This is a genomic window from Streptomyces lincolnensis, assembly GCF_021173675.1.
GTDB lineage: Bacteria > Actinomycetota > Actinomycetes > Streptomycetales > Streptomycetaceae > Streptomyces > Streptomyces lincolnensis_B.
Genome location: NZ_JAIHON010000001.1, coordinates 743,228 through 800,898 on the forward strand (window position 1 = coordinate 743,228; position 57,671 = coordinate 800,898).

Below are 57,671 nucleotides of genomic sequence, written 5' to 3' on the forward strand. Positions count from 1 at the left end.
CGCCCTGCTGGCCGGGCCCGCCGCCTACTCGGTCGCGGCGGCGGGCTCCACGCCCAACGGCACCAACCCGACGGCCGGGCCGAACACCGGTGGCGGCATGGGAGGCGGCGCGGGCGGCGGCCAACGCCCGAGCGGCGCACCGAGCGGCACGGGGCAGATCGGCACCGGCACAGGTACCAGCACCGGCACCGGCACCGGCACCGGCACCGGCTCCTCCCCGGAGTCCGGCGCCCCGAGCGCCGGAGGCATGGGCGGAGGCATGGGCGGAGGCACCCAGGTCACCTCCGCGATGATCACCTACCTGAAGGAGCACCAGGACGGCGCCACCTGGCTGCTCGCGGTGGCCACCGACCAGACCGCGTCCTCGGTCATCCTGGAGTCCGGGCAGCCCGTGATCTCCATGGGCGGCTGGTCCGGCACCGACAACGCCATGACCCTGGCCAAGCTCAAGAGCCTGGTGAAGTCCGGCAAGCTGCACTACATCGTCATCAGTGACAGCGGGCAGGGCTCCTCGAACAGCTCGAACACCGAGATCTCCACCTGGGTCAAGAAGAACGGCACGGCCGTGTCCGACTACAGCGGCCTGTACCGCCTGGACGCGTCCGACGTCGGCTGACACCCCCTCGTACGCCTCGGGGCGGGCCGCCGGTCTCCACCACCGGCGGCCCGCCCTCCGGGTGCGCTGAAACCGCGCTGAAACCGCGTCGAAGCCGCCCTCCCGCACGCTCTGCGGCATGAACCCAGCACCTCCGGCCATCGAGGCCACCGGCCTGAGCAAGGCGTACGGCGACAAGGTCGTCCTCGACGGGATCGATCTGCGCGTGCCGCGCGGCACGGTCTTCTCGCTGCTCGGTCCGAACGGGGCCGGCAAGACCACCACCGTCCAGATCCTCTCCACCCTCGTCCGGGCCGACGGCGGCACCGCCCGCGTCGCCGGGCACGACCTGGCCGCCGCGCCGCAGTCCGTGCGCGCGGCGATCGGGGTCACCGGTCAGTTCTCCGCCGTGGACAACCTGATCACCGGTGAGGAGAACATGGCGCTCATGGCGGACCTGCACCACCTCGCCAGGAGCGAGGGACGGCGGGTCACCGCCGACCTCCTGGAGCGCTTCGACCTGACCGGGGCCGCCAGGAAGCCCGCCTCCACCTACTCCGGCGGGATGCGCAGGCGCCTGGACATCGCCATGACGCTCGTCGGTTCCCCCGAGGTGATCTTCCTCGACGAGCCGACCACCGGTCTCGACCCACGCTCGCGCCACACCATGTGGCAGATCATCCGCGATCTCGTCGCCGACGGGGTCACCGTCCTCCTCACCACGCAGTACCTGGAGGAGGCCGACCAGCTCGCCGACCGCATCGCGGTGCTGAGCGGCGGCCGGATCGTCGCCGAGGGCACGGCGGACGAGCTCAAGCGGCTGGTGCCCGGCGGCCATGTCCGGCTCCGTTTCCTCGATCCGGCCGAACTGGCCCGCGCCGCCGAGCTGTTGGACGTGGGGGTGCGGGACGACGAGGCGCTCACCCTCCAGGTCCCGGGCGACGGCAGTGTCCACACCCTGCGCGCCCTGCTGGACGTCCTGGACGGTGCGCGGGTGGCCGTGGACTCGCTGACCATCCACACCCCCGACCTCGACGACGTCTTCTTCGCGGTCACCGACCGCCCCGAGCGCGAGAAGGTGCGGAGCCGTTGACCACCGCCGCCCCGCCCGCCGCCGCGCACCTGCGCGACTCGCTGACCATGCTCCGACGCAATCTGCTGCACGCCCGCCGCTATCCCTCGATGACGCTCCAGGTCGCGCTCATCCCCGTCTTCCTTCTGCTGCTGTTCGTGTACGTCTTCGGTTCCGCGCTCGGCACGGGCATCGGGCAGGGCGGCGACCGCACCGCCTACCTCTCCTACCTGGTCCCCGGCATGCTCCTGATGACCGCGGGGGTGGGAGCCGTGCCGACGGCGGTCGCCGTGTGCATGGACAGGACCGAGGGCATCGTGGCCCGTTTCCGCACGATGGCGATCTCCCGGGCGTCGATCCTCGTCGGGCATGTGGTCGGCAGCGTCATCCAGACGGTGTTCACCCTGGTCCTGCTGATCACGGTCGCGTTCGCGATCGGCTTCCGGCCCGACGCGAGCCCCCTGGAGTGGCTGGCGGCCTGTGGACTGCTCGTCCTGTTCGTCTTCGCGCTCACCTGGCTCTCGGTCGCCCTGGGACTGATCAGCAGGACGCCCGAGGGGGCCAGCAACGCGCCCATGCCGATCTCGTTCCTGCTGCCCTTCGTCAGCAGCACCTTCGTCCCCGTCGGCTCGATGCCGTCCTGGATCCGCTGGTTCGCCGAGTACCAGCCGTTCACCACGATCGTCGAGACCGTACGCGGGCTGCTGACCGGCACGGGCATCGGCGACAACGCCTGGATGGCCCTGGCGTGGTGCGTGGGCATCGCGTTCCTCGGCTTCGTGTGGTCGCTCCGCCTGTTCGACCGTGAGTCCCGCTGAACACCCCGACCGCAGAAGGGCAGTTGCCATGGCCGCCGTCCACCTCACCCCCGAGCTCGTCGAGAACCCCGCCGGTGCCTACGCCGGTCTGCGCTCCCGCCCCGGCCTCGGCCACGTCGTCCTGCCCGGCCTCGACACCCCCGTACGCCTGGTCGTCCGCCACGACGAGGTGCGGGCCGCGCTGGGCGAGCCGCGGCTGGTCCGGGACCGCTCGACGATCACCGGCTGCGAACTGCCCGACCCGCAGGCCGAGTTGCTGGCCCGGGGCACCGAGGGCCTGCCGCCGGAGTACGCGCGGTATCTCTCCGGCCGGCTGGCCCTGTTCGACGGCGCCGAGCACTCCCGCCGGCGCGGTCCGCTCACCCGCGCCTTCACCGCCCGCCGGGTGGCCGCGGCGCGCCCTCTGGTGGAGCGGACGGCACGGGAGCTGCTCAAGACCCTCGCCGGGCGTGAACGGGCCGATCTGCTGGGCGAGTTCGCGTACCCGCTGAACACCGCCGTCATCTGCTCCCTCGTCGGCGTGGACGCGGCGGACCGGGAGCGGGTGGGCGGGTGGATCCGGGACTTCGCTTACGGCGACGGCGGCCCGGCCCTCGAAGGGCTCGGCGGGATCGTGCGGTACACCAAGGACCTGGTCGCCCGGCGCCGCGCCGAGCCGGCCGAGGACCTGGTGTCGGCGCTCCTCGCGGACGGCGGCCTGACCGACGACGAGATCGTCACCGTGTTCTTCCTGCTCATCGACACCGGCATCACCCCGCCCGCCCTCTTCCTCGCCCACGCCGTCCTCGCCCTGCTCGACCACCCCGACCAGCTGGAGCGACTGCGCGCCGACCCGGAGCAGCTCGCCCGCGCGGTCCCCGAACTCCTGCGGTACGTCACGCTGGTACGCGTCGGTGCCACGCTCTACGCCACCGAGGACTTCGTGTTCGCCGGCACCCGGCTGCGGCGGGGCGAGGCCGTGACGGTCGCGCTGTTCGGCGCCAACCACGACCCGGCCGTCTACGACACCCCCGAACGTCTCGACGTGACCCGGGAGTTCGGGCGCGGCGAGGGCCACCTCGCCTTCGGGCACGGCCCGCACCACTGCATCGGCGCGGCGCTCGGCCGCCTGGTGACGGGCGTGGCGCTGGAGAAGCTTGTCGTACGGCCCTCCGCCGCACCGGAGTTGGCCGTGGACCGCGCCGACGTGCCGTTCGGACACTGGCCCGGCGACGGCTTCCACCTGCTGAGCCTGCCGGTCAGGCTGCGCTCCTGACCCGCACCAGATCCAGGGCCGCCGCCCGCAGCCCCGGCACGTCCAGGGCGGCGTACGTGGACACCGCGTCCTCGTAGGCCGCCCTGTCGGCGTTCTCGGCGGACTCCCGGGCGCGGGACGAGGACATCGTCGGCTGGAAGGTCCGCAGGCAGCGCAGCCGCTCGGCGAGCGCGATCAGCCGTACACCACTTGTGTCCCCCTGCGCCAGATCGGCCGTGCCGAGCGCCAGCAGCAGCGCGCCGCACAGCGGGAACTCCATCGGCGGGCCGGTCGAGGAGCGGGCCAGCAGGGTGGTGAGGTGGCCGGGGAAGGCGGCGAGGTGGCGGGCGACGACGTCGGTACGGCCGTGCCGGGCGTGCGCGATCACGGCGGCCGCCTGGAGTTCCGGCAGCCAGGTCGCCACCAGGTCCTCGCCGCCGGGGGTCAGGTCCGTGGCGTGCTCCATGCGGTCCAGGGCCCGGCGCCACAGTCCGAGGCCCGTCTCGACGTCGCCGCGCGCGAGCGCCATCTCCGCGCGGGCGCCCAGGTCGGGGGTGAGCGGGTCGGGCGCGGCGCCCTCCGGCTGGTGCCGCAGCGCCTGCTCCAGCCAGTGCTCCGCCGCGTCGAGGTCACCGGCCTGGAGGTGGGCCAGCATGACGCCCCAGCGCAGGCCGATCGAGTCGGTCCACTCGCCCGACTCCTCCAGGGCCGCGAGCGCGTCCCCCATCGGGCCGATAGCCTCCGCGCCGCGCTCCATCTGCAGGCAGAGTTCGGCGAACCGGGCTCCCGGCCAGATCCGCAGCAGCGGGCCGTTGCGGTCGTCGGCCGTGTCGAGCATCCGGCGGGCGGCGGCGAGGGCGCGCTCCGGCTGCTGGTCGTACTCCCACACATAGCTGGCGACGCCGTTGGCCATGCAGGCGACGAGCGGTACGTCACTGGCGCACAGCGTGTCCAGGACACCACGGCCGCCGGGCGCGAGCGCCTCCGGCAGGGCACTCAGCACGGTGGCCATGGCCCGCAGCAGCGTGTCCGGCGGGGCGGGCGGCAGGCGGCGCAGCGCCACCAGGACGCGCGCGGCGCCGGGGCCGATACCGACGAGGGCGTTGGCGGTCAGCAGGGTGGTGGCGGTGCGGGTCGGTTCGACGTACTCCGGGGCGGGCCGGTAGTGCGAGAGCGGCCCCGCGGTGTCCTCGGCCAGCGCCGCCAGCCGGGCGTAGTGGGCGCCGGCCTCGGTGCTCCACAGGGCGGCCAGCACGGCGGTGACCGGGGCGACGGTGTCCCGGTCGTCCCGGGCCAGGGCGAGCCGCAGCGCCTTGAGGAGGTTGTCCTGCTCGGCCCGGATCAGATGCCAGGAGGTGAACGCGTCGGCCTCGAACGGGGCGTCGTGGTGGGTGGCGCCGAAGTCCCCGGCCCAGGTGAGGAACCGCTCGGTGACCGCCGCGTCCTCCCCGGCGCGCTCCCGGTGGGCGGCCGCGAACTCCCGTACCGTCTCCAGCATCCGGAAGCGGGTGCCGTACGGGGTGTCGGTCACCTTGAGCAGGGAATGGCCGACCAGCTCCTCCAGGACGTCCAAGGTGTCGGATCCGCCGACGAGTCGGTCCGCCGCCTCGGCGGTGAACCCGGCCGGGAGGACGGACAGGGCGCGCAGGGCGGACCGCCCCTCCTCGGCGAGGAGATTCCAGCTCCAGTCGACGACGGCGTGCAGGGTGCGGTGGCGCCGCGGTGCGTCCCGGGGGCCGCCGCGCAGCAGTGCGAAACGGTCCCCCAGGCGGCGGGAGATCTCCGCGACCGACATCACCCGGACCCGGGCGGCGGCGAGTTCGGTGGCGAGCGGCAGTCCGTCGAGGTGGCGGCACAGGTCGGCCAGCGCCTCGGCCGGCAGGTCGACGTCGGGGCGGGCGGCGCGGGCGCGCTGCGCGAACAGCTCGACGCTGGTGTCGAGGTCCAGTTCGGGCAGCGCGTGGACGGCCTCGGAGGACAGGCCGAGCGGGGCCCGGCTGGTGGTGAGGACGCGCAGGTCCCCGGTGCGCGAGACGAGTGCCTGGACGAGGTCGGCGACGCCCTGGACGACCTGCTCGCAGTTGTCGAGGACCAGCAGCGCGGGACCGGCGCCCATGGTGCCCAGAATGCCGGTGATCACGTCGGCCCCGGCAGCGTGCCGCGGTCCCTCGCCGACGCCCAGCGCCGAGGCGACCTCGGCGGTGACGTCTTCGTCCCGGCGGACTCCGGCGAGCGGCACCAGGTGCACGACGCGCTGCTCCGCCCGCCGGGCTACGGCACCGGCGAGGCGGGTCTTGCCGAGGCCGCCGGGGCCGACGATCGAGGTGACCCGGGAGCTGTGCAGCAGCCGGGTGACGGCGTCGATGTCGGCGGCGCGGCCGAGCAGGGGGTTCGGTTCGTGCGGGACGCCCCGCCGGACGGGCGGGGCCTCGCCGCGCAGGAGTTCCTGGTGCAGTTCCTGGAGGGCGGGGCCGGGGTCGGTGCCGAGTTCGTCGCGCAGGCGGCGCCGGTAGCGGTCGTAGGCGGCGAGGGCGGTGGGGGCTCCTGCGGTGGCCGTCCGGCAGCGCATCAGTTCCAGGAGCAGTTCCTCGTCGCGCGGGTGGGCGTCGACCAGGTCGGTGAGGGGGCCCGCGGCCTCGGCGCGGCGGCCGGTGCGGGCGAGGGCGAGCGCGCGGTGCCGTACGAGTGCCTGGTGCACGGGGGCCCGTTCGGCGCGCAGGGCATCCAGGGGATCGCCGGGACCGGCGCCGTCCTCGGTACCGGCGCCGTCCCACAGGGCGAGCCCTTCCTCGGCCTCGGCGAGCGCGCCCGCGTGGTCGCCGGCCCGTTCCTTCTCCGCGCTCGCGACGGCGTACAGCAGCAGGGCGCCGGCGTCGACCTGGTCCTCGCGCAGGGTGAGCCGGTAGCCGGTGGGGGTGCTCTCGATGACCTCTGCGCCGAGTTGCCTGCGGGCCCGCGACACCAGGATCTGCAGGGCCTTCGTCGGATTCTCCGGCCGCTCCTCGGGCCACAGCCCCTCCACCAGCCCGCCGGCCCCGCGACCACTGCGCAACTCCCCGGCGAGCAGGGCGAGCAGTCCCCTGATCCGCGGCGCGGTGATCTCCCGCCCCCGGTGGGAGACCGACGTCAACAACGTCAACTCGATGGTCACCGGCCCAGATTAGCCAGCCCCCGCCTCGCGGGTCGCGGCTACGGCGGTCCGGGGAATCCGGACGCGTGGGCTCCGCCGGGCGGTGCGGTGACCGGGCGGCTGCCAGGGCTGACGGGACAGGCTCCTGGCCGGCTCGCTGTCGGGACGGTTCGACAAGGCGGCCCACCGTCGGGGCGGCATCCCGCACGTCGTCGCCCTGCCTGTCCCGGCCCCTACAGGTGCGGCCCGGTCCCCACAGGTGCGAGCCGGTCCCTATGGCTGCGACGGGCGGACCCCGGGCCCCAGGCGTCCCGCTGTCGTGTCGGTGCCGGACCGCCCACGGACCGCCCGGCGTCCCCGCCACGGCACCCACGCGGCCACCGTCGCGGCCCACCCCAGGGACCACACGACCGCGACCAGTACCTCCGCGCCGGTGCTCATGCCGCCGCCGTCGCCGTGGGGGCCGTGGGGAAGCCCGGGGTGCGCAGGACCTGGCGGTCGGCGGTGACGGCGAACACCTCGCAGCCGGGGAGCGCGGCGGCCCAGTCGACGCCCTCGGCGCCCATCGCGAAGGCGGCCGTGGCGACCGAGTCGGCCTCCGTCAGGGTCGCCGCCACGACGGTGAGGCTGAGCAGGCCGGTCGCGGGGCGGCCGGTGCGGCCGTCGATGATGTGGTCGCCGCGTTCGTAGCGCGCGGAGGTGGCGACCGCGGCGTCGGTGAGCTCCAGGACGGTGCACAGCTTGTCGGCGTGCTCGGGATGCCGTACGCCGACCCGCCAGGGCCCGCCGGAGGCGACCACGTCACCGCCGGCGTTGAGGCAGAAACGCCTCGCGCCGGCGGCCGTGAGCAGTTCGCCCGCCCGCTGGACCGACCAGCCCTTGACGACCGCGCAGGGGTCGAGACCGCGGCCGGGCAGCCGGACGTCGAAGGCTCCGCCGGTGGCGACCCGGTAGTGCTCGCACAGGTCGAGGACCTCCCGCAGGTCCGCGCTGAGCTCGTCGGGGGACAGTTCGCCCCGGCCCAGCCGGGAGACCTCGCTGTCCTCCTTGAACGGGCTGAAGCGGACGTCGACCTCGTTCAGCCACGCGAAGACCGCGTCGGCGGCCTCCGTGCCCCGTTCGGCGAAGCCCTCGTCGTCGACCCGGAGCGAGACGGGGAAGCCCATGACCTGTTCGACGCGGTGCATGACCGGTCAGCCCTTCGCGTCGATCGCGGCCTGGAGGGACTCCTTGTAGGCCTCGCTCGTGATCGTCGCACCGGACACCGTGTCGATGTCCGCGCTCTGCGCCTCCAGCGTCTCCGCCACCAGCTTCGGCACCGCGGCCGTGGTCTGCGGATGATTCGGCTGCTGAAGCATCTTCACGGCCGTGATCTGGTCGCCCTCGAAGGTCACCTGGACCTGCACGGTGCCCTTCTCCGTGTCCAGCGCGGGACCGTCCACGGTCCGGGAGGCGGAGGCGGCCGACGCGGAGGGGGACGGGGAGGCGGCGGCCGCCTTCGCGTTGTCGTCGATCGTGGCCTGGAGGGACTCCTTGTAGGCCTCGCTCGTGATCGTGGCGCCGGACACCGTGTCGATGTCCGCGCTCTGCGCCTCCAACGTCTCCGCCACCAGCTTCGGCACCGCGGCCGTCGTCTGCGGATGATTCGGCTGCTGAAGCATCTTCACAGCCGTGATCTTCGTACCGGAGAAGGTCGTCTGGACCTGAACGGGCCCCTTCTCCGTGTTCAGCGTCGGCCCGGTGACCGTGCGCGAGGAGGAGTCCGACGAGGAGGACGAAGAAGAAGAGGACGGGGACGGGGCGACCTGGACGGTGGAGGTGTGGGCCGACGGCTCGTAGAGCCAGACGGGCACCAGGCCCGCGATGCTCAGCACGACGACGGGTATGGCTCGTTTCACGGTGACTTCCTCATCCCGCCAGGCTGAAGCGTTCGAAGTGGATCTGCGGCTTGGGCACGTCCAGCTCGCGCAGGCTGCCCAGGACCGCGTTCATCATGGGCGGCGGTCCGCACAGGAAGACGTCCCGGTCGCCGATGTCCGGCACCATCCGCAGCAGTTCGGCGGGAGCGAGCCGGTCGGGGACGGCCGGCCCGGTCACCAGGTGCAGCTCGTGGCCGCGGGCGAGGGCGAGGTCGCGCAGCTCGTCGTAGAGGACCGCGTCCCGGTCAGTGGCGACGCGGTAGATGACCACGGCGTGGCCCTCGATCTCCTCCATGAGCGCCCGGATGGGCGTGACGCCCACGCCGCCGGCGATGAGGACGGACTCCGGGCGGGTGCGGTGCAGGGTGGTGAAGGCGCCGTAGGGGCCCTCGGCGAAGACGCGGGTGCCGACCTTCACGTGGCGCAGGGCGGCGCTGCCGGCACCGGCCGCCTTGGCGGTCAGGCGCAGGCTGCGGCCGTCGGGGGCGGCCGACAGGGAGAACGGGTTGGCCTGCCACCAGCGGTCGGGGGTGAGGAAGCGCCACAGGAAGAACTGGCCGGCCCGGGCGGGCATCCGGTCGAGGTCCTTGCCGGTCATGTGGATCGAGACCACGTTGTCGGACTCGTGGACGACCGCGGTGACGCGCAGCTGGTGGCGCCAGTTCCGCCACAGCGGGAGCACCAGCCGGCCGAGGAACACGGAGCCGAGCGCGACGCCCCAGACGCCGTACCAGTACGCCGTGGCGGTGGACGAGGAGGCGAAGGAGGTGCCGACGGCGACCTGGTGGGTGAAGGCCAGCACCACGGCGACGTAGGTGTACAGGTGGATGAAGTGCCAGGTCTCGTACGCGAGCCGGCGGCGGGCGTAGCGGGCCGAGACGGCGCCCACGACGAGGATGATGCCGAACGCGACGATCGCGCGGAGCACGCCCTCGGTGGTCTCGGCGAGGTCGACGACCTGGCTGATCGGGCCCGCGTCGGTGCCCTCGGCGTAGCCGAAGGCGATGAAGACGACGTGCGCGAGAAGCAGCCACAGGATGCCGAAGCCGGTCCAGCGGTGCCAGGCGGTCAGCCGGTCCATGCCGATCCGGCGGTCGAGCCAGGGCAGGCGGGCCACCAGCACCAGCTGGAAGGCCATCACGAGCGCGCCGTACAGGCCGGTGAGGCGGCCGATCACGATGAGCGCGTTGGAGGCGAAGCCGGCCTGCGCGAAGAAGTAGGCGACCACGGCCACGTTCGCGGCGAGCACGGCGTACAGACCGGTGCGGGCCACCACCCTCGGGCGTTGTATCGCCGTGGGTGGCGCGGGGGGCGATTGGACGGCAGTCACGTACGAGCTCCTTGATCGGGTCCGGGGTCTTGATCGGGTCCGGGTATCGAGCTTCGCCGGTGGGAGCTGTCGATTTACTGTCGTACAACTTTCAAGTGGTTATCGATGTGGCTGCGGGGGCCCACCGGCCTCCCGAACCGGGAGCGCGGTACCGCACTATGTGCAGGTGGACAAAGTACGACTCCTCGTCGTGGACGACGACCCGCCGATCGCCGATCTCGTCGCGACGGTCGCCCGGTACGAGGGCTGGGACGCGGTCACCGCGAACACGGGCGAGGAGGCGCTGAGCCGCGCCGCCGAGTTCCATCCGGACATCGTGGTGCTCGACCTGATGCTGCCCGACCTCGACGGCTTCGGCGTGCTCGACCGGCTGCGCCGTTCCGGCACGATGGTGCCCGTGGTGTTCCTCACCGCCCTGGACGCGGTCGCCGACCGGGTGGCGGGGCTGACCCGGGGCGGCGACGACTACCTGGTCAAGCCGTTCGCGGTGGAGGAGCTGATGGCCCGGCTGCGGACCGTGCTGCGGCGCAGCGCCGGCCCCGGCTTCCAGCGCTCGGTGCTCCAGGTCGCGGACCTGACGATGGACGAGGACACCCGCGAGGTGCGGCGCGGCGAGCGGCTGGTCACCCTCACCCCGACCGAGTACGAGGTGCTGCGCTACCTGCTGCGCAAGTCGCCGACCGTGCTCACCAAGGCGCAGATCCTCGACCACGTGTGGGAGTACGGCTTCGGCGGCCGCTCCAACGTCGTGGAGCTGGTCGTCAGCCGGCTGCGCCGCAAGCTGGACGAGCCCGAGGACGGCCGGGAGCCGCTGATCCACACCGTGCGCGGCTTCGGGTACGTGATCCGGCAGGCCGCGGAGTGATCACGCGCTGCAGGCGGGCGTACGGCAGGCTGCGTCTGGGGACCCGGCTGGCGCTGGGCGTCGGGGTGCTGTCCCTGGCGGTGTTCGCGATCGTCGGCACCGCGCTGACGACGTACATGCGGGACTACCTGTCGGCCCAGCTGGACACGCAGCTGGCGCAGGCCCAGATCGCCCAGTCCCGGAGCATCGCGGACTACGGCACGCTGTCGGGCAAGAAGTACTACAGCTGGTTCTACGCCGTGTACGACGTGCCGCGGGACGGCGGTCCGAAACTGCGCCGGCCCGAGGACCCCGCCGACCTGCCCGACGACGTCGAGGACTTCACCACCCTGGCCCGGGCACAGGCCGTCTCGCACACGGAGCTGCTGCGCACCGAGCACCTGCGGGGCGTGGGCGACTACCGGCTGCGCGCCTGCGAGGTCGAGCCCGGGGTGGTCCTGGTCAGTGCCGCGCCGATGGACGACATCGACGACACGGTACGGCGGCTGATCACGGTCCAGGTCGTCGCCTTCGGGCTCGCGCTGCTGGGGCTCGTGGTGGCCGGCCGCAAGATGCTGCGGCGCGGGCTGAAGCCGCTGAGCGACATGGCGTCCACCGCGCACGGCATCGCCTCGCACAACCTCGCCGAGACCGCGGCCCGGCTGCCGCTGCGCGCCGACAAGCGGGGCGGCGGCCCGGAGGTCGAGGAACTGCGCACGGCGTTCAACACGATGCTGGAGCACATCGACGACTCCCTCGCGGTCCGCGCGGAGGCCGAGCAGCGGTTGCGCCGCTTCGTCGCCGACGCCTCGCACGAGCTGCGCACCCCCCTGATGTCCGTACGGGGCTACGCGGACCTCTTCCAGTACGCCGCCGCCAACGCCCCCGAGGAACGCGACAAGCACCTGGCGCGGCTGCGCGCGGAGGCGGCCCGGATGGGCTTCCTCCTCGACGACCTGCTGCTGCTCGCCCGGCTGGACGCGGCCGAGGTGGAGGCCCCGCTCCGGCAGACGGAGTCGGACCTGGTGGAGCTGGTGGAGCACGCGGCCGACGCCTTCCGGGCCAGCCACCCGGACCGTCCGCTGACCCTCGCGCCGGGCCCCGACGCCCTGAAGCTGCGCCTGGACCCGCAGCGGATCCGCCAGGTCCTGGACAACCTGCTCACCAACGCGGCCGTGCACACGCCGACCGGTACGGCGGTCTCCGTCGGCGTCTCGGTCGGCGGCGGACAGGCCCGGGTGCGGGTCGCGGACGCCGGTCCCGGCATCCCGACGGACGACCGCGACCGGGTCTTCGACCGCTTCTACCGCGTCGACAAGGCCCGCAGCCGCGACCGCGGCGGCAGTGGCCTCGGCCTGTCGGTGGCCCGCTCCCTGGTCCGGGCGCACGGCGGCACGATCGAGCTGAGCAGCGAGCCGGGTGCCACGGTGTTCACGGTGGTGCTGCCGCTGCGGACGGGGAGTCTTACGAAGCCGTGACGTGACGGGCGCGGCCCGGTCGTCCGGGCCGGTCACGGCCCTAGCGTGACGGTATGCGTGTACTGGTCACCGGCGGCGCCGGTTTCATCGGGTCCCAAGTCGTGGCGGCCCTGCGGGCCCACGGGCACGAGCCCCTCGTCCACGACGTCCGCACCGACCCGGCGTCCGACGTCCGGGACCCCGAGTCGGTCCGCCGCGCCCTGACCGGCGTGGACGCGGTGTGCCACCAGGCGGCGATGGTCGGCCTGGGCGTCGGCTTCTCCGACGCGGCGGAGTACGTCTCCCACAACGACCTCGGTACGGCCGTCCTGCTCACCGCGATGGCCGACGCGGGCGTCCGGCGCCTGGTGCTGGCCGGGTCGATGGTCGTGTACGGCGAGGGCAGGTACACCTGTCCCCGGCACGACGTGGTGCGGCCGGGCCCCCGGGCCGTCGCCGACCTGGACGCCGGACGCTTCGAGCCCCGCTGCCCGGAGTGCGGGGCCGCGCTCTCCCCCGGGCTGGTCGGCGAGGACGCCCCGGTGGATCCGCGCAACGTCTACGCCACGACCAAGCTCGCCCAGGAACACCTCGCGGCGGCGTGGGCGCGGGCCACCGGCTCCTCGGCGGTGTCGCTGCGCTACCACAACGTGTACGGCCCCGGCATGCCCCGGGACACCCCGTACGCGGGCGTCGCCTCCTTCTTCCGCTCCGCGCTCGCCCGGGGCGAGGCCCCGCGGGTCTACGAGGACGGGCGCCAGCGGCGGGACTTCGTGCATGTCCGGGACGTGGCCGCGGCCAATGTGGCCGCGCTGGAGACTCCGGCGCGCGAAGGCGCGCTCACGGCCTACAACACCGGCAGCGGTGAGCCCCACACGGTGGGCGAGATGGCCCGGGCGCTGGCCGAGGCGTACGGCGGTCCCGGGCCGGTCGTCACCGGGGAGTACCGCCTGGGCGACGTACGCCACATCACGGCGGACTCGGCCAGGCTGCGGGCCGACCTCGGCTGGAAGGCCGAGGTCGGATTCGAGGCGGGGATGCGGGAGTTCGCGAACGCCGGGATGCGCTAGGCCGGGCGGGACCGGGCGAGACCGGTGGTGCCGCCCGCTTCAGCAAGCGGCGGCGGGCGGCACCACCACCCGGGGCCGGGCCGCACTGGGGAAGCAGCCCCCTCCGCACCCCGCCTCAGAGGCCGGCGGCGGGCGGTACCACCGCCCGGGAGACGGCTGCCGGCTGCCCGGCTGCCGCCGGCACCGCCCGTCAGAGACCGACCAAGACGCCACCAACACCCGGAGAGGGCCGCGCAGCGGAGAGCCGCGGGCAGTACCACCGCTCGGGCACCAGCCCCCCGCGCACCGTTCAGGCACCAGCCCGCAGCCCCCACCCCCTCCTCAGGAGGCCGCTGTCGGCAGGAGCACCTCGAAGCGGCAGCCGCCCGGTACGTTGCACACCGTGGCGCTGCCCCGGTGGGCCTCCACGATGCCGCGGACGATGGCGAGGCCGAGGCCCGCGCCGGCGGGTGGGGTGCGGGCGTGGGTGCCGCGCCAGCCGGTGTCGAAGACGCGGGGCAGGTCCTCCTCGGGGATGCCGCCGCAGCCGTCGGTGACCGAGAGGACGACACCGTCGGGGCGGCGCTCGGCGGCGATCGCGACCGTGCCGTCGGCGGGCGTCCGGCGGATGGCGTTGACCAGCAGGTTGCCCAGCACCCGGCTCATCTCCTTGCCGTCCACCTCGACCGGCACCGGCTCGACCCGGTCGCCCACCAGCCGGACCCCGTGCTCGCGGGCCAGCGGGTCGGCGCCCGCGAGCGCGTCGCCGACGAGGTCGTACAGGGAGATCCGGCTCGGGCTCAGCGCCAGCGTGCCCGCGTGGATGCGGGAGAGCTCGAAGAGGTCGCCGACCATGCCGTTGAGGCGTTCCACCTCGGTGCGGATCTGCCGCAGATAGCGGGCGGGGTCGGTGGCGACGCCGTCCTCCAGGGCCTCGGACATCGCGCGCAGGCCGGCCAGCGGGGTGCGCAGGTCGTGCGAGATCCAGGCGACGAGTTCGCGCCGGGAGGTCTCCAGGGCGCGTTCCCGTTCCCGGGACTCGGCGAGCCTGGCGCTGGTGGCCTCCAACTCACGGCTCAGCGCGGCGAGTTCGGCGGTGGCCGGGCCGACCGGCGAGGTGAAGTCGCCGCCGTCGCCGAAGGACCGGGCGGCGAGCGCGAGGGCGTGGCTGCGGGCGACGACCCAGCGGCCCAGCAGCAGGGCGGTGACCATGGACACCACGGCGGCCATCGCGACGACCGTGGTGACGACCTTGAGGTCGTGCGCGGACAGGAACATCGCCTGCGCGACCGCGAGGGTGCCCGCGAGCATCGCGGTGACGGCGACGGCGGCGACCACGGCCAGATGCAGGGCGAGCGAGCGCCGCCGGATCAGCATCAGCACATACGCGCCGAGCAGTCCGGCCGCGGCGGCGCCGAGGAAGGCGAACAGGGCGATGAGAAGGGTGTCGCGCATGGTCACACCTCGCCGTCGAAGCGGTAGCCCACGCCCCACACGGTCTGGATCAGCCGGGGGCGCGCCGGATCGTCCTCGACCTTGCCCCGCAGCCGCCGGACATGGACGGTGACGGTCGACAGGTCCCCGAAGTCCCAGCCCCACACCTCCCGCATCAGGTCCTCGCGGCCGAACACCCGGCCCGGGTGCCGCAGCAGGAAGGCGAGCAGGTCGAACTCCCGGATGGTGAGGGCGAGTTCGGCGCCGTCCTTGGTGGCGCGGCGGGCCTCGGGGTCCAGCACGAGCCCGGCGGCGCGCAGGGCCCCCGAGGGCCGGGCGGGGCGGGTGCGGCGCAGCACCGACTCCACCCGCAGGACCAGTTCGCGGGGACTGAAGGGCTTGGTGACGTAGTCGTCGGCGCCGACCTCCAGACCGAGGATGCGGTCGTCCTCGTCGCCGCGCGCGGTGAGCATGATGACCGGGACGGGGCCGCGCCCGCGCATCCGGCGGCACACCTCCAGGCCGTCCATGCCGGGCAGCATCAGGTCGAGGACGACGAGGTCCGGCCAGTGCGCGGCGGCCCGGGCGAGCGCGTCGGGCCCGTCCCCGGCACGGTCCACGACGTAGCCGGCCCGGTCGAGGTACCCGGAGACGACCTCGGCCACGGTGGGGTCGTCGTCCACGACCAGGACCCGGGCCCCGGCCTGCGCGTACGGCTGTTGCTGCTCCATGCCGCCAGCCTCGCACCGTCCGGAGGCACATGCGTCCCTCCGCCTCCGACGTCCTTGTTTCGTAAGGAGCGGAGGTCCACTTTGTCCATTTTGCGCTCGTAGGGTGAGAGCGTGACCACCCTCCCCCCTTTCCCTCCCCCCGCGGACCCCGGGTCCGTGGACGTCGTGCTCCCCTGTCTGGACGAGGCCGAGGCGCTGCCCTGGGTGCTGGAGCGGATCCCGCCCGGCTGGCGCGCGCTCGTCGTGGACAACGGCTCCACGGACGGCTCCGCCCGTATCGCGCAGGCCCTCGGCGCGACCGTCGTCCACGAGGAGCGGCGTGGGTTCGGCTCCGCCTGCCACGCGGGGCTGGCCGCCGCCACGGCCGACATCGTCTGCTTCTGCGACTGCGACGCCTCCCTCGACCCGGGCGACCTGGTGCCGTTCGTGAACTCGGTCCGCACCGGCGGGGCGGACCTGGTCCTCGGCCGCCGCCGCCCGCAGACCCGGGGCGCCTGGCCGCCGCACGCCCGCGCGGGCAACCTCGCCCTCGCCCGTCTGCTGCGCCGCCGTACCGGACTGCGGCTGCACGACCTCGGCCCACTGCGGGCCGCCCGGCGCGAGCCGCTGCTCGCGCTCGGTCTGACGGACCGGCGCAGCGGCTATCCCCTGCAGATGGTCGTCCGGGCCGCCGACGCGGGCTGGCGGATCGCCGAGCACGACGTGCCGTACCGCCCCCGCACCGGCTCCTCCAAGGTCACCGGCACCTGGCGGGGCACCTGGCAGGCGGTGCGGGACATGAGCCGTGTGCTGGCCGACAAGGAGGTCCAGGCGTGATCACCGTCCTCGTCATCGCCAAGGAGCCCCGGCCGGGCCGGGTGAAGACCCGGCTGACGCCCCCGTTCACGCCCGAGGAGGCGGCCACGCTCGCGGCGGCCTCCCTCGCGGACACCCTGGACGTGGTCGCCCGCACCCCCGCCCGGCGCCGGGTCCTCGTCCTGGAGGGCGAGCCCGGCCCCTGGCTGCCGCCCGGTTTCGAGGTCGTACGGCAGTGCGCGGGCGGCCTCGACGAACGGCTGGCCGCCGCCTTCGCGGGCTGCGACGGCCCGGCTCTCCTCATCGGCATGGACACGCCCCAGGTGACCCCGGAGCTGCTGACCGTGGACTTCACCGACTGCGACGCCTTCTTCGGCCCCGCCGAGGACGGCGGCTTCTGGGCCCTGGGCCTGGCCGAACCGGACCCGTCCCGACTGCGCGGCGTACCGATGTCGACTCCCCACACCGGCGCCGCCCAACGGGCCCGCCTCACGGACCTGCGCGTCCGCGACCTGCCACGCCTGCGGGACGTCGACACGGCCTACGACGCCGACCTGGTCGCGAAGCAGGCCCCCGGCGGACGCTTCGCGACCGAGCTGGCCCGCCTCACGGCGCTGCGCGCGACGCCTCCGGGGACGGATCGGGACACCCTGGCGCGCGAGGCCCGGCCGTCGATCCGGGACGCTCCCGCACGCGACACTCAGCCGGCCACCCCGCCCACCCCCGACGCCCGCCCGGTGGCGAGCGCCCCGCCCGACGAACGGCGCGCGGCCGGATCCGCGCACGACACCACAGAGCACCGAGCAGACGGCACAGACCCGGACACCCCCGCACGCGACACCCGACCGACCACCCCACCCACCCCCGACACCCGACCGGCGGCGAGCACCCCACCCGGCCAACAACACTCGGCAGGACCGGCACGTGGCACGGCGGGGCGGCGATGAGTGGGACGAACGGGATGACGGTCCGGGTCGGGCGGCAGGCGGGCGCCGCACCGGCGTCCCGGCGGACGGCCGCGGGCGCGGAGGCCGACCGGCCGCACGCCCCGGTGGAGGACGGGGGCGGCGGTGCGCCGCCGGCGACCGACGCCCCCTGGTCCGCGGACCCCTACTCCCGGGCGCTGCTCACCGGCCGGGGCCCCCTGTTCCTGCGTCGCGCCGACGGGTGGCTGCTCCTGCTGGAACTGGAGCGGTGGTGTGCCGACGCGGACGAGGCGGACCTGGAGGTGCTGCGGCGCTGCGAGGGTGCGGTCCTGGACGTGGGCTGCGGGCCGGGGCGGCTCGTCGCGGCGCTGAACGCGCGGGGGTGCCCGGTGCTCGGCGTCGACGTGAGCGAGGCGGCGGTCGCGCGCACGCTGGCGCTCGGCGGACAGGCCCTGCGCCGCTCCGTCTTCGAGTCCCTGCCCGGCGAGGGCCGCTGGGGAACCGCGCTCCTGATCGACGGCAACGTCGGCATCGGCGGCGACCCGCACACCCTGCTGACCCGGATGGCCGAACTCCTGTCCCCCGGCGGCCTGTTGATCGCCGAGACGGTCACCGACCCGGACATCGACGAGCGGGTCAGGGTGCATGTCACCGACGCCCGCGGGGCCGCCGGCGCCCCCTTCCCCTGGGCCCGGCTCGGCACGCCCGCCCTGCTGCGGCACGCGGACCGGGCGGGCTTTCGGGCCGTAGATCAGTGGGCGGCGGGCGGCCGTTGCTTCGTCGCCCTGCGCAGCCGGAGCACGAACAGCACGGCCGAGCCACCGAACAGCAGGGCCGTCAGCAGCAGCCAGCGGGCCGCGAACCCGTCCGGGGACAGGCCGGTCGCGGAGCCGTAACGGTCCGCGACCCGCCCGCTGATCAGCGGGAACCACACCAGCAGGAGCAGCAGCGAGAGGGCGGCGGGGACCCGGACGTACATCACGTGCCGCCCCGCCGTCCGCACGAGCGCCCGGTCCACCGCCCCGTACAACGGCAGCAGCACCAGGTCGTGCAGGACGGCCGCCCCCACGAACCACAGCGCGACCCCGAACCAGTCCCCCGCGAGCAGCCGCACCCCCGCATATCCCGCGAGCGCGAACGAGCAGCAGAGCAGGAGCAGTTGGAGAGGACTGCCGAGCAAGGAACCACCGAGAGGAACACCGCCGGGAGAGGGGATCCGCATCACAGGTCTCCGAACGTCAGCCGGGCCACCCACTTGGTGTTGAGCACACCGGGCGCCGCGGGCACGATGATCCGGGCCGGGTGCCCGTGATCGGGGGTCAGGTCCTCGCCGTTGACGAACAGGGCGAGCAGGGAACGCGGGTCGGCGACCTGGTTGGCGCGCAGGGCGGCCCGCCGGAACGCGCCACGCCGTTGCAGCGACTCCACGAGGACGTCCGGCGGATCGCCCTCGTACCCGACGAGTGCCGCGAGGTCCCGCAGCCGCACCCCGCGCCACCACTGGTCGGACGTGGACCAGCCCTCCACGCAGGCGATGGGCAACGCGGCGCTGTGCAGGGGAAGCCGCAGCAGGTCGGCCCGGCTCAGCCGGACGGTCCCGCCGCGCCCCGTCACCACCAGCCGCCACGCCTCCTCGCCCGTCTCGGCCGGATCGATCCCGGCGTACGCGGCCGTCTTGTTGATCTGGAAGGCGCCCGGCCCCGAACCGGGTTCGGCACCGCCGTGCGGGGCGAGGAGGGCGGTCCTGCGCAGCACGCCGTCGAAGCTCTGCCCGGCCGTGGTGAGGAACAGCAGCAGCGACCCGCCCCCGACGAACCACAGCGCCCCGCGCCGCGAGACCGTCGGCTCGGCGGGAGCCGGGGACACCGACTCCGTTCGCTCCTCCCGCAGATGCCGCAGATTGCGCCACGCGAGCGGCATCTTCAGCGCCGCGTGCACGACGAAGGCGGTGAAGAACACCCACGCGCCGTAGAAGTGCAGCGGATAGAAGGAGCCCGGGAAGAGGTAGTCCAGCTGGACGTTGAGCAGGCCGGTCACGAACTCGAACAGCGCGCCTCCCACGAGCAGCAGCAGCGAGATCCGCTCCAGCGCGTGCGCGAGGGACCGCGCCGGCGGCAGCGTGAACAGTTTCGGCGCGACCGACCAGAGCTTGGCCAGCAGGACGGGGACGAGGGTGATGCCGAGGGTGACGTGGACGCCCTGGTTCAGCCGGTACAGCCAGTGCGGGTCGGTCGGCCAGGAGAACAGGTAGAAGCCGAGGATCCCCTTGTCCGGCGTCTTGTCGTTCACCGGCGACAGGTCGGGGTTGTAGGCGGCGTACGACAGCAGCCCCGTCACGAACAGCAGGGTCATCCCGCCGAGGAGGACGACCCCGAGGACCGAGGTGAACCAGGGCCCGCGCAACGGACTGCGCCAGAAGCCAGGAGAAAAGGGAGAGAGGGGAGAGACCAAGGTGCGGGAAGACCGTGCCATGCCCCGACCGTAGGCCCGCCCCGGCCCGGAAACCGGTCCGCGAACCATGACGAAACTCTGACGTCCGCGCACGTCAGCCGTCCGGAGGAGACTTCCCGGCCTAGCGTCTGCGGTGTGAACCGCCACCTCCTGCGTGATCTGTCCGCGGCCGCCGTCGCCGCGCTCCTGGTCCTGACGGCCGTCCTGGTGGGCCGGGCGATCGAGCACCGGGACGGCTCGCTGCGCGTCGGCCGGCCGCCCCTGCTGGCGACCTGGGACCCGCACGTCGGCCCCGGCACCCCGGCCGCGCTCGTCGTCGCGGTCGCCGTGGTGGCGTACGGCCCCGCCCTCGCCGCCCGCCTGCCCTGGCGCCCGCTGCTGCTCGCCGTCTGGGGCGCCGGCCTGGCCTGGACATGGTCCCTGGCCCTGGTGGACGGCTGGCACCGGGGCATCGCCGAGCAGCTGACGACCAAGAGCGAGTACCTGCCGGTCGTCGGCCGCTTCCACGACATCCCGGCGGCCCTGCGGGACTTCTCCGGGCACATCCTGATCGACGCGCCCGACAACTGGCCCGCCCATGTCGCCGGGCATCCCCCGGGCGCCACCCTCACCTTCGTCCTCCTCGACCGGGTCGGCCTGGGCGGCGGGGGCTGGGCGGGGGTCTTCTGCATCACGCTCGGCACGACGGCCGCGGTCGCGGTCCTGATCACCGTACGGACCCTGGCGGACGAGTCACTCGCCCGCCGCGCCGCGCCCTTCCTGGTCCTGGCCCCGGCCGCCGTCTGGGTGGGCACCTCCGCCGACGGGTACTTCGCGGCCGTCGCCGCCTGGGCGGTCGCCCTGCTCGCCCTCGCGGTGCGCGGACACCGCCCGGGGTGGACCGGCTTCGCGTCCGGGCTGCTGTTCGGCCTGACCGTCTACCTGTCGTACGGCCTCACGCTGATGGCGACGCTCGCGGGCGCCGTCCTGCTGCTGGGCTCCCGCCGCCCCCTCCCCTTCGCACTGGCCGGTTTCGCGGTCGTACCGGTGCTGTTCACCGCGTACGGCTTCGACTGGTGGGAGGCGTACCGGCTGCTGGTGACCCGCTACCACCAGGGGGCGGGCGGGGTCCGGCCGTACGGCTACTGGGTGTGGGCGAATCTGGCGTGCACGGTGGTCATCGTCGGCCCGGCGACGGTGGCGGGGCTGCGGCGGACCGGCGTGATGCTCGTCCGCCGGGGGCGGAACCATGGCCCCCGGCATGACCTCCGGCTCGCCGTGCTCGTGCTCGCCGCGCTGCTCGCCCTGCTCGTCGCCGACCTGTCCGGCATGAGCAAGGCGGAGACGGAACGCATCTGGCTGCCGTTCGCGGTGTGGCTGCTGCCCGCCTGCGCGTGGCTGACAGGGGCGCGGGGGTGGTTGGCGGGGCAGGCCGTGCTGGCACTACTGGTCAACCACTTGTTGCTGACGGGCTGGTGACGTCCCGTCAGACCTTCAGCCGCTTCGACTTGCGCACGGCCGCCGCCAGTTGTTCGAGAACCGGCACATAGCCGGCGTAGCTGTAGCGCTCCTCCATCGACCAGGGCACCGTCTGTGCCGCCTTGACGGCGGGGAGTTGGCGCCAGGTGGACTTCTTGGCGAGCTGCTCGGGGGTCATGGCGTTGGCGCGGTTGTCCACGAGGATGAGGTCGGCGTGGTACTTGTCGGCGTTCTCCCAGCTGAGGAACTCCCAGAAACCCCACTCGTCGCTCTTCTCGCCCTCGACGAACTCGACGCCGAGATCCTTGAAGTAGGCGAGGTCGCAGTAGGAGTCGGGGACGGCGACGTACATGTTCTCCGCGTCGCCGGTCATGGCCATCACCTTCAGGCCCTTGTTGGCGCGGGCGGCCGTACGCAGGGTCTCGGCGGCCTCCTGGAAGCGGGTCCTGGCGTCGGTGGCCTTCTTCGTACCCAGGTCGGCGCCGAGGGACCGGGCGAGTTCGGCGGTGCGCCGGAGCGGGTCGAGCAGGGAGGTGCGGGCGACGCTGATGCCGACGGTGGGGGCGAGGGCCTCGACCTTCTTGACACTCTCCGCCGGGACGTACCAGAGGTCGGGCGCCGGGAACATGTTGCTGATCAGCAGATCGGGCTTGAGGGCGGCGTACTGCTCGATGTTGAACTGGCCCCACTCGGTGCCGACGCTGGTCAGCTTCGACACGTCCATGTCGCCGGCCTGCGGGTTGGGCCGGCCCCCGATCGGCTTGCTGGGGCCGAAGATGCCGGTGCACTCGATGCCGTAGTCGTACAGGGCGGCGGCGGTGCTGACGAACGCGACCAGCCGCTCCGGCCTGCGGTCGGCCTTCACCGTACGGCCGCGGTCGTCCTTGAACGACCACGGACCGCTGCTCGGACTCGCCACGGCCGCCGTGGGGTCGTCGTCATCGCCGCACGCGGCCAGCAGCGGGGCGAGCGCGAGGGCGCCGCCCGCCGTGAGCAGGCGACGGCGGGAGGGTCCGGACCGGCCGGAAACTGCGGTTGACATAAGGGGAGGCTAACCTAAGTAACTCTTGTGAGGAACTCCGCCTCCGGACGGGACCGGGGCCCGCGCGCTCTCACGTCGTGGCACGTACCCGCTTTCCCGACTCCAGCTGAGCGGTCGTCTCCAGGAGGGACACGGTGAAGGAGTGCCGGGGGGCCGTCAGGATCTGCCGTGCCGGGCCCTGTTCGACGAGTTCGCCCGCGTCCAGCACGGCGATGCGGTGGGCGAGCCGCGCGGTGTCCAGGTCATGGGTGATCAGGACGAGGGAGAGGTCCTCGCGCTCGCCCACCAGCTCGCCGAGGAGCTCCAGGATGCCGCGCCGGGTGACCGTGTCGAGACCGGAGGTGATCTCGTCGCAGATCAGCACCCGGGGGCGGGCGAGCAGCGCGCGGGCCAGGGCGGCCCGCTGGAGTTCGCCGCCGGAGAGCGCTCCGGGCCGGCGGTGGACCAGGTCGCCCGTGAGGCCCAGCCGGGCCAGGGTGGCCGACGCCTTCTCCACGGCCGCCCGTTCGTCGGTGCCGCGCAGCCGGACCGCCGTGCGGGCGACCTGGTCCAGGACGGGCCGGTGCTCGTCGAAGGCGGCCCGCGCGTCCTGGAACACGTACTGCACGGCGGCGAGTTGGGCGCGGGAACGCCGGCGCAGACTGCGCGGCAGCGCGACGCCGTCCAGCAGGACCTCGCCGTCGTGGTCGCGGTGCAGTCCCGCCACACACCGCGCGAGGGTGGTCTTGCCGCTGCCCGAACGGCCCACGACGGCCAGGCACTCACCGGCGCGCAGGCTGAGACGCGGGGCGCGCAGGACCGTGGTACGGCCGTGCGTCGCCGTCATGTCCCGTACCTCCAGGACGGGTTGGCGTACCTCCGCGGGTCCCCGGGGTGCCGCCCGGTGCTCGTCCAGCAGGCGGCGGGTCCACTCGTGCCGGGGCGCGCTCCACAGCCGCGCCACCGGCCCCGACTCCACGACCCGGCCGGCGCGCATCACCAGCACCTCGTCGGCGAGCGAGCGGACGACATCGAGATCGTGGCTCAGCAGCACGACCGCGATCCCGCTCGCCGCGACCGCCGCCAGCTGGTCGACCAGCCCGCCCTTCGTCAACGCGTCCTGCCCGGTGGTGGGTTCGTCGGCGACGATGACACGGGCACCGAGGAGCAGGGCCTGAGCGAGCACCACACGCTGCTGCTGCCCGCCGGAGAGCTGATGCGGATACCGGCGCAACAGCGCCTCCCCGTCCGGCAGTTGCGCCGCCGCCAGCGCCTCTACGACCCGCTCACGGGCCGCCCTACGACGCCGGTCGCGGGGCAGGTCGCGGACCCGCCCGCGAGCGATGTCGCCCAGCAGCGCACCCACCCGGCGGGCCGGATTGAGCACAGCGGCGGGATGCTGCGGCACATACCCGACCAGCCCGCCCCCACCCCGGTCCACCTCCCCCGTCACCCGCGCACCCACCGGATACTCCCCGAGCAACGCCAGCCCGGTCGTCGTCTTCCCGCTCCCGGACGCCCCGACCAAGGCGACCACCTTCCCGGCCCGAACCCGCAGATTCACCCCGTCGACAAGGGCCCGCCCTTCGACCTCGACCCGCAGATCACGCAGTTCGGCGACGACCGCATCTGTTTCTCGGCTCATGGAACTCGCCGTCCCTTCTCAAGAAACGGTTCGGCAGCGCCCCTAAAGGGGCGCGGGGAACTGCGCGACCAGCCACGAAGCAGCCGCAGACGCCAAAGCCCCCGCCGTGGCACTTCAGAAGGCGCTCCCAACACCGCGTCGAACAACAAATTCGTCCCAGTCGTCAACGCCACAATCAACACCGCCGGCACCACCACAGCCCACGGCTGCACCATCAACCCCGTCCGGTTCCGATCCACCATCACCGCCCAGTCCGCCGCATCCGGAGCCACCCCCACACCCAAGAACGCGGCCGTGGACACCAGATACAACACCCCGGTCAACCGGACACCCGCATCCGCGGCGAGCGTACGAACCGTGGCCCGGCCGACATAGCCGACGGCCACCCGCCACCACGTCTCCCCCTGCATCCGCAGCGCCTCCACCGCGGGCCGAGCCGCCGCCTCCCCCGCCGCGGCCCGGACGATCCGCGCGGCGTCGGGGACGTTCACCAGTGCCACGAGGAGCGCGAGCCCCACCGCGCCCGGCGTGAACACGGACGCCACCAGCAGGATCAGCAGCAGGGACGGCACAGCGAGCAGTACGTCCAGCGGCCGCATCAGCAGCTCCTCCAGCCGCCGCGCACGCGTGACCGCGCTGACCAGTCCGACCGGCAGCGCGACGAGATAGGCGAGGGCGGTCGCGGCGAGCCCGGTCAACACGACCGTACGACCGCCGTGCAGCACCTGCTGCCAGACGTCCCGCCCCACGAAGTCGGTGCCCAGCCAGTGGCCGCCGCCCAGGGTGAAGGAGACAGAGCGGGGCCCGGGGTCACCGGCGAGGACCGGACCCAGGAGGGCGAGGGCGAGGGGGACGGCGACGATCACCGCCCCCAGCAGGAAGCGGGACCCGGCCGGCGCCCGTGCCGTCACGCCGCCACCCCCGCCCTCGGCGTCAGCCGGTACGCCACCACGTCCGCGCCCAGATTCAGTACGACGGTCAGGACGCCGAACACCACCGCGAGCCCCTGCACCACCGGCACGTCCCGCTCGGCGACCGCGTTGAGCAGGACCGTGCCGAGTCCGGGGATCACGAAGAGCGCCTCCACGACGATCACCCCGCACAGCAACCAGTCGACGGTACGGGCGAGTTGCTGGGCGGCCGGGGCGAGGGCGTTGGGCAGGGCGTGGGCGTAGCGGACCCGGGCGCCGGGGACGCCGTAGCGGCGGGCGTGGGCGGTGTAGGGCGCGGCGAGCGCGTCGATCATGCCGGCGCGGACCAGGCGGGACAGGGAGCAGACCGGGCGGGCCAGCAGGACCAGGACGGGCAGGACGAGGGCGGCCGGGTGGGCGAGCAGGTCCGTGCCGTAGCCCACCGCCGTCGGCGGGAACCAGGCCAGTTTCAGCGCGAAGACGGTCACCAGCAGCACTCCGAGGGCGAACTCGGGGACCGCGTAGACGGCGAGCGTCACGGAGCTGACCAGCCGGTCGAGGAGCCGCCCCTCGTGGCGGGCGGCGAGCACGCCGAGTCCGAGGCCGAGCGGGAGGAGCAGGGCCAGTGTCAGCGCGGCCAGCAGCAGGCTCGGCCCGAAGCCGTCGGCGATGTACCGCGCCACCGGGCGGCCGGAGGCCAGCGAGGCGCCGAAGTCGCCGTGCAGCAGGCCCGTCGCCCAGTCGGCCAGCCGTTCGTACGCCGGCCGGTCCAGGTCCATGGCCTCGCGGATCGCCGCGATACGCGCCGGGTCGGGCTGGTCGCCCGCGAGTGCCACCGCGGCGTCGCCCGGCAGCGCCTCGGTGAGCGCGAAGACCAGCAGCACGACGGCCACGGTCTGCGCGATCCCGAGGAGCAGCCGCCGGGCGACGAAGGAGCGCAGGCCGCTCTCCCTCACGCCAGCCACACCTTGTCGAAACGGGCCCAGTCCAGGGAGTTGGCGGGCGCCTTGGTCGCGACTCCCCTGACATTGCGGGCCGTTCCGAGGATCCAGTCGGCGAAGCCCCAGACGAGGAAGCCGCCCTCGGCGTACAGGCGCCGCTGCATCCGCTCGTAGACCGCGGCCCGTTGAGTCCTGTCGCGGGTGGACTGGGCCTGTTGGTAGAGGGCGTCGAAGTCCTTGTGCCGCCACTTGGTGGCGTTGGTGGTGGAGTCGGTGAGCAGGCGCTGGGAGATGTGGGCCTCGATGGGCATGGCACCGGAGCGATAGCAGCACAGAGTGCCGTTGTCGAGGATGTCGCTCCAGTAGGAGTCCTTGCTGCCCATCTTCACGTCGATGGTGACGCCCGCCTTGGCGGCCTGGTCGCGGAAGATGCCGGCGGCCTCGGTGAACCCGGCGGCGACGGCCGAGGTGTTGAGGGTGACCTTGAGGTTCTCGGCGCCGGCCTGCTGGAGCAGGGCGCGGGCCCGGTCGAGGTCCTGGGCGCGCTGCGGGAGATCGGCGGCGTAGTACTCGTAGCCCTTGCCGAACAGGTCGTTGCCGACCTCGCCCGCGCCGGACAGGGCGCCGTCGACCAGCTCCTGGCGGTCGGCGATGAGGAAGAACGCCTCGCGCACCCGCTTGTCGTCGAAGGGAGCCCGGTCGGTCTTCATGCAGAACGCCTGCATGGCGCTGTTGCGCAGCCGCACGATCTCTATCCGGCCCTTGCCCTCGTGGGCGCGGGCGGTGGTGGGGTTGAGCTCGTGGGCGTACTCGACCTGGCCGCCGAGGAGGGCGTTGACGCGGGCGGACTCCTCGTTGGCGACGACGAACTCCAGCTCGTCGAGGTGGGGGGCGCCGTCCCAGTAGGCGTCGTTGCGGCGGAAGACGGCGGAGCGGCCGGGCGCGAAGGAGACGAAGCGGAAGGGGCCGGAGCCGACCGGCGCGGTGTCGAAGTCCTTCGCTCCCGAGGGGATTATGTACGCCCCGAACGCGGCCAGCACGTTGGGGAATTCGGCGGTCGGCCGCTTGAGGACGAACTCGATGCTCCGCTCGCCCGTGGCGCGGCTGGCGTCGAGGTCGATGGGTTCCAGGGAGGCCTTGGCGCGAAAGGCCTGCTTCGGGTCGGCGATCCGGCGGTAGCTGTGGAGGACGTCCTCGGCGGTGACCGGTCTGCCGTCGTGGAAGGTGGCCGCGCGCAGGGTGACCCGCCAGCGGGCCAGGGTCTTGTCGGCCTCCCACCCGGTGGCGAGGCGGGGCTCGGCGGACAGGTCGTCGCCGTGGTCGGCGAGCTTGTCGTAGAGGGCCTTGGCGCGGGCCACGTCGGCGAACAGGTTGGCCAGGTGCGGGTCGAGGGTCTCGCTGGCCCCGCCTCCGGCGAACGCGGCGCGCAGCCGGCCACCGCGCTTCGGGGTACCGCCGTCGCCGCCGTCACCGCCGTCCGCCGTGTCTTCCGTGCCGCCTCCGCAGCCGACAAGGGTGAGGGCGGCGGCGCCGGTGGTGGCGGCGAGGAAGCCGCGGCGGCGCAGGCCGGGAATGCGTTCGTACATGACTGGTCCTTGGGGTGTGTCGGGTCAGCGGGTGGTGTGCGGGCGGGCCACGAGCCGCGGGCGGTGCCCGTCGACCGTCGCGCCGGAGGCGAGGAAGCCGTCGAACCGGCAGCCGGTTTGGCGGTACGACAGGGAGCCGTCCGGGCAGACCACCGCGCCGAACCCGGACGGACCGACGCCGAAGCCGCGCAGCCCGACCCGGACTTCCGTGGCCCCTGGGTGCCGGGCGGGGGCGTGCGCGGGCAGCGTCCCGGTCGGGTCGGCGCCGGTGACCGTACGGCCCCGGGCGTACCGGTGGGTGCCGCAGTCCCCGTCGAGGACGCGCGCGCCGGTGCCGTGGCGGCGCGGGCGGTGCTCGGCCCAGCGACCGGGCAGGCGTTCGGCGTCGGGGAAGCGCGCCTCCGGCAGCCAGAGGTCGCCGTTCATCGGGCCCCGCTCCCCTCTTCGGCGGGCGCCGGGGCGGGGGTCGGCCGCGAGGTGCCCGGCAGCGCCCCGCGCCGCTGGAGCAGGGCGACCCCGCCCGCCGAGGCCAGGCCGACCAGGGCGCAGCACACCCAGGGCAGCCAGCCGGCGCCGGTCCGTTCCGCAGTGTCCATGGCCCAGCCGACGACGGTGCTGCCGATCGCGGCGGCGATGCCGGAGACGACGTAGAAGACGCCGAAGTAGGTGCCGGTCAGCTCGGGGCGGCCGAAGCCGGGGACGAGCTCCATCACGAACGGCGAGGCGATCATGACGCCGAGGTAGAGCAGGAGGGCGCCGAGCAGCACCAGGGCGGTGGCGGCCGGACCGCTGTGCCTGCTCACGAGCGCGGGCGGCAGGAAGGCCAGGCCCATCACCGCGAGCCCGACGGCGATCCAGGGTCCCCTGGCGCCACGGGACTTGAGGGTGCGGGTCAGGTGCAGTTGGAGGGCGAGGTTGGCGAGGGTGCCGACCAGGAAGACCAGGCCGGCCGCTCCGGCCCAGCCGGTGGCCTGCCGGGCGCCCGCGGGGAGCAGCAGGTAGAGCTGGTTCTCCAGGGTGTACATGCCGACCATGGCGAGGGCGAACGCGAGGAAGGCACGGTTGCCGACGACCTCCCGCCAGTCCGCGAGGACCCCGGTTCCGCTCGGTGCGACCTTCCGCGCGGGCAGGACGAGGGCCTGCGCCACGGTGAGGACGGCGAAGATGCCGGCGGCGGTGAGCGCGGAGGCGCGGAAGTCGACGAGGAGGAGCGCGCTGCCCAGCAGCGGCCCGATCAGCGCGCCGGTGGTGGCGAACACGTTGAACAGCGCGAACGCCTCCGCCTTGCGCTCCCCCGCCTCCTGGGCGAGGTAGGCGCGCACGGCCGGGTTGAACAGCGCCCCGGCGAGCCCGCTGAGCACGGACGCGGCGAGCAGCACGGGCAGTCCGTCGCCGAGCGCGAACAGCCCGAACCCGACCGTGCGCAAGGCGCATCCGGCGATGATGACGCCCCGCGCGCCGAGCCGGTCGGCCGCGGAGCCGCCGATGATGAACAGGCCCTGCTGGCTGAGGTTGCGCACCCCGAGCACGATCCCGACGACGGCCGCCGACATGCCGAGATTGTCGGTGAGGTGGGTGGCGAGGTAGGGGATCAGCAGGTAGAAGCCGGTGTTGACGCCGAGCTGGTTGACCAGCAGGAGCCGGACGGCGAGCGGGAACCCGCGCATCTCGCGCCACGTCCGCATGTGCCGCCACCTCCTCGACTTCGGGCTCCGGGTACCGGCCCCCTTCGTCCGGAGGGGGCCTGGCTGCATGCAGGGACAAGCTATCGATAATCATTTTCATTTACCAGTCCCTTACGGAAGCGGGCCGGGTGCGCCGGAGACGGAGACAGACCGGGGCATTCCCCCTAGAGTTGGCCGGAGCGAGCCCCGAGTTTCCGTAACGAGCCCCGGTCCACGCGGTGGTGATGGATGGTCAGGTCCTCGTCCGAGTCCCATCGGGCCGCTTCGTCGCAGCGGGCGGCGGTCCCCGCCCTTCCCCCGCACCACATCGAGCGCACGGCGCTGCTCGACACGGTCCGCGGACTGCTGCTGCCCGGGCGGAGCACCCGGGGCAGGAACCTGGTCGGGCTGGTGGGGGCCGCCGGCTCCGGCAAGTCGACGCTGGCCCGGGCCGTCGCCCTGGACGCCGACATCGCGGCGCACTTCCACGAGGTCCTGTGGATCGAGGCCGAGCCGGGCGCCGACGCGGTGGAGCACCAGCACCGGCTGTCCGTCGCCCTCGGGGACGCCCGGCCCGTCCCCGACGTGACGTCCGGCAGGGAGCGCCTGGCCGAACTCCTCGCGGACGGGCGGCGGTTGGTCGTACTGGACGGAGTGGAGCGGCGGGAGCAGTGGGACACGATCGGTCTCGCCGGCCCGCGCTGCGCGCTGCTGATCACCAGCCGTGATCGCGGGGTGCCGCACTCCCAGGCCCACGGCCGGATCTGCGAAGTCGCCCCGCTGGACGCCGAAGCGGGCCACCGCCTCCTCACGGCATGGGCCGGCCGCCCGGACGAGGACCTTCCGCCCGCGGCCGCCTCGTTCGCCGAGGTCTGCCGGGGCCTGCCCGCGGCACTGGCCTGTGCGGGCGGCCTGGTCGCGGTCGGCTGGAGCCGGCAACAAGTGCGCACGCGGCTCGACGCGGCGGTCCTGTCACGGCTGCGCACCGACCCGCCCCGGCCCGGCCCGGACGACTCCCGGCCGTACCTGATGGCGGCGCTCGACGTGGCCGTGTCCGCGCTCGACGACGGCCTGCTCGAACGGTATCTGTCGCTCGCCGTCTTCGAGGCGCGCGGCCCCGTCCCGGTCGAGGTGGCCGCCCTGCTGTGGCGGTCGGCGGGACGGAAGGGGTCGGGGGACGCGCCCCCGCCGGACATCGCGGCCGAGGAGACCGTCGACGCGCTCGCCCGCCGCGCCCTCGTCCGCCACGACCCCGGGACCCGCCGGTTCACGCTGGACGCCCCGCAGTTCGAGCACCTGCGGGAGTTCCTGGGCCCGCGGGAACTCCGGGAACTGCACCACGAGACGGCGACGGCGTTGCTGGACCGCTGGGGCTGCCTGGACCGCGGGCTTCCGCGCACGGCGGACGGGGACTTCGGCGACGACCCCGTCGACCGCTACGGCCTGGAGCGGGTGGTCGGTCATCTCGTGGCCGCGGGCGACCACGACGAGGCGCACGCCCTCCTCGCCCTCGACGGGCGCCCCGTCGAGGGCGGATCGTCGGAGCCGGGCAACCTCTGGTTCGCCGTACAGGAACGCGCCGACGGGACGGCGACCTGGCTGCGGGACCTCGAACTCGCCCGCCGCACGGCACAGGAGGCGCCGACCGGGGGCGCCCCTCCGCGAGTGGGCCTGGAGGCGCGGTACGCCCTGATGCGAGGCTCGGTGAGCAGTCTGACCGCCGCCCTGCCGGTGCCGCTGCTGCCGGCCCTGGTCGAGCAGGGCGTCTGGACACCCGCCCGGGCTCTGGCGTACGCCCGCACGACGTTCTCGCAACCCGCCGTCCGGGCCGACGCGTTCGAGGCACTGCTGCCGGTTCTGCCCGCGCGGACCCGGTCCCGGGTGGTGGACGAGCTCGCGGCCGCCGCAGTGGCGAGCCCCGGGTTCGGCGAGGCGGCCTGGCGACTGGCCCGGCTGGAGGGCGAGTTGCCCCACGAGAGGCGGCTCGATCTGCTCCGGGGGGCGCTGCGGAGTGCGTCGCCCGTCGACTTGTTGGGGCGGCGCTTGTCGGAGGGGTCACTGTCCCACCTCACCAGGCTCTTTCTCGAGGTGCCGGAGCAGTTGCTCGCCCGGGTCCTGGAGTCCGCCGTCCGGCAGCGGAAGCCGCACGACGGCCACACCGTACCGAACCGGACCGAGGCCCTGATCGCCCTGGCCCGGCACACCTCCGGAGACCGGCGGTACCGGTACACCGCCGAGGCCCTGGCCGCCGCCCAGGCGATCGAGGCCCCGTACCCGCGCGCCACCGCCCTGTGCGCCATCGCCGCCCTGCAGGAGGCGGGCGCCCGGGAGCTCACCCTGAAGCTCGCCCTGCGGGCCGCCCGCAAGGAGCGGTCGGGTTACCTCCGGGCGGACGCGCTGACCTCGGTGGCCCGTCTGCTGTCGGAGCCGCGGCGCGGTCGGCTGCTGGCGCAGGTCTTCCACAAGGCCCGCCGCGACACGGACGGACCGGCCCCCGTGCCCCTGGCGGCCGTCGTGCCGCACGTGCCCGAGCAGCTGGTGCCCGACGCGCTGGAGGCCGCGCGCCGGCTCGCCGATCCCGGTGCCCGCTGTGACCTCCTGCTGGACATCGGCCGGCGCCTGGCCACGGAGGACCGCTCCGCCGTCGTGGCCGAGGCGCTGTCCGCCGCCCGGGAGGTGCCGGTCGCGGGCGGGGAGCGGGCCCGGGCGCTGTGCCGGGTGGCCGAGCGGCTTGCCGGGGACGGGCGCCGGGCCGTCGTCGCCGAGGCGCTGGCCTCGGCACGGTTCGTCGCCGACCACGGCCGGCTCGCGCCCGCGTACGCGGCCCTGGCCGCGCACGTCCCGCCGTACGAGAGCGCCGGGTTCACCGATCACGCGCTCGCCCTGGCCCGCACCCTCCCGCCCGAGCGGCGGCTGCCCACGCTGCATCTGCTGCTGCCCCATCTCCGCCCGCCCCGGTCGGCCGAGGTGGGCGAGGAGATGATCGCCCTCGCGATGCGGGACGCCACCCCCGCGCACGTGATGGCCCGTATCGCGCCCGACCTGCCGGCCGAGTCGGCCCGCCGCGCGACCGACCTCACCCTGGGTCTGCGCCCCGACAACCGGCCCGAGAAGATCGCCCGGGTGGTGGCCCTGGCCCACCTCACCGCGTACCTGCCGGAGGAGGGACTGGTCGAACCGATCGCGGGACAACTGGTGACCGCGCATGTCGCCATCCTGCTCCCGGCGCTGCGGAAGATGGCGCCGCGGATGGCGCCGGGAGTGCTCCGCAGGACCATCGGGCGGGCCGAGGACCACCACGACGACGAGGACATGATGCTGGTGACGGCCGTGCTCGCGCCCTGGATGGCCGGCGGGGGCCGGGCCGTGCTCGAGTTCCTGCCGGAGGCCGCGCGCCGCCGTTCCGACGCCCGGTACCGGTGCCGGCTGCTGACCCTGGTGGCCGAGAACCTCCCCGCGGCCGAGGCGGAGCCGCCGCTCGCCGAGGCCCGCAGCCAGGCGCGGCTGATCAGCACTCCGCAGACCCGCGCCGACGCGCTCACCGACATCGCCCGGCAGCTTCCGGAGCCGCTCCGCACCGAGGTGTTCCGCGAGGCCTCCACCGCCGCCGCGGCGGTGGAGGAACTCCCCGACCGTGCCGCGACGACGGCCCGGCTCGCCCGGACCGTGGCGGAGACCGGGACGGTCGACACCGCCTGGCGGGACTTCGGGCGCCCCGCACTGCTGCTGGCGGCCCAGCTCGGGCGCGCGGCGGTGGTGGAACAGCTCGCCCACCCTTCCTGCCGGGACGTGCTCGCCGAGGCCGCGCCGGACATCGCCGAGGCGCTGCGCGACGTCACGCGCTGGTGGCCCTGATCGCCGCACGACGTCTCACGGCGGTGGCCGTGATCGCCGGTGTACTCCCCCCTGTTGAATGAACCATTCAACAGCCCTAACATCCTCCGGTGGATGCATTCACCCGCCCATGGGAGTCCCCCGAGCGTTCCCCTCCGGGGCGTCCCGGGCGCCTCGGAAGGAGGACCCGTGCCTGCCCCCACCCGTGTCGGATCCCCGCGTGTCAGACCCACTCGCGTGAGACGGACGGCCATCGCCCTGCTGCTGGCCGCCGGCCTGGCGGCCCCGACGAGCCACGCGTCGGCGGCACCCCGCCCGACCGCACCCCAGGTGTGGCCGACCCCCCGGAGCATGCACCTGGGCCACGCCCAACTCCCCGTCCCCGACCGCGTCGTGGAGGTCGTCGGCCCCGACACGGACCCCTCGGCCCGCCGCGTCGTGGAAACCGCCCTACGCGCCGCCGGAGCCGACCACATCACCACCGTGACCGCCGGCGACAGACCCCCCACCGCCCACCTCACCGTCTACGTCGGCGGCCCCACCGAGAACAAGGCCACCGACGGCGCGCTGAAGCGCCTGGGCGCCGCACTCCCGACCGGCCTCGCCCCCGGCGGATACGTGCTGGCGGCACGACGCACGAACGGCCGCTCCCTCCTCGCCCTCTCCGGCGTCGACACCACCGGCACCTTCTACGCGGCCCAGACCCTGCGCCAACTGCTCGCCGGACAGCGGGCGTTGCCCGAGGTGACCGTCCGGGACTGGCCGGCCGCCGCGCTGCGCGGAGTGATCGAGGGGTTCTACGGCACCCCGTGGACGCACGCCGAGCGCCTGCGCCAACTCGACTTCTACGGCCGTACGAAGCAGAACGTCTACGTCTACTCCCCCAAGGACGACGACTATCTGCGCGCCCGCTGGCGCGACCCGTACCCGGCCGCCGACCTGGCCCGGCTGAAGGAACTGACCGACCGGGCCGCGGCCAACCACGTCCGCTTCACCTACGCGCTCTCCCCCGGCCTGTCGGTCTGCTACTCCTCCGCCTCCGACATCAAGGCCCTCACCGCCAAGTTCGACTCGCTGTACGCGATCGGGGTCCGCTCCTTCGCCGTTCCGCTGGACGACATCAGCTACACCAAGTGGAACTGCGCCGAGGACGAGAAGGAGTTCGGCACGGGCGGCGGCGCGGCCGGTGCCGCACAGGCGCATCTGCTCAACGCGGTGTGGAAGGAGTTCTCCGCCGAACACACCGATCTGGCACCCCTGGAGATGGTGCCGACCGAGTACTCCGACCTCGCCGACTCCCCGTACAAGAAGGCGCTGCGGGAGCGGCTCGACAAGGACGTGGTGGTGGAGTGGACCGGCGTCGGCGTGATCGCGCCGACCATCACCGCCGACCAGGTCTCCAAGGCCCGTGAGGTGTACGGCCATCCGATCCTGGTCTGGGACAACTACCCGGTCAACGACTACGTCACCAGCCGTCTGCTGCTCGGCCCCTACACGGGCCGCGAGCCCGGCGTGGCCAGTGCCGCGACCGGCGTGACCGCCAACCCGATGGTCCAGGCGGAGGCGAGCAGGCTCGCCCTGTTCACCTCGGCCGCCTACCTCTGGAACCCGCGGGCCTACGACCCGAGGCAGGCGTTCCTCGCCTCGGTCCGCGATCTGGCCGGACCGGACACCGGAGCCGCCAAGTGGCTGCGGATCTTCGCCGAGAACAACTACTCCTCCCAGCTGGACGCCACCGAGTCCCCGACACTGACGAAGCTGATCGCCGCCTTCCGTACGGCGTACGAGCAGGACAGCGGCCTGGACCGGGCCGCCGCCGCGCTCAGGAACTACTTCACCGACATGGCCGCCACCCCCGCCCAGTTGCGCGCCCGCCTCGACAACCCCGGTTTCCTCGACGAGACCGCCGCCTGGCTGGACAAGCTCGGCCGCTACGGCGCGGCGGGCCGCACCGCGGTCGATCTGCTCCTCGCGCACAAGCGGGGCGACACGGACGCCGTCACCACGTACTGGAATGAACTCCGGTCCGACCGCAAGGAGTTGGACGCGATACCCGAGCAGGTGTCCCCGGGTGTGATGGACCAGTTCCTCTACACGACGATGCTGGAGAACGCGCCCGATCCCGGTGTCGACGCCTCCTTCTCCCCCGGCTCCCTCTCCCTGAAGCCCGGCGCCTCCGACACGGTGACCCTCGCCCTGTCCGACCCGCGGTCCACCGCCGCGAAGACGGTCTCCTGGAAGCTCGCCGTACCCGACGGTGTCACCGCCACGCCCACCGAGGGCACGGCGACGGTCCCGGCGGGCGGCAGCGCCTCGGCCACCGTCACGCTGACCGCGAAGACGGCGGGCGTCCACCCGGTCGTGGTGTCCGGCACCGGGATCCTCGACCGGGCGATCCCGGTCCGGGTCGCGGACGGCGACGGCACCGCGAAAGCCCTGACCGCCAACTTCAGCGGCGCGTCGGTCAGTTCCGTCGACCTGGGTGACGGCACGACCACGAACATCACCGTCGGCGCCAACCCCGGCGAGGTAGTCGCCGCCGCCGACGGCCGTACCGCCTACGCCGCCAACCAGGGCTCGAACACGGTCAGCGTGATCGACGTGCCGAGCGCCAAGGTCACCGCCACGGTCGCCGTGGGCCGCGTCCCGGCCGGCCTCGCCCTCACCCCGGACGGTGCCACCCTCTGGGTCGCCAACTACACGGACGGCACGGTCCAGCCCGTCGACACCGGCACCCTGAAGGCGGGCACCCCGGTCACGGTGGGCTCGGGCCCGGAGAACATGGCGATCACCCCCGACGGCACGACGCTCTACGTGGCGAACATCCACGACAACACCGTCAGCCCCGTCGACCTCACCACCGCGAAGGCGGGCGATCCCATCCCGGTCGGTCCGCGCCCCTTCAACGTCGTCGCGGCACCCGACGGGAAGACGGTCTACGTCTCCAACTCCGGCGGCTCGACGGTCACCCCGATCGACACCGCCACCCACGACACCGAGCCCACCCTCCTGGTCACCGGCCAGGCCTACGGCCTCGCCTTCTCCCCGGACGGCCGCACCCTCTGGGTCAGCCCGAGCAACGGCGACACGGTCACCCCGATCGACACGGCGACCGGAGCACCGGGCCAGCAGATCACCGCAGGCAAGTCCGCCTTCGACGTGGCCCTGAACTGGAACGGCACCACGGCCTACGTCACGACGGCAGACGGAAACAGCTTGGTACCGATCGACGTGGCATCAGGCAAGGCTGGGGCGCCCTATACGACGGGCGCCTATCCACTAGCGGTAGCCCTGACCCCCTAGGGGCGCGGGGAACTGCGCGCTCAACCCCCACCGGGCCGCAGCCGACAACGAACCCCGAAACAGAACCCTCAACTGGCGGTACGCCGAATCCTCCCGGCGTACCGCCGCTCCAACTCCAAGTTCCCCTCAAACCCACCCGGCACATTGGCCGACACATACACCGGCGGCCTCTCCCCCGCAGCCAGCAGCCGCGCCGTCGCCTCGGCGACAGCCATCTGCACCAACATCACCCCGGTCAACGTGGACAACGCCGACACCGCACCCCCACCCGGAAGTTCCAGCAACGCGTCCCCCCGCGGCGCCGCGTTGTCGAGGACGACATCCGCGAGATCGGCCAGCTTGTAACCACTCGCATGCCCCGCCGGAACGGCCCGCGTATGGGTGAGAGAGGTGACGGCAAGGATCTTGTGGCCCTGCTTCTTCGCGTGCAGGGCCATCTCCACGATGACGCTGTTGACGCCGGAGTTGGAGATGACGACGAAGAGGTCCTGGGGGTGCGGCGCGGCGAGTTCGTAGAGGCGCTCGGCCACGCCCGGCTGCCGTTCGAGGAGCGGGTCGTCCAGGACGCTCGGGTCGTCACCGCCGTAGAGGACGAGGTCGGCGATGCTCAGGCGGTTGGTGGGCACCAGGCCGCCGGCGCGGCCGGCGATCTCCAGGACGATGGCCTGGGAGTGGCCGGTGCCGAAGGCCTGGATGACGCCGTCCGCGCGGAGGCAGTCGGCGATCAGTTCGGCGGCACGCGTGACGTCCGGGCGGGCCGACTCGGTGAGGTGCTTCAGGACGTCCAGGCTCTGCCGGGCGAAGCCCTCGGCGCTGACTGACTCGACGGACACGCGACACTCCCCTTGCTGATGGATTGAACCACCCTATACATCTCCATCGGTGAATCAATAAACCATGAGCGGTCCTGGTATTCAATCCGCCCCTCGAAGGGTGGCTGATACATTCTTCGCATGCCCACGACGGACGTCACCACACTGATCCGCACCGAGCTCCCCCGGCTTGCGGGCTCCCTGCGGAAGGTCGGCGAGCTGATCCTGGAGGATCCGGCCGCCGTCACCCACTGCTCGGCCGCGGAGCTGGGCCGCCGCACCGGTACCTCGCAGGCGACCGTGACCCGTTTCTGCCGGGCGATCGGGCTCGATTCCTACCAGCATCTGCTGATAGAGCTGGCCCAGGAGCGCGGCCGGGGCGAGGTCTCCGACTGGGGCTCGGCGGAGATCGGACCCGACATCTCCCCGGACGACAGTCTGGAACGGGTCGTCCAGGTCGTCGGCAGCGCGGATCTGCGCGCGATCCAGCAGACCATCGACCGGATCGACCTCGACGCGCTGGAGCGGGCGGCCCAGGCGCTGGCCAAGGCCCGGCGCATCGACGTGTACGGCGTCGGCGGCAGCGGTGCGGTGGCCCAGGAGACGGAGACCCGGCTGTTCCGGATCGGCTGCCAGGTCCGCGGCTGGACCGAGGTGCACGGGGCGGCCACCTCCGCGGCCCTGCTCACCCCGGCCGACGTGGCCATCGGCATCTCCCACTCCGGTTCCACCCGCGAGACCCTCGAACCGTTCGAGATGGCCAAGGAGCGCGGCGCCACCACCGTCGCCATCACCACCGACCCGCGCTCCCCGCTGGCCAAGGCCGCCGACATCCGGCTCATCTCGGCCACCTCGGAGACCAGCTTCCGCACCGGCAGCATCGGCGGCCGGCACTCGGTCCTGATGATCGTCGACTGTCTCTACGTCCGGGTCGGCCAGGTCTCCTACCAGCGCGCGAGCGCCTCGCTGGCGCTGACCGACCACATCACCCCACAGCACGCCGTGAAGAACCGGCGCGCCCGCTGACCCCGGCCGGCGCCACGGCAGGATCCCGACCCGCGACACGGCGGGATCCCGGCCGGGGCGCGGCCTGCCCCGACCGGCGGCACGACAGGATCCCGACCGGTCGGATGGCGAGATCTCGACCGGTGATGCATGGATGAACCACCGAGATCACTCGAAGGTGGTTGTTTGAATCATCCTCCCGGTGCCAGGATGGGGCTCCCCCGAGCCATCTCGTAGGAGCCCCATGCGCGTGTCCCTGGTCGAGTCGACCGAGCTCTTCGTCGGAACCACCGAGCAACCGCGTCAGGTGGTGGCCGTCGAGCTGAGCCACACCCCCGGCCGGACGGTGCGCATCGCCGTCGAGGGCCCCGGCATCACCGGGGAGGCCGTCGCGACGACGGCCGACGACGGCACCGTCCGCGCCGAGATACCCGTGACCGCCGAGCTCGCCGTCGGCGAGCGGCGCGAGATCACGGTGACCGCCGCCGACGGGGACGAGGTCGCCCGCCACACCGGCGAGTTCACGGCCGCCGAACCCGGCTGGACCATGTTCATGGTCAGCCACTTCCACTACGACCCCGTGTGGTGGAACACCCAGGCCGCCTACACCGAGACCTGGGACGTCGCCGACGACCCGGCCTCCACCGGCCTGCCGGCCCGCACCTTCGACTCGCGCGGCCAGTCCGGGATGAGCCTGGTGCGGGCCCACTGCGATCTGGCCCGGCGCGATCCCGCGTACACCTTCGTGCTCGCGGAGGTCGACTACCTCAAGCCGTACTGGGACTCCTTCCCCGAGGAGCGGGCCTTCCTGCGCCAGCTGATCCGCACCGGGCGCGTGGAGATCATGGGCGGCACCTACAACGAGCCGAACACGAACCTCACCGGCGCCGAGGCGACCGTACGCAACGCGCTGTACGGCGACGGATACCAGCGCGGGGTCATGGGGGCGTCCCCGGAGACCGCCTGGCAGCTGGACGCGTTCGGCCACGACCCGCAGTTCCCCGGGCTGATGGCGGACGCGGGGGTCACCTCCAGCTCGTGGGCGCGCGGGCCGTTCCACCAGTGGGGGCCGACACTGTCGGTGTTCGGCGAGGAGCCGCGGGATCCGAAGCGGATGCAGTTCCCGGCCGAGTTCGACTGGATCGCCCCCTCGGGGCGCGGGATCCTCACCGCGTACATGGTCAACCACTACGGCGCCGGCTGGGCGATCGACAACGCGCCGACCCTGCCCGAGGCGGAGGCCGCCGCGCTGAAGCTGTTCCGGGGGCTGAAGAAGGTCGCGCTCACCCGCAACGTGCTGCTGCCGGTCGGCGGCGACTACGCGCCGCCGTGCCGCTGGGTGATGGGCATCCACCGCGACTGGAACGAGCGGTACGTCTGGCCGCGGTTCGTCAGCGCCGTACCGAAGGACTTCTTCGCCGCCGTCCGCGCCGAACTGGAGGCCGAGGGCCGCAGGGCCTCGCCGCAGACCCGGGACATGAACCCGGTCTACACCGGCAAGGACGTCTCCTACATCGACACCAAACAGGCCCAGCGGTACGGCGAGACGCTCCTCGCCGACGCCGAGGCCTGGGCGACCCTCGCCACCCTCGTCACCGGGCACCCCTATCCGGACGCGGCCCTCGACAAGGCCTGGCGCCAGCTGATCTACGGCGCCCACCACGACGCCATCACCGGCTCGGAGTCCGACCAGGTCTACATCGACCTGATGACCGGCTGGCGGGAGCTGTACGACCTCGCCGGGACCGTGCACGCCGACGCCACCCAGGCCCTGGCCGACCGGGTCGCCCCGGGCACCGGGACCGACCTGGTCGTCTTCAACTCCACGACCTGGGAACGGCGGGACGTGCTGACCGTCGACGACCCGGGCCTGGTGCCGCTGGGCGACGACTTCCAGCCGCTGCCCGCCGTACGGGACGACGACGGACGCCTGCGGGTGGTCGTCCCGGAAGTACCGGGCATGGGCCTCAAGGCGATCCCGCTCACGGCGGGCTCGATCCCCGAGTGGAGCCCCGGCGAGGGCACCACCATCCGCAACGAGTTCTACGAGGTGACGGTCGACCCCGCGCGCGGCGGCGGCGTCAGCTCCCTGCGCACGCTCACCGAGGGCGGCCGGGAACTGCTGCGCGCCGGCGACATCGGCAACGAGCTCGTCGTCCAGGAGGAGTACCCGAGGCACCCGCGCTTCGGCGAGGGTCCCTGGCACCTCACCCCGACCGGCACGACCGCCGCCCGCGGCCGGGACGTCACCGCGGACGTCGAGGTCGAGCACTCCCCGGCCGGCTCCCGCGTGACCGTCCGCGCCGATCTCGGCCTCTTCCGGTACACCCAGCGGCTGACCCTGTGGAAGGGCGTCGACCGGCTCGACGTCTCCACGACCGTCCACGGCTACGACGGCGCCGACCGGCTGATCCGGGTGCGCTGGCCCTCCGACGTGCGCGGCGGGCTGCCGGTCCACGAGGTCGCCGACGCGGTGATCGGGCGCGGCTTCGGGTTCGTGGAGGTGGACAGCGAGCGGTTCCCGTGGACGCTGGACAACCCGGCCAACACCTGGTTCGGCCTGGGCTCCACGGCCCGCGTCCTGGTGCGCGACGACACGGGCGCTCCGCTCGGCCAACGCTCCATCGGTGTCGCCGAGCTGGTGTACGCCGACTGGGACGTGGCCGGTGAGCTGGGCACCCCGCTGGCGGCGGCGCTGGTCCGGGCGGGCGTCACCGCTACCTCGACCATCGCCGGCGGCCCCCGCTACGGCGACCTGGAGGTCGACTCCAACCTGCCCGACATCCGGATCGCCGTCGGCGGTCCCGAGCGCAACTCCCTGGTCGCCGAGGCCCTCGGCTGGGACCCGGCCGCCGAACGCGAGCTGCGCAGGCAGCTGGCCGAGCGCGGGCTCGCCTCGGTCTGGGTCGCACCGCGCGCCTCCCTGCGCGAGGAGTGGGTGCCCGGGGCCGACCTGCGCGACCTGGAGCGGCTGCCGCTGCTGGTGGTCGCGGGCAACGACCCGGAGGGCGACACCAAGGCCGTCGACGCACTCGTCGCCGACCTGGACGACTTCACCGTGACGGCCACCGCGGCGGGCGGCGGCGAGGCGCTGCCGCCGGGCGACGCCTGGGACGGGCGCGGCTTCGCCGTCCTCAACCGGGGCACACCCGGCTGCGTGGTCACCCCCTCCGGTGACCTCTACATGTCCCTGATGCGGTCCTGCACCGGCTGGCCGTCCGGCATCTGGGTCGACCCGCCGCGCCGCACGGCCCCCGACGGGTCCGCCTTCCAGCTCCAGCGCTGGTCGCACACCTTCGAGTACGCCGTCGTCGGCGGCGAGGGCGACTGGCGCGAGCAGCGGCTGCCCGCGCGCGGGCACGAGTTCAACCATCCGCTCACCGCCCGGCCGCGCACCGGCCCCGAGACCCCGCTGCTGTCCCGCACGGCCTCCCTCCTCACCCTGGAGCCCGCCCGCGAGGTCCTGCTCGACGCCCTCAAGCCGCTCGGCTCGCCGCTGGCCCGGGGCAGCGTGACACCGGCCGATCCGGGACGCGGGATCGTCGTCCGCGTGCACGAGGTGAACGGCCGGCCGGTACGGGCGCACCTGCGCGGGCCCGGCGCGTGGACCGGGGGCGCGCGTGCGGACGTCCTGGAACGGCCCGGGGAGCCGCTCGTCACGGACGCCGAGGGAGCGCTCGACGTCGGCCTGACCGGCTTCGAGGTGGCGACCGTCCTGGCCACCCCGTCCGGCCCCGACGGCGATCCCGGCTGCGGTGTCGCGGCCCACGAGCCCGCCCAGCCCGTCCACACCCGCTACTGGCTGCACAACTCGGGCCCCGCCCCGCGCGGCAACATGCCGGTCGCCGTCTATCTGTCCCCCACCGCGCTCACCGTCTCCGGTCCGGTCACCGCGACCGTCCGGGTCGGCTCGGAACTGACCGACGCGCCGGTCTCGGGCACGGTGACCTTCGAGGTGCCGGACGGCTGGACCGCCGAACCGGCCGAGCTGCCCTACGCCCTCGGCCCCGGCGGCTTCACCCTCGCCGAGGTCACGGTCACCCCGCCGCCCGCCCCGGAGCCCGGCCGGCACTGGCTGGCGGCCCGGCTGACGTACGCCGGGCAGACCTTCGAGGACGTGGTCGCCCTCGACGTACCCGACGGGCACACCGGCCCGACCCTGGTGACCCGCCTGGGCGCCGACCGCGTCACCGTCCGCACGGGCGAGCGCACCCGCGTCCCGGTGACCCTCCGCAACCCCACCCGGGGCCCGCTCTCCGGCCAGCTGTGGGCCGTCTCCTCCTGGGGCACCTGGGCGGGCGTCTCCCCCGGCCTCCAGGGCTTCACCGTCCCCGGCGGCGAGGAACGGGAGTACGCCATCGAGGTGGACGGGTCGGCCGTGCCTCCCGGCTCCTACTGGCTGATGGCGAAGGTCGCCTGGCACGGCGCCGTCGCCTACACGGAGGCGGTGGAACTGGAGGTGACGCCATGACCGACCACGCCGCCCTCGTCCACGGCGAAGCCCTCCCGAAGGAGCGCGTGGACGCCGTCCTGAACGCAGTCCCACCCCGAGACCACGAAACCCACCCCGACACCTTCGCCCGAGCAGAACGCCAACGCCGCCGCTGGGCAACCCAGGTGGCGGTAATAGACGAACTGTCCCAACGGGCCTGCAAGGAACGCAGGTTGCCGATAGCGCCCCATAGGGGCGCGGGGAACTGCGCGACCAGCCACAACGCACCCGCAGCCGCCGAACAACAAATCCCACCACCCCCCTTGGAGCGCACCGCACTCACCTCACAGCACGTCGCGGACTTGGGCAGCATCGTCGCCGTAGCCCTGGCCCACTCCCCCGCCGCCCGCACCCTCCTCTCCGCCCTGGAACACGACCAACACATCCCCGACCAAGCCGTACGCGACTACTACACCCGCAACCCCGACCGCTTCCTCACCCCGGACGCCCTGAGACGCGGCGTCGACCCCTTCGGCAACCAGCCCCCGGAAGACTTCCTACCGTTCGAGGCCGCCCGCGAGGGCATCGCACGGGAACTCCGCCGCGCCGCAGCCCACCGCGCCTTCTTCGACTGGCTGGACCAGGCACGCGCAGACGTGGTGTACGCGCACGGGTACGAGCACCCGGGCGACCCCTCACACCCGGACCACGAGCACCGGCACTGATCTCGGACGGAACCTAAACGCAACACGGCAAACCATTGACCTCCGATGAATTCTGGTCCACATTTTCATCAATCAGAGTCGAAGTTGGTTGATTGAACCAGCCAGCACATCCCTGACTCGCCCGGTCGCAGGAGGGCCCATCACATGCGCGCAAGAAGACTGACCCGCACCCTGACCTGTATCGCCGCACTGTCCCTGGCCGCAGCAGGCTGCGGGCTGTCCAGCGGCTCCGACGGCGGGGACTCCACCGCCGGCGGCTGCAAGGTCGACCAGGGCAATGTCGGGTCCGGGAAGCTCTCCGGCGATGTGAAGGGCACCATCACCTTCCAGACGACCAACCTGAAGAAGGACTTCGGGGACTACTTCAACGGCGTGATCTCCGCCTTCGAGAAGACCCACTCCGGCGCCAAGGTCAAGTGGATCGACGACCCGGGCGACGCCACCTTCACCCAGCGTCTGGTCGCCGACGCCCAGGGCTGCACGCTGCCGGACGTGGTGAACATCAACGTCAACACGGCGGTCGCGCTCACCAAGAACGGCTATCTGCTCGACCTGGACAAGAAGGCCCCGGACGCGGGCAAGCCGTTCGTGCCCAACCTGTGGAAGTCCAGCCTGTACGCGGACGCCTCCGGCGCGAAGGTGCACAGCGTGCTGCCCTGGTACTCCGGCGGCATCGTGCAGACCTTCAACACCGAGCTGATGAAGGAGGCGGGCCTGGACCCGGCCAAACCTCCGACGACCGTGCTCGGCCTGTTCGCCGACGCCGAGAAGGTGGCCAAGGCCTCGGGCGGCAAGTACTACGCCTTCCTCGCCAACCCGCAGCTGCGCATCCCGGCCGACTGGCAGCAGATGGGCATCAAGGTGCTGTCCGCCGACGGCAAGTCGTTCACCTTCGCCGACGACCCGAAGACCGCGCAGTGGGTCGAGGCCATGACGAAGCTCTACAAGGCCGGCGGCATGCCCCGGGACTCGCTCTCCGCCACCCAGGACCCGGCCAACGTCTACGGCCAGGGCAAGCTGGTGTACGGCCCGACCAACCCCAACTTCCTGCGCTTCATCCAGCAGAACAACCCGACCGTCTACAAGAAGACCGGCGTCGCGCGCTACATGCTGGACGCCCTCGGCCACACCGTCGGCGCCCCGCAGTACGTCGGCGTCGCCTCCACCAGCAAGAACGCGGCGACCGCGCTGGCCTTCGCGCAGTTCCTGACCAACGCCGAGAACCAGCTGGCGTGGGCGAAGGACCCGAACGTCGTCATCTTCCCCTCCACGACCGCCTCGCTGGACGACCCGTTCTTCCAGTCGGTCAAGGGCGACGACCCCTTCGCCGAGGCCCGCAAGATCGTCGCCAGTGACCGCAAGACCGCGACGGCCGACGAGATCGCCCTCACTCCGGGCGAGCTGAACGCCATCTCGGCCCAGATCCAGCTGGCCATGCAGGGCAAGAAGAGCGCCGAGGACGCCCTGAAGGAAGCGCAGTCCAAGGCCAACGAGCTGATCAAGCAGGGCAGCTGACGATGGCCCAGCACACCGTGGACCAGGCGCCCGTTCCCTCTCCCCTGGGGGCGGGCGCCCCCCGCCCCGGCACCGTACCCGAACCGCCGGGGCGCCTGCGCCGCGTCCTCCGCTCCGTGGTCCCTGGCCCGACCGCGGACGCGGGGGGCGCGGCGCTCTACCGGCGCTGGTGGCTGCCCTGGCTGTGGATGACCCCGGCGGTCGTCGGCGCGACGGTGTTCGGGGTGTTCCCCTTCCTCAACACGATCCTGGTGTCCTTCACCGACGCCAAGCCGCTCGGTGGCGCCTACAAGGTCGTGGGGTTGGACAACTACACCCGGATGCTGGGGGATTCGGACTTCTGGCTGGCGACCCGCAACAGCGTTCTGTACGCGCTGATCGTCGTCCCCCTGATGGTGCTGCTGCCCCTGCTGCTCGCGGTGCTGGTGGAGAAGAACCTGCCGGGCATCGGCTTCTTCCGCTCCGCCTTCTACACCCCCGTCCTCGCCTCCAGCGTGGTCGTGGGCCTGAGCTGGCAGTGGCTGCTGAGCGACCAGGGCCTGGTCAACACCTGGCTCCAGAAGGCGCACATCATCCGGGAGGCCATCCCGTTCCTGTCCGACTCGTGGCTGATCCTGCTCTCCGCGATGGGCCTGACGATCTGGAAGGGCCTCGGCTGGTACATGATCTTCTACCTGGCCGCGCTGGGGAACGTGCCGAAGGAACTCCACGAGGCCGCCGCCGTCGACGGCGCGGGCCCCGCCCGCCGCTTCTGGCACATCACCGTGCCGGGCGTGCGCCAGTCGATGATGCTGGTCGGCACCCTCACCGGCATCGGCTCGCTGCGGGTGTTCACCGAGATCTACATGCTCGGCGGCTCCACCGGCGGCCCCGGCGGCGCCGACCGCACGCTCCCCTTCTACATCCGGGACGTCGGTCTCGACCCGCTCACCGGCAACGCCGGCTACGGCGCCGCGGTCAGCGTCGCCCTGTTCGCCCTGACCCTGGGCCTGACGCTGCTCGCCCAGCGCCTGACGAAGGAGGACGAGGGATGACCACGGCCGTCGAGAGGAAGCGGCGTCTGACACCCCGCTGGCGGGACTACGGCCGACCGCGTGAACTGGTCGTCCGCTACCTGCTGTTGGTGTTCGTCCTGTTCATCACGGTGGGCCCGCTGGTCTGGCAGCTGCTGTCCTCCCTGAAGGGCCCCACCGAGGACGTCTTCGGCGCCGGTGCCTCCCTGTTCCCGCACCACCCGACGCTGCGGGCCTACAAGGAGGTCTTCGCCCAGGTCCCGGTGTGGACGTACATCAGGAACAGCCTGTTCGTGGCGGTCATCTCCATCGCCAGCCAGCTGATCTTCTCCACCATGGCCGGCTACATGCTCTCCAAGCCGGGCTGGAAGGGCCGCAAGCTGGTCTGGGTCGTGCTGATGGCGTCCATGATGTTCCCCTTCGAGTCGATCATGGTGTCGCTGTTCCTGAGCATCCGGGACATGGGCCTGGTCGACAACCTGGTCGGCGTCTGGCTGCCCGGCTTCGTCGCCGCGATCAACGTCCTCATCATGCGGGCCGCGTTCCTCGCCGTACCGCGCGAGATCGAGGACGCGGCGATGCTGGACGGCGCGGGCGAGTGGAAGCGGTTCCGGTACCTGTACCTGCCGTCCGCCTACGGCGCGATCCTCGTCGTCACCATCAACACCTTCATCAGCGCCTGGGACGACTTCCTGTGGCCGCTGATCGTGCTGCGCACCGAGGACCACTTCACCCTGACTCTGGGCCTGTCCCGCCTGTCGTCCTCGTCCTTCGGCTACGACCAGCGCATGGTGATGGCCGGTTCGGTGATCTCGGTCATCCCGGTACTGGTGCTGTTCGTGATCACGCAGCGCTGGTTCTACAAGGGCGTGTCCTCCGGGGCCGTCAAGCTCTGACCCCGAACACCCAGTGCCTCCCGGGCCGATGCCGCGACCCTGATCTCGACCGTCCTGGACGGGGCGAGCCGATCGGCATCGAGCGAGAGGCGGACCGTGCGGCGCTCACCCGGCGCCAGGTCGACACCCTCGAACGCACACAGTTCGAGGGTGCGCGGCCAGGTGGGGGTGAGCAGCCTGCGCAGGTACACCTGTACGACCGAACGCCCGTACCGCTCCCCCGTGTTGATGACGTCGACCTCGACGTCGAGGCCCGTCAGGCGTGGCGTGCCGTACGCGAAGGTGGTGTACGACAGCCCGTGCCCGAAGGAGTACAGCGGTTCGGCGCTCTCGTCCACGTAGCCGCCGTACTCGGTGTCCTTGTGGTTGTAGTAGACGGGGAGTTGGGCCGCCGAGCGCGGCACGGAGACGGGCAGCCGGCCCGTGGGTTCCGCGAGCCCGAGCAGCACCTCGGCGATCGCCTCGCCGCCCCACGGGCCGGGGTACCAGGCGGTGAGCAGCGCGGCCGCCGCCGTGTCGGGTACGACGTGCGGTCGGCCCTGGATCAGGACGACCGCCGTAGGGGTACCGGTGGCGACGACGGCGTCCAGCAGCGCGTACTGGGCCTTGCCGAGCTCCAGTCCGGCGAGGTCGGCGCCCTCGCCGCAGGTCATCTCGTCCGTGGCGGCCAGGGCCGCCCCGTTGGCGTCGAACTCGGTCTCGGGTGTCCGCGCGCTGCTGCCGCCCAGCACCAGCACGGCCAGGTCGGAGGAGGCGGCCGCGGCGATGGCCTCGGGGATGCCGGAGACGTCGCCGCCGGTGAGGGCGCAGCCACGGGCGTGGCGGATGTCGGTGCCGGGCGGGGCGAGCCGGCGTAGGGCGTCGAGGACGCTGCTGCCCGTTCCGGGGCGCTGCGGAGCCGTGTAGTCGCCCAGCTGGTGGGCGACGGTGGCGGCTTGAGGGCCGATGACGGCGATGCGGGAGGCATGCGGGGCCGGGGGGAGGATGCCGTCGGGGTTGCTCAGGAGGGTGACCGACGCCCGGGCGAGGTCGGTGCTCAGGCTCCGGCCCGCTTCCCGGGAAGGCAACTCGCCGGTCGTGTACGGGCGTTCGAAGAGGCCGAGGCGGAACTTCAGGCGCAGGACACGGGCCACGGCGGCGTCGAGGGACTTCTCGCTCACCAGCCCGCGTTCGACGGCCTCTTCCAGGTGGGTGAAGCCCTCGTCCCAAAGACTCAGGTCCACACCGGAGTTGAGCGCGAGGGCGCCCGCGGAGACCTTGTCGCCGGTGATGCGGGCGAGCCGGTCCACGGCGAGGCCGTCGGCCATGACGAGCCCGTCGAATCCCCAGTCGTCCCGGAGGAGTCCGGTCAGCAGGGCCCGGTTGCCGGAGCAGGGCATGCCGTCGACCTCGTTGTACGCGGACATCAGGGCGGCGGCCCCGGCGCGGACGCCGGCGCGGGCGGCGGGGAGGTGGATCTCGTGGAGCTCCCGGAGCCCGAGTTCGGACTCGGCGGAGTTGCGTCCGCCGACGGTGGCGCCCTGTCCGGCGAAGTGCTTGAGGACCACGGGGGCCTTGTCGGGGGCGAAGAGTTCCCCCGAGCCCGAGCCCGAGCCCTGCATGCCCCGTACCAGCGCCTCGGTCAGCCGGGCCGCCAGCTGGGGGTCCTCGCCGAAGCACTCCTCGGTGCGGCCCCAGCGCGGGTCGCGGGCGATGTCGAGGGCCGAGACCAGGGCGACATGGCCGCCGCGGGCGCGCAGTTCGGCGGCGGCGTGCGCGGCGGCACGCTCGTACAGCTCCGGGTCCCAGGTGGCGCCGACGGCCAGGTTGACGGGCAGGACCGTGCCGTCGAGCGCCATGGGACCGTGCGGCACCTCCTCGACGAACAGGGCGGGAATGCCCAGGCGGCTGGTGGCGACGACATGCCGCTGCACCAGCTCGGCCAGGGCGGCGCCGTCCTCGGCGCCGGGCCCGTTGTCGAAGTCGACGCCGGACCAGGCGTCGGCACGCTGGAGCCCGTAGAGGGCACCGAGTCCGGCGAAGCGCTCGGTCTCGGCGTACAGGGCGTCCGTGAGCTCGAAGCCGCCGGGGGTGCGGCGGTAGGCGTCCCAGCCGTACATCCGCTGGTTGAGCTGGCCGACCTTCTCCCGCAGGGTCATACGGGAGAGGAGGTCGTGGACGCGGGCGTCCAGGGGGGCGGTGGGGTCGCGGTAGGGCTCCGTCCCGGTCACCGGGCACCTCCGTGGGCGAGGCGGGCCAGGGCGACGGCGCCCCGGGAACCGTCGGCGACCCAGTCCAGGGTCAGGCCGAGGGACGCGAGACGGTCGGTCAGCGGTGCCGTCAGCGGACCCTCCGGGCCGAGCAGACCGCCGGTCGCGACGAGCGGCTCGCCGGGCCGTGGCTCCAACGCCCGGACCGTCTCGGCCAGCCGGTCGGCGGCCCGGGACAGGATCGACCCGGCGACCGCGTCCCCCTCCCGCGCCGCCTCGGCCACCAGCGGCGCGAACCGGGCGAGCCGGATCGGGGGGTCGGCCATGACGGCGGGGAGGAGATGCATGCGGTAGGCCTCTCGATGCGGGCCGGACCAGGCGCCGGGGGTGTCGGGGTGCGGGCGAGCCGGCTCGGCACCGTGGCCGCGGCCGAGGTCGGGCACCGCGGGAGCCTCACCGCGGCTGCGGCCGAGGTCGGGCACCGCGGGAGCCTCACCGCGGCTGCGGCCGAGGTCGGGCACCGCGGGAGCCTCACCGCGGCTGCGGCCGAGGTCGGGCACCGCGGGAGCGCCACCGTGGCCCGGCGCCGCGTCGGCGCCGCCCGGCTGCCCCCCGTACGGCAGAACATGGTCGGGCAGGCCCAGGGCCCGCCCGACGGAGGCGGCCAGGATCGTCTCCGGGCCCCGCCCGTCCGCCATCCGCAGGGCCGCCCGCACGGCCGCGCGGCCCATCCAGAAGCCGCTGCCGTCGTCGCCGAGGAGCCAGCCGTCGCCGTCCACGGTGGTCGTGGAGCGACGGCCGGTGATGCGCATCGCGACCGCGCCGGTGCCGGCGACCAGGGCGAGTCCGTCGGCCGGGGTGCCGGGAGCGGCGGCGAAGGCGGCCTCGATGTCGCTGAAGACGACGACCCGTTCGGCCGGGATGCCGAGCCGGCGCAGGGCCGCGTCGAGGGCGGCGCGGGCCCGGACGGTCCCGGGGTCGTCCGCGGAGGCGGCTGTCGCGCCGGCGAAACCGCCGGCCACGGCCACCACCCGCCCGCGCGCCGCCTCCGGGACGGCACGGGCGAGCGCCTCGGCCAGGTGGTCGGCGAGTTGCGGCTCCGGGACGGTCAGGGCGTTGCCCGGCCCGGCGGCACCCTCGCCGAGGGGGCGCCCGTCAGCGGCGGCGGCGAGGACCGCGCGGGTGCGGGTGCCGCCGGCGTCCAGGCCGATGACCCATTCCTGGTTCATTTCTTCACTCATCGCAGACTATGGTGGTTGATACATTCGCCCACGACAAGAGCAGGCTGTGCCCGGCCCGAGGAGGATCCCATTCCCACGCTCCGCTTCGGCGTCAACTACACGCCCCGCCACGGCTGGTTCCACTCGTGGCACGACTTCGACCCCGCGCACGCCCGCGAGGACCTGGCGCAGATCGCCGGGCTCGGACTGGACCATGTCCGGGTCTTCCACCTCTGGCCGCTCCTCCAGCCCAACCGCACGCTCATCCGTACCGCCGCCGTGGACCAGCTGGCCCAGCTCGTCGACCTGGCGGCCGAGGCGGGCCTCGACGTCCTGGTGGACGGCGTGCAGGGCCATCTGTCCAGCTTCGACTTCTACCCGGAGTGGACCCGCAGCTGGCACCACCGCAACGTCTTCACGGACCCGGAGGCCGTCACCGCCCAGGCCGAGCTGATGCGGACCCTGGGCCGCGCCCTGGCCGGCCGCCCGAACCTCATCGGCCTCCAGCTCGGCAACGAGCTCAACAACCTGGTCGAGCACAACCCGGTGACCGCGGACCAGGTGGACCACTACCTGGACACCCTGCTGGCCGCCACCCGCGAGCACCTGCCCGCGGACCGGCTCGCCACCCACTCCGCCTACGACGCGGCCTGGTACGGCGACGACCACCCCTTCACCCCGGAGGCCTCCGCCCACAAGGGCGACCTGACCACCGTCCACCCCTGGGTGTTCTCCGGCGACTGCGCCCGCCGCTACGGCCCGCGCTCCCCGCAGGTGCTGCACCTCGCCGAGTACGGCACGGAGCTCGCCACGGCGTACGCCGTGGACCCGGCCCGGCCCGTCTGGGTCCAGGAGACCGGCGCGCCCGAGCCGCACATCCCGGCCGCGGACGCGCCCGAGTTCGCGCGGGCGACCGTACGGAACGCGGCGCTCGGCTGCGCAAACCTGTGGGGCGTCACCTGGTGGTGCTCCCACGACGTGGACCGCTCCCTGGCCGACTATCCGGAACTGGAGTACACGCTCGGCCTGTTCGACTCCGCGGGCCGCGCCAAGCCGATCGCCGAGGCCCTCGCCGCCACGGTCGCCGAGCTGCGCGCCGAGCCTCCGTCGCCCGCGCCGCGCGAGACCGCCCTGGTCCTCGACTGCACCCCGGCCACCCGGTCCGTGTCCGGCCCCGGAGGCGCCTACTTCGAGGAGTGGATGCGCCTGCGCGCCGAGGGCGCCCGCCCGGCGGTGGTACTGGCCGCACGGGCGGACGACGGGGAGTACCTGGCGGCGCGGGGCATCAAGGAGGTCGTACGGCTGCCCTAGGGCAGCCGGGAAGGCGACAGGGCCGGTCTCGCGGAAGCCGCGGGGCCGGCCCGGGTCTTTACGCGCCGGTCAGCGCCTCCGCCACGGCCCGCAGGTTCACCCGGCCGCGTCCGTAGGAGCACAGGGCGCCGTCCTCCGGGAGGCCGGTGGCGACGCGGATCGCGTCCGGGCGCCGGGCCAGCAGGGCGTCGCGGAGGTCCTGCTGCCAGGGGTGCAGTCCGGCGTCGCAGGTGGCGACGACGAGCGGGGCGCGCCGGGAGACCCGCACGATGCCCTCGACGAGGGCGGCCGGGTCCGCGGGCTCGCCGGTGACCGCCGTACCGGAGGCGGGGCCGTCGACGGCGCGCATCTCGCTCAGCAGGTCCTCGCCGCCCCAGTTGAGGGCGGGGTGCGGCGGCGGGAAGAGGTCGACGACATGGGCGCCGCGCACGGGCTCCGGCAGCCGCTGGCCGCGTACGGCCCGCCGGGCCGCCGTCAGTCCCGCGTCGGCGTCCCACGGCTCGACCGTGGCTGCTGGGGCCGCGTACCGCTCGGCGAGCCCGCGCACCCGCTCCGCCGCCTCCACCACCCGCTCGTCGTGCAGCACCCCGGCGTTCAGCGCGCCGAGCACCGCGTCCCGGCAGGACAGCGTGACCTCCAGATCCGGTACGGCGACGATGACCTGGTCCGCGCCCGCCGCGAGGGCGATCCGGGCGCCGGCGGCCTCGCCGTACCGGTCGGCTATCGCCTTCATCTCCAGGGCGTCGCTGACCAGGACGCCGTCGAAGCCGAGCTCGTGCCGGAGCAGGTCGCCCAGGATGCGGCGGCTGAGCGTGGCCGGGCGGTTGGGGTCCAGCGCCGGGAAGACGACGTGGGCGCTCATCAGCATCGGCACGCCCGCCGCGATGGCGGCCCGGAAGGGCGCGAGGTCGAGTTCGTCGTACGGCCTGGGGTCCACGGCGAGGTCGTGGTGGCTGTCGGTGACGGTGCCGCCGTGCCCGGGGAAGTGCTTGGCGCAGGAGGCGATGCCGCGTGCCTCGGTGGCGGCGATCCAGGCCCCCACATGACGGGAGACCAGCTCGGGGTCGGTTCCGAAGGCACGGGTCCGCACGATCGGGTTGTCCGGGTGCACCTGGACGTCGGCGACCGGGGCGTAGGAGGCGGTGATGCCGAGGGTGGCCAGGTGCCCGGCGAGCGCGTCGGCGCAGGCGGCGGTGAGCGCGGGGTCGTCGACCACGCCGAGGGCGTAGGACCCGGGCACGTCGGGGGCCCCTGCCCCCACCAGGTGTCCGATCCCGCCGCCCTCGTTGTCGATCGCCACCAGCAGGTCGGGGCGCAGGGCCCGCAGCGTCTCGGTGAGCCGGCGCACCTGCTCCGCGTCGCGCACATTGCGCGTGAACAGGATGACCCCGCCGAGCCCCCGGTCGATCAGCCTCTTGAGGCCGTCGGGAACGGTCGTGGTCCCGTCGAACCCCGCGACCAGACAGCGATGCGCCGCCTCGTCCAGGTCGACGGGGAGGGCGGTACCGGCGGGCAGCTGTTCCAGGTGGCTCACCTCCGCAATCCTCTGGCTCAATGAGCCGAAAGTCAACAGTTCGGTGGATAAGCCATTCATTGCGGTGCCGGATCGGCCACTGTGGCACTCTCTCCCCATGCTCCCCGTGCGCCTCCCCCCCTTCGTCGACCTCAGACCGATCGGGAGGTGCAACCTGAGCTGCCCTTTCTGCTTCGGTCCCCGGCATGAAGTCCCCTCCATGTCCGAGGACGACGCCCTGAGCATCGCGTCCCTGCTGCGCGAGGCCCCGGTCAGAGGCGTGGTCGTCTCCGGTGGCGAACCCACCCTTCTGCCCTATCTGCCCAGGCTCGCGGAGGAACTGCGCAAACCCCTGCCGGAGGGCGGGCGGCTGCGGGTCGTCCTCAGTACGAACGGTCTGGCCCCGGTCCCCACGATGCGGCGGCTCCTTCCCAGCATCTCGTGGCTGGCGCTCCCCCTGGAGTCCGCCGACGAGGGCGAGCACAAACGGCTCAGGACCGGTGTGGCGCCCCACCGGGACCGGGTGATCGCTCTGCTGCGGGAAGTGCGGGAGAACCACCGCCACGTACAGGTGAAACTCGGGACGGTGGTCACCAGGATCAACTCCGCGGGGGCCCCGCGCGTCCTCGACCTCATCAGTGAGGACAAATGGCTGCCGGACGTCTGGAAGATCTACCAGATGTCGGAGACCAATTACGGGGCCGACAACAAGGACTGGCTGTCGCTGGGGGACGAGGAGTTCGAGGAGATCGTCGACAGGTGCCGAGCCGCCGCCGCCGAACGGGACGTCGTCCTGCGTGTGTACCGGAACTCCACCCGCACCGGAAGCTACTTCTTCATCGACCCCGACTGCGAGGTCGTGGTCATCGACGAGGAGGGAGAACGACGACTGGGTAACTTCTTCTCGATGCTCGACCAGGGCGACCCCCGGCCGCTGCCCCTCGTGCGGCCCGACAGGAACGCCGCGAACTTTCTGGGAACGTATCCGGATCAGTGAGGAGTCTGCGATGACGGAACAGGTGCGGGCAGAGGCGCAGGTCAGGGTAGGGGTGCAGGCGATCGTCCGCTCCGGCGACCGCGTGCTGCTCGGCCTGCGGGCCAACACCTTCGGGCACGGCACCTGGGGACTGCCCGGCGGTCATCTCGAACCCGGCGAGTCGCTGACCGACGCGGCCGCCCGCGAACTGGAGGAGGAGACCGGAGCGCGGGCCCTGGTCTCCCGTGTGGTGTGCGTGACCGACCCGGACCCCGCGGCCAACCACCACATGCAGATCGGCGTGGAGGTGGAGGCCTACGCCGGCGAGATCAGCGTGCGGGAGCCGGACAAGTGCGAGCGGTGGCAGTTCTGGCCCCTGGACGGACTGCCGGAATCGCTCTTCGTCGGCTCGGCGCCCGTGCTGCGGCGGATCAGGAACGGGGAACGTCTCCCTTCCTGACACTGGGCCGCACCTGAATGTCCACCAGGGCGTCGATCTCGGACCGCAACGCCGTCTTGTGGACCTCCTCGTGCTGCTTGAACTGCTCGTAGGTGCTGGAGAGTTCCCACTGCGTCGTGAACTCCTGGAGGCTGTCGACGTAGTACTTGCTGTCCTTGAGGAACTTCACCTCCAGCACCCGCAGCCCCCGCCGCGTGCGATGCGCGGGGTTCGAGGTGATGTACGGCTCGAAGAACAGCGTGTCCGAGGTCAGCAGCGTGGAGCCGGGGATGTCCATGGAGGTGATCCGCAGCTCGACGCGGTCGCCGTAGGTCGCCTTGAGGTTCTCGTAGGAGGCGATCACCGGTTTGAAGGTCCGGCGGTAGTAGCGGCTGTCCTCGATCAGCTCCACGATGTTGTGCGAGGTCAGCGGCTCCCCCGCGGTGGTCCGCTGCATGAACGCGGCCAGGCTGCTCCAGGGGCTGCTGATGATGACCCGGAAGGCCACCCCCCGGTCCAGGGCCTGGACGATCGGGCCGTGGAAGCGGTTCTCCTCGCCGAGGAAGTACGAGGCGCCGGCGTGCGCGATGAGCCGCACGGTCCGCTGCTCCCGGTTCAGGGCCGCGGTCTTCGCCTCGTTGCGGTCCTCGTTCTCGTCGGGCGTGTACACCCGCTCGATGGCGTACGGCAGTTCCGCCTGCGGCACCGCGGACTTCCGCATGGTCGCCAGCGCCGTACGGAGCTTGCGGGTCTGGGTGTGCTCACGGCCGAGCGAGGAGGCGTCCTGGGCGGCCCGTTCGGTCGCCGCGTCCAGGACGCGCAGCGCTTCCTTCGTCCGGGCACTGGTCGCCCCGGCGCTCCCGCCGCCCGCGTCGAACTCGGCGACGGCCAGGGCCGCCTGGGCGACGACGGCCACGCGGTGGTCGGGGCCGAACGTCACCTGGGCGCCGAGCCTGAGCAGTTCGAGTTCCGCGAGCTGCCGCTCACGGCCGGGCGCGTCGTCCGTCATGGCCGCCAGCCGGTACCGGGCGGTGGCCAGGGCGGTACGGGCCTCGAAGACCCGGGCGTCCTTCTCGCCCTCGATCTCGGCGAGGTTCCCCACCGCCTCCGCGAAGAAGGGCAGCGCCTCGGCCAGCGCCCGCGCGTCGCCCCTGGCCTTCGCCACGTCCACCAGGACACGGTGGAGGGTGAGCCGGGTCTGAAGGTCGTCCGGCCGGTCCCAGAGCACCTCGACGCCCTTGCGTGCCCAGGCCGCGGCGGCCCGGTGGTCGTCCTCCCGGAGGGTGACCGCGCTCAGGTTGGCCAGGATGCGGGGCAGTTCGGGGGACTTGTAGCGGTGGGCCCGGTTGAGCGCGCAGTTCAGGACGGCCCGGGCCCGTACCAGATCGCCCTGGCCGGCCAGCAGGGCGCCTAGCCGGTTCCACAGGGTGGCGTCCTCGAACTTCTCCTCGTCGGCCTCGGCCAGTTCCATCGCCCCGAGGGTCATGTCGAGGATGTCGCCCGCCGAGGACTTCTCGCCGAGGGCCAGACAGAGCTGGGTGAGGCGGATGAGCTGGGCGACCTCTGCGGGATCGGTGGCCGCCGGTTCGTCCTCGCCGCGGATCCGGCCCACGTATCCGGCGAGTCGGCCGCGGTCCCCCAGCTCATCGGGCGTGGTTCCGTGGCGAATTCCCTCGGCGACGGATATCGCCTCGTCCAGAGTCGCGATGGCGTTCATGAACACGTCCTCCCGCCGGGTCCCCCGGAGGGCGTCACGGCGTCCACTCGACCTCTACGAAGTAATCCATGTCCTCACTGCGGAGAATCCGGCCGACCGCGCTTTCGCCGTTGGTCCGCCGCTCCGCCTCCCTTTCCCCCGCGACCGGACCGAAGGAACCGGAACTGCCGTCCACCACCAGCCGCATTCCGGTGATGCTGAACAGGTCGAGCGCCTCCGCGACACTTCCGGCGAAGATCTCGTCGCTCTCCGCCCAGATGCGCTCGGGTGGTTCGACGACCACCCCGAGCGCGACGGGAGAGAGGGTTCCCTGTCCGCGCTCCACCGGGCTTCCGGCGAAGGGCGCGTGGTCCTTGCGCAGTTCGCAGCGCAGCCGCATCGCCCGGACCACCAGGGAGTCGGTCCTGCGGTAGAGGGCGTCGGGGTCCTCGACGCTGCCCGCCGGCGGCTTGTCCCCGGCCGGGAAACGGTACGTCGCCGTCCAGGACTCGCCCCGCCGCGCGGTGCCGAAGGAGACCCGGGGCAGCAACGCGTCGTCGTCGCCCAGGACGAGACGCAGCAGCGCGAGGTCGGAGGTCGTGTTGTACATGGGGACGACCACGCGGGTGCCGTCCGGCAGCCGGAGCCGGCTGTCGCCCTGTTCGGCGGGCACATGCCCGCGCAGACAGTGGGTCGCCGTCAGGGCGAATTTCCGGGTGAGGCGTAACGCCGACCCCAGCCGCCCGCTCTCGTCGTGAATGTCGATCAGATACTCGTTCTTCAGCACCGGGCGGTCCCCCGTCCCCCTGTGGTCGAACTCGCATACTCCGTCCGGAAGTTGCCAGGGTAACCGGAAGCACGTTCACAAGAGAACCAGCCGGCGTTCCGGGACGGTTTTTCGATTCCCCTGGCCTTTTATCCGTGCACGTCCCGGCGCACGAGTTCCAGAAGTCTCCGATCGGCTTCCTCGGAATCACCCGTGCACTTGAGGAACATCAGCCACTTGGCGTCCCGGGCACTCGCCACGCGCCGGCCGGCCCCCTGTTCCTCCCACGCCTCCCACGCCTTCATCCAGTTCTGGATCTCGGCGAAGGCCTGCTCGCAGGCCGCGCGCAGGTCCGGGGAACCGTAGATCTCGATCCGGGCCGTCAGCAGGAAGGCCGAGGCGTCCGCCTCGTCCCGGCCCGCGGGGCTGTCGGGGAGGCGGCTCGTGCGCACCGCGTGCGCCCGCATCCGGGCGAACCTGCGGATGGTGGCCATCATGTCGTCGTAGGTCTCCACCCGCCGGTCCCACATCCGGCGCTCCCGCTCCCGCCGTCCCGTCGCCCGCTGCGTCAGCCAGGCGGTCACGACGCCGCCGGTCGCGCCCACGACGGCACCGGCGAGGGCGGCCACCACCGGCGTGATGTTCATCCCGCCATCATGACGAAGCGGGGCGGCCGAGGGAACGCGGCGGCGGACCCGACCCAGGGATCAGTCCTCGGCCGGCTCCCACGCCGCCACGAGCTCCACAAGCCCCGGGAAGCGGGCGTCGAGGTCGGCGACGCGGACGTGGCTGCGGCGCTCCAGGCCGTACTGGCGCTGGCGGGTGACGCCGGCCTCGCGCAGGGCCTTGAAGTGGTGGGTCAGGGAGGACTTGGGGCGGTCGAGGCCGAACCAGCCGCACGAGTGGTCGAAGTGCTCGGACTCCAGGAGGAGTTTGCGCACGATGCGCAGTCGCAGGGGGTCGCTCAGGGCGCCCAGCACCGTCTCCAGCCGCAGGTCCCGCACCGCCGGTTCGG

43 protein-coding genes and 1 pseudogene (2 of these 44 running past the window's edge) are annotated in these 57,671 nt (G+C 73.1%); 22 read left to right on the forward strand and 22 right to left on the reverse strand.

What is annotated here, in order from left to right; translation table 11 throughout:
• The 4 genes from K4B79_RS03235 to K4B79_RS03250 all read left to right on the forward strand — a co-directional run.
• Positions 1-616, forward strand: the end of a protein-coding gene (locus K4B79_RS03235) for an ArnT family glycosyltransferase (RefSeq protein WP_232024653.1). It extends 1,436 nt beyond the left edge of the window; only the last 616 of its 2,052 coding nucleotides appear in the window; its start codon lies off the left edge, out of view; its stop codon occupies positions 614-616.
• Between the two features lie 118 nt (positions 617-734).
• Positions 735-1,688, forward strand: a complete 954-nt coding sequence (locus K4B79_RS03240; RefSeq protein WP_232024654.1) for an ATP-binding cassette domain-containing protein — start codon at positions 735-737, stop codon at positions 1,686-1,688.
• A gap of 47 nt (positions 1,689-1,735) precedes the next feature.
• Positions 1,736-2,485 carry an ABC transporter permease gene (locus K4B79_RS03245; RefSeq protein WP_232024757.1) on the forward strand — a complete coding sequence of 250 codons (750 nt, stop codon included), beginning with the start codon at positions 1,736-1,738 and terminating at the stop codon, positions 2,483-2,485.
• A gap of 28 nt (positions 2,486-2,513) precedes the next feature.
• Positions 2,514-3,740 carry a cytochrome P450 gene (locus K4B79_RS03250; RefSeq protein ID WP_232024655.1) on the forward strand — a complete coding sequence of 409 codons (1,227 nt, stop codon included), beginning with the start codon at positions 2,514-2,516 and terminating at the stop codon, positions 3,738-3,740.
• Here the strand turns inward: K4B79_RS03250 and K4B79_RS03255 are convergent.
• The 4 genes from K4B79_RS03255 to K4B79_RS03270 all read right to left on the reverse strand — a co-directional run bounded on the left by K4B79_RS03255 (position 3,724) and on the right by K4B79_RS03270 (position 10,098).
• A complete protein-coding gene (locus tag K4B79_RS03255) occupies positions 3,724-6,870 on the reverse strand; it encodes an ATP-binding protein (protein WP_232024656.1) in 3,147 nt (1,048 codons plus the stop codon). The genes K4B79_RS03250 and K4B79_RS03255 overlap by 17 nt on opposite strands.
• A 416-nt stretch (positions 6,871-7,286) precedes the next feature.
• A complete protein-coding gene (locus tag K4B79_RS03260) occupies positions 7,287-8,036 on the reverse strand; it encodes an FAD:protein FMN transferase (protein WP_232024657.1) in 750 nt (249 codons plus the stop codon).
• A 6-nt stretch (positions 8,037-8,042) separates the two neighbouring features.
• On the reverse strand, positions 8,043-8,747 hold the full coding sequence (locus tag K4B79_RS03265; protein ID WP_232024658.1) for an FMN-binding protein: 705 nt from the start codon (positions 8,745-8,747) through the stop codon (positions 8,043-8,045).
• A gap of 10 nt (positions 8,748-8,757) precedes the next feature.
• Positions 8,758-10,098, reverse strand: a complete 1,341-nt coding sequence (locus tag K4B79_RS03270) for a ferredoxin reductase family protein (RefSeq protein WP_232024659.1) — start codon at positions 10,096-10,098, stop codon at positions 8,758-8,760.
• A gap of 166 nt (positions 10,099-10,264) precedes the next feature.
• Here K4B79_RS03270 and K4B79_RS03275 point away from each other — a divergent pair, with 166 nt between their 5' ends.
• From K4B79_RS03275 to K4B79_RS03285, 3 genes are read left to right on the forward strand one after another with little or no spacing between them, the layout of a single operon-like run.
• On the forward strand, positions 10,265-10,963 hold the full coding sequence (locus K4B79_RS03275; RefSeq protein WP_232024660.1) for a response regulator transcription factor: 699 nt from the start codon (positions 10,265-10,267) through the stop codon (positions 10,961-10,963).
• A complete protein-coding gene (locus tag K4B79_RS03280; RefSeq protein WP_232024661.1) occupies positions 10,960-12,420 on the forward strand; it encodes a sensor histidine kinase in 1,461 nt (486 codons plus the stop codon). Before K4B79_RS03275 ends, K4B79_RS03280 begins: the two co-directional genes overlap by 4 nt.
• Before the next feature lie 53 nt (positions 12,421-12,473).
• Positions 12,474-13,469, forward strand: a complete 996-nt coding sequence (locus K4B79_RS03285) for an NAD-dependent epimerase/dehydratase family protein (protein WP_232024662.1) — start codon at positions 12,474-12,476, stop codon at positions 13,467-13,469.
• Positions 13,470-13,790: 321 nt separating this feature from the next.
• Here K4B79_RS03285 and K4B79_RS03290 read toward each other — a convergent pair whose 3' ends face one another.
• Both K4B79_RS03290 and K4B79_RS03295 read right to left on the reverse strand, forming a co-directional pair.
• Positions 13,791-14,903, reverse strand: a complete 1,113-nt coding sequence (locus K4B79_RS03290) for a sensor histidine kinase (protein ID WP_232024663.1) — start codon at positions 14,901-14,903, stop codon at positions 13,791-13,793.
• Between the two features lie 2 nt (positions 14,904-14,905).
• A complete protein-coding gene (locus K4B79_RS03295) occupies positions 14,906-15,613 on the reverse strand; it encodes a response regulator transcription factor (RefSeq protein WP_232024664.1) in 708 nt (235 codons plus the stop codon).
• A 156-nt stretch (positions 15,614-15,769) separates the two neighbouring features.
• Here K4B79_RS03295 and K4B79_RS03300 point away from each other — a divergent pair, with 156 nt between their 5' ends.
• The 3 genes and pseudogenes from K4B79_RS03300 to K4B79_RS03310 all read left to right on the forward strand — a co-directional run bounded on the left by K4B79_RS03300 (position 15,770) and on the right by K4B79_RS03310 (position 18,230).
• Positions 15,770-16,429, forward strand: a complete 660-nt coding sequence (locus K4B79_RS03300) for a glycosyltransferase family 2 protein (RefSeq protein ID WP_232024665.1) — start codon at positions 15,770-15,772, stop codon at positions 16,427-16,429.
• Positions 16,426-17,028 (forward strand): annotated as a pseudogene (locus K4B79_RS03305) (TIGR04282 family arsenosugar biosynthesis glycosyltransferase); the annotation flags it as partial. The gene K4B79_RS03300 and the pseudogene K4B79_RS03305, both read left to right, overlap by 4 nt.
• A gap of 323 nt (positions 17,029-17,351) precedes the next feature.
• On the forward strand, positions 17,352-18,230 hold the full coding sequence (locus K4B79_RS03310) for a class I SAM-dependent methyltransferase (protein WP_232024666.1): 879 nt from the start codon (positions 17,352-17,354) through the stop codon (positions 18,228-18,230).
• A 325-nt stretch (positions 18,231-18,555) separates the two neighbouring features.
• Here the strand turns inward: K4B79_RS03310 and K4B79_RS03315 are convergent, their stop codons facing one another.
• Positions 18,556-19,806, reverse strand: a complete 1,251-nt coding sequence (locus tag K4B79_RS03315) for a molybdopterin-dependent oxidoreductase (protein ID WP_232024667.1) — start codon at positions 19,804-19,806, stop codon at positions 18,556-18,558.
• 114 nt (positions 19,807-19,920) lie between these two features.
• Here K4B79_RS03315 and K4B79_RS03320 point away from each other — a divergent pair, with 114 nt between their 5' ends.
• The gene (locus K4B79_RS03320; protein ID WP_232024668.1) at positions 19,921-21,243 is read left to right on the forward strand and encodes a hypothetical protein; all 1,323 of its coding nucleotides are present in this window, start codon (positions 19,921-19,923) and stop codon (positions 21,241-21,243) included.
• A 7-nt stretch (positions 21,244-21,250) separates the two neighbouring features.
• Here K4B79_RS03320 and K4B79_RS03325 read toward each other — a convergent pair whose 3' ends face one another.
• From K4B79_RS03325 to K4B79_RS03355, 7 genes are all read right to left on the reverse strand, one after another.
• Positions 21,251-22,285 carry an ABC transporter substrate-binding protein gene (locus K4B79_RS03325; RefSeq protein ID WP_232024669.1) on the reverse strand — a complete coding sequence of 345 codons (1,035 nt, stop codon included), beginning with the start codon at positions 22,283-22,285 and terminating at the stop codon, positions 21,251-21,253.
• A gap of 70 nt (positions 22,286-22,355) precedes the next feature.
• The gene (locus K4B79_RS03330; protein ID WP_232024670.1) at positions 22,356-23,909 is read right to left on the reverse strand and encodes an ABC transporter ATP-binding protein; all 1,554 of its coding nucleotides are present in this window, start codon (positions 23,907-23,909) and stop codon (positions 22,356-22,358) included.
• Entirely contained in the window at positions 23,906-24,820 is a 915-nt protein-coding gene (locus tag K4B79_RS03335) for an ABC transporter permease (protein WP_232024671.1), read from the reverse strand. The genes K4B79_RS03330 and K4B79_RS03335 overlap by 4 nt, the downstream gene beginning before the upstream one ends.
• Positions 24,817-25,776 (reverse strand): ABC transporter permease, encoded by a 960-nt coding sequence (locus K4B79_RS03340; RefSeq protein WP_232024672.1) that lies wholly within the window; start codon positions 25,774-25,776, stop codon positions 24,817-24,819. The genes K4B79_RS03335 and K4B79_RS03340 overlap by 4 nt, the downstream gene beginning before the upstream one ends.
• The gene (locus K4B79_RS03345) at positions 25,773-27,347 is read right to left on the reverse strand and encodes an ABC transporter substrate-binding protein (RefSeq protein ID WP_232024673.1); all 1,575 of its coding nucleotides are present in this window, start codon (positions 27,345-27,347) and stop codon (positions 25,773-25,775) included. The genes K4B79_RS03340 and K4B79_RS03345 overlap by 4 nt, the downstream gene beginning before the upstream one ends.
• A gap of 24 nt (positions 27,348-27,371) precedes the next feature.
• Positions 27,372-27,773: a hypothetical protein gene (locus K4B79_RS03350; RefSeq protein ID WP_232024674.1), complete on the reverse strand. Its 402-nt coding sequence runs from the start codon at positions 27,771-27,773 to the stop codon at positions 27,372-27,374.
• Positions 27,770-29,032 carry an MFS transporter gene (locus K4B79_RS03355; RefSeq protein ID WP_232024675.1) on the reverse strand — a complete coding sequence of 421 codons (1,263 nt, stop codon included), beginning with the start codon at positions 29,030-29,032 and terminating at the stop codon, positions 27,770-27,772. Before K4B79_RS03355 ends, K4B79_RS03350 begins: the two co-directional genes overlap by 4 nt.
• 228 nt (positions 29,033-29,260) lie before the next feature.
• On the opposite strand from K4B79_RS03355, the gene K4B79_RS03360 reads away from it, so the two are divergent.
• Positions 29,261-32,866: an NB-ARC domain-containing protein gene (locus K4B79_RS03360; RefSeq protein ID WP_232024676.1), complete on the forward strand. Its 3,606-nt coding sequence runs from the start codon at positions 29,261-29,263 to the stop codon at positions 32,864-32,866.
• 216 nt (positions 32,867-33,082) lie between these two features.
• On the forward strand, positions 33,083-36,148 hold the full coding sequence (locus K4B79_RS03365; RefSeq protein WP_232024677.1) for a beta-N-acetylglucosaminidase domain-containing protein: 3,066 nt from the start codon (positions 33,083-33,085) through the stop codon (positions 36,146-36,148).
• Positions 36,149-36,216: 68 nt separating this feature from the next.
• On the opposite strand, the gene K4B79_RS03370 is transcribed toward K4B79_RS03365, so the two are convergent.
• Positions 36,217-36,981, reverse strand: coding sequence for a sugar isomerase domain-containing protein (locus K4B79_RS03370; protein WP_232024678.1), 765 nt, complete (start codon positions 36,979-36,981; stop codon positions 36,217-36,219).
• Between the two features lie 120 nt (positions 36,982-37,101).
• Between K4B79_RS03370 and K4B79_RS03375 the strand changes: the two genes are divergently transcribed.
• The 6 genes from K4B79_RS03375 to K4B79_RS03400 all read left to right on the forward strand — a co-directional run bounded on the left by K4B79_RS03375 (position 37,102) and on the right by K4B79_RS03400 (position 46,546).
• The gene (locus K4B79_RS03375) at positions 37,102-37,986 is read left to right on the forward strand and encodes a MurR/RpiR family transcriptional regulator (RefSeq protein WP_232024679.1); all 885 of its coding nucleotides are present in this window, start codon (positions 37,102-37,104) and stop codon (positions 37,984-37,986) included.
• Between the two features lie 223 nt (positions 37,987-38,209).
• A complete protein-coding gene (locus tag K4B79_RS03380) occupies positions 38,210-42,436 on the forward strand; it encodes a glycoside hydrolase family 38 N-terminal domain-containing protein (protein ID WP_232024680.1) in 4,227 nt (1,408 codons plus the stop codon).
• Positions 42,433-43,122 (forward strand): peptidyl-prolyl cis-trans isomerase, encoded by a 690-nt coding sequence (locus K4B79_RS03385; protein ID WP_232024681.1) that lies wholly within the window; start codon positions 42,433-42,435, stop codon positions 43,120-43,122. Before K4B79_RS03380 ends, K4B79_RS03385 begins: the two co-directional genes overlap by 4 nt.
• A gap of 144 nt (positions 43,123-43,266) precedes the next feature.
• Positions 43,267-44,637, forward strand: coding sequence for an extracellular solute-binding protein (locus tag K4B79_RS03390; protein WP_232024682.1), 1,371 nt, complete (start codon positions 43,267-43,269; stop codon positions 44,635-44,637).
• 2 nt (positions 44,638-44,639) lie between these two features.
• Entirely contained in the window at positions 44,640-45,671 is a 1,032-nt protein-coding gene (locus tag K4B79_RS03395) for a carbohydrate ABC transporter permease (protein WP_232024683.1), read from the forward strand.
• Entirely contained in the window at positions 45,668-46,546 is an 879-nt protein-coding gene (locus tag K4B79_RS03400; RefSeq protein WP_232024684.1) for a carbohydrate ABC transporter permease, read from the forward strand. Before K4B79_RS03395 ends, K4B79_RS03400 begins: the two co-directional genes overlap by 4 nt.
• Here K4B79_RS03400 and K4B79_RS03405 read toward each other — a convergent pair.
• Both K4B79_RS03405 and K4B79_RS03410 read right to left on the reverse strand, forming a co-directional pair.
• A complete protein-coding gene (locus K4B79_RS03405; protein ID WP_232024758.1) occupies positions 46,510-48,684 on the reverse strand; it encodes a glycoside hydrolase family 3 N-terminal domain-containing protein in 2,175 nt (724 codons plus the stop codon). The two genes, K4B79_RS03400 and K4B79_RS03405, sit on opposite strands and share 37 nt — an antisense overlap.
• Positions 48,685-48,752: 68 nt before the next feature.
• Complete coding sequence (locus K4B79_RS03410) at positions 48,753-49,964, reverse strand: N-acetylglucosamine kinase (RefSeq protein ID WP_445276254.1); 1,212 nt, start codon at positions 49,962-49,964, stop codon at positions 48,753-48,755.
• Positions 49,965-49,991: 27 nt separating this feature from the next.
• Between K4B79_RS03410 and K4B79_RS03415 the strand changes: the two genes are divergently transcribed.
• Positions 49,992-51,266 carry a glycoside hydrolase 5 family protein gene (locus K4B79_RS03415; RefSeq protein WP_269462978.1) on the forward strand — a complete coding sequence of 425 codons (1,275 nt, stop codon included), beginning with the start codon at positions 49,992-49,994 and terminating at the stop codon, positions 51,264-51,266.
• Positions 51,267-51,324: 58 nt separating this feature from the next.
• On the opposite strand, the gene K4B79_RS03420 is transcribed toward K4B79_RS03415, so the two are convergent.
• Positions 51,325-52,800, reverse strand: a complete 1,476-nt coding sequence (locus K4B79_RS03420; RefSeq protein ID WP_232024686.1) for a glycoside hydrolase family 3 N-terminal domain-containing protein — start codon at positions 52,798-52,800, stop codon at positions 51,325-51,327.
• 97 nt (positions 52,801-52,897) lie between these two features.
• Here K4B79_RS03420 and K4B79_RS03425 point away from each other — a divergent pair, with 97 nt between their 5' ends.
• Positions 52,898-53,776, forward strand: a complete 879-nt coding sequence (locus K4B79_RS03425) for a radical SAM protein (RefSeq protein WP_269462980.1) — start codon at positions 52,898-52,900, stop codon at positions 53,774-53,776.
• Between the two features lie 10 nt (positions 53,777-53,786).
• Positions 53,787-54,215: a nucleotide triphosphate diphosphatase NUDT15 gene (locus K4B79_RS03430; protein ID WP_232024688.1), complete on the forward strand. Its 429-nt coding sequence runs from the start codon at positions 53,787-53,789 to the stop codon at positions 54,213-54,215.
• Here K4B79_RS03430 and K4B79_RS03435 read toward each other — a convergent pair.
• From K4B79_RS03435 to K4B79_RS03450, 4 genes are all read right to left on the reverse strand, one after another.
• Entirely contained in the window at positions 54,187-55,911 is a 1,725-nt protein-coding gene (locus K4B79_RS03435; protein ID WP_232024689.1) for a tetratricopeptide repeat protein, read from the reverse strand. The genes K4B79_RS03430 and K4B79_RS03435 overlap by 29 nt on opposite strands.
• A gap of 34 nt (positions 55,912-55,945) precedes the next feature.
• Positions 55,946-56,677: a hypothetical protein gene (locus K4B79_RS03440; protein ID WP_232024690.1), complete on the reverse strand. Its 732-nt coding sequence runs from the start codon at positions 56,675-56,677 to the stop codon at positions 55,946-55,948.
• 128 nt (positions 56,678-56,805) lie between these two features.
• A complete protein-coding gene (locus K4B79_RS03445) occupies positions 56,806-57,303 on the reverse strand; it encodes a hypothetical protein (RefSeq protein ID WP_232024691.1) in 498 nt (165 codons plus the stop codon).
• Positions 57,304-57,363: 60 nt separating this feature from the next.
• Positions 57,364-57,671, reverse strand: partial view of an ArsR/SmtB family transcription factor gene (locus K4B79_RS03450; protein WP_232024692.1) — the 3' portion only. 85 nt of this gene lie beyond the right edge of the window; only the last 308 of its 393 coding nucleotides appear in the window; the start codon falls outside the window, past its right edge; it ends in the stop codon at positions 57,364-57,366.

Excerpts from the sequence above, each read along its gene's own strand:
- K4B79_RS03330 (WP_232024670.1), bottom strand. The coding sequence starts at position 23,909 with ATGAGCCGAGAAACAGATGCGGTCGTCGCCGAACTGCGTGATCTGCGG.
- K4B79_RS03315 (WP_232024667.1), bottom strand. The coding sequence starts at position 19,806 with ATGGCACGGTCTTCCCGCACCTTGGTCTCTCCCCTCTCTCCCTTTTCT.
- K4B79_RS03385 (WP_232024681.1), top strand. The coding sequence starts at position 42,433 with ATGACCGACCACGCCGCCCTCGTCCACGGCGAAGCCCTCCCGAAGGAG.
- K4B79_RS03405 (WP_232024758.1), bottom strand. The coding sequence starts at position 48,684 with ATGACCCTGCGGGAGAAGGTCGGCCAGCTCAACCAGCGGATGTACGGC.
- K4B79_RS03380 (WP_232024680.1), top strand. The coding sequence starts at position 38,210 with ATGCGCGTGTCCCTGGTCGAGTCGACCGAGCTCTTCGTCGGAACCACC.
- K4B79_RS03240 (WP_232024654.1), top strand. The coding sequence starts at position 735 with ATGAACCCAGCACCTCCGGCCATCGAGGCCACCGGCCTGAGCAAGGCG.
- K4B79_RS03360 (WP_232024676.1), top strand. The coding sequence starts at position 29,261 with ATGGTCAGGTCCTCGTCCGAGTCCCATCGGGCCGCTTCGTCGCAGCGG.
- K4B79_RS03285 (WP_232024662.1), top strand. The coding sequence starts at position 12,474 with ATGCGTGTACTGGTCACCGGCGGCGCCGGTTTCATCGGGTCCCAAGTC.
- K4B79_RS03310 (WP_232024666.1), top strand. The coding sequence starts at position 17,352 with ATGAGTGGGACGAACGGGATGACGGTCCGGGTCGGGCGGCAGGCGGGC.
- K4B79_RS03245 (WP_232024757.1), top strand. The coding sequence starts at position 1,736 with ATGCTCCGACGCAATCTGCTGCACGCCCGCCGCTATCCCTCGATGACG.
- K4B79_RS03295 (WP_232024664.1), bottom strand. The coding sequence starts at position 15,613 with ATGGAGCAGCAACAGCCGTACGCGCAGGCCGGGGCCCGGGTCCTGGTC.
- K4B79_RS03260 (WP_232024657.1), bottom strand. The coding sequence starts at position 8,036 with ATGCACCGCGTCGAACAGGTCATGGGCTTCCCCGTCTCGCTCCGGGTC.
- K4B79_RS03325 (WP_232024669.1), bottom strand. The coding sequence starts at position 22,285 with ATGTCAACCGCAGTTTCCGGCCGGTCCGGACCCTCCCGCCGTCGCCTG.
- K4B79_RS03430 (WP_232024688.1), top strand. The coding sequence starts at position 53,787 with ATGACGGAACAGGTGCGGGCAGAGGCGCAGGTCAGGGTAGGGGTGCAG.
- K4B79_RS03290 (WP_232024663.1), bottom strand. The coding sequence starts at position 14,903 with ATGCGCGACACCCTTCTCATCGCCCTGTTCGCCTTCCTCGGCGCCGCC.
- K4B79_RS03435 (WP_232024689.1), bottom strand. The coding sequence starts at position 55,911 with ATGAACGCCATCGCGACTCTGGACGAGGCGATATCCGTCGCCGAGGGA.
- K4B79_RS03390 (WP_232024682.1), top strand. The coding sequence starts at position 43,267 with ATGCGCGCAAGAAGACTGACCCGCACCCTGACCTGTATCGCCGCACTG.
- K4B79_RS03375 (WP_232024679.1), top strand. The coding sequence starts at position 37,102 with ATGCCCACGACGGACGTCACCACACTGATCCGCACCGAGCTCCCCCGG.
- K4B79_RS03345 (WP_232024673.1), bottom strand. The coding sequence starts at position 27,347 with ATGTACGAACGCATTCCCGGCCTGCGCCGCCGCGGCTTCCTCGCCGCC.
- K4B79_RS03250 (WP_232024655.1), top strand. The coding sequence starts at position 2,514 with ATGGCCGCCGTCCACCTCACCCCCGAGCTCGTCGAGAACCCCGCCGGT.
- K4B79_RS03410 (WP_445276254.1), bottom strand. The coding sequence starts at position 49,964 with ATGAACCAGGAATGGGTCATCGGCCTGGACGCCGGCGGCACCCGCACC.
- K4B79_RS03425 (WP_269462980.1), top strand. The coding sequence starts at position 52,898 with ATGCTCCCCGTGCGCCTCCCCCCCTTCGTCGACCTCAGACCGATCGGG.
- K4B79_RS03350 (WP_232024674.1), bottom strand. The coding sequence starts at position 27,773 with ATGAACGGCGACCTCTGGCTGCCGGAGGCGCGCTTCCCCGACGCCGAA.
- K4B79_RS03400 (WP_232024684.1), top strand. The coding sequence starts at position 45,668 with ATGACCACGGCCGTCGAGAGGAAGCGGCGTCTGACACCCCGCTGGCGG.
- K4B79_RS03395 (WP_232024683.1), top strand. The coding sequence starts at position 44,640 with ATGGCCCAGCACACCGTGGACCAGGCGCCCGTTCCCTCTCCCCTGGGG.
- K4B79_RS03445 (WP_232024691.1), bottom strand. The coding sequence starts at position 57,303 with ATGAACATCACGCCGGTGGTGGCCGCCCTCGCCGGTGCCGTCGTGGGC.
- K4B79_RS03355 (WP_232024675.1), bottom strand. The coding sequence starts at position 29,032 with ATGCGGACGTGGCGCGAGATGCGCGGGTTCCCGCTCGCCGTCCGGCTC.